The following is a 57456-nucleotide window of genomic DNA, read 5'->3' on the forward strand; positions in this document are numbered from 1 at the left end:
CGGCGCCCAGGATCGGTTGAGGAACCCCCGGCCGGAGGGGCGCCCCTCCGGCCGGCCCCCGTCAGCCGGTTTGCCTCACCACTTGTAGGTGAGGCTGCCCAGGACGTTCAGGCGGTTGCCGTAGAAGCAGCCGTTCTCGCCCGAGCAGCGGCCGACATAGCGCGTATCCGCCAGGTTGCTGGCGGCGACGGCGAATTCGAAGCCCTTCGCCCGTTCGCTCAGCTTCGACAGGTCGTAGCGCAGCGCGGCGTCGAAGAGGGTGGTGGAGGGCACGACCGCGCCACCGGTGTTCACCGCCGAGGTATTGCCGAGATAGCGGATGCCGGCGCCGAGCGTCAGGCCGGAGAGCGGGCCCCGGGCCTGCACGAAGGTGTACTCGGCATAGAGCCCGGCATTGTTCTTGGCGACGCCGGCCGGGCGGTGGCCGAGCTCGGCCGCCGTGTTGCTGCGGGTGATCTCCGGGTCGAGATAGGTGTAGGACGCGACCAGGCTGACGCCCTGGCCCAGCTCCGCCACCCCCTCGACCTCGACGCCGCGCACGCGGATCTCGCCCACCGCCACCTGATCGAAGGGGCTGTTCGGGTCCGGCGTCAGGGTGTTCTTCTGCGTCAGATGGAAGGCGGCGACCTGCATGAAGCTGCGCAGGCCGCGCGGCTGGTACTTCAGGCCGACCTCGTACTGCTCACCCTCCAGCGGCTGCCAGGCATTGCCGGCGCCGTCGGTGCCGATCTGTGGCTGGAAGGAGCGGGCATAGCTGGCATAGGGGGCGAGGCCATTATCGGCCAGGTAGAGCGCGCCGAGGCGCCAGGTGAAGGCATCGTCGTTCTGGTAGCGCGTGATGCCGGCGTCGCGGTCGTCCACATCGGACAGCGCCCAGTCCTGGCGGATGCCGGCGGTGACGACCAGGCGGTCGAAGCGGATCTGGTCCTGCAGGTAGAGGCCGTATTGCGTGTTCACCTGCCGCACATTGTCATAGGGCGCGGTCAGCGCCGGGACGGGGCTGCCATAGACCGGCGCGAAGACATCGAGCCCGCTGGCGAAGGCGAAGTACTGCGCGTTGCGGTAGTTGATCTGGCTGTAGTCGAAGCCGCCCAGCAGGGTGTGGCGCACCGGCCCGGTGGTGAACTCGGCCTTCACCTGATTGTCCACCTGGAAGGTGGCGACATCGATATCGGCGCGGTAGGCGAAGCGGTTCAGCGTCCGCCGGTCGGCCTGCAGGCCGCCGCCATAGACCTGCTCCCAGTCGATCTCGGTCTGGGCGTAGCGCAGGTTCTGCTGCACCGACCAGACATTGTTGAAGCGGTGCGAGATCTCGTAGCCGACGCCGAACTGCGTGCGGTTGAAATGGTCGAAGTCCGGCTCGCCGGTGAAGCGGTCGCGGCTGATGCGGCCGAAGGGCGTGCGCACGACCGTGCCGTCATAGGGCAGGAACTGGTTCCCCGAGGTCTGGTCGCGCTGATAGTAGGTCAGCAGCGTCAGGCTGGTGTTGTCATCGGGACGGAAGGTGAGGGAGGGCGCCAGGAAGATGCGGTCGTCCTTGACGTAATCCACCGTCGTGTCGGCGTCGCGCACCAGCCCGGTGAAGCCATAGAGCCACTTGCCGTCGGCGGTCAGCGGGCCGCTCGATCGGCCCTGCGCCTGCAGGCGGTTGTGCAGCCCGGCGGTGAGCCGCACCTCCCCGGTGGCGAAGTCGCTCGGGCGGCGCTGCACCATGTTCACGAGGCCGCCGGGCGCGATCTGCCCGTAGAGCACCGAGGTCGGGCCGCGCAGCACCTCGTAGCGCTCCAGCCCGTAGGTCTCGAAGACGCTGCCGGCATAGCCGGTGTTGTAGCGCAGCCCGTCGAGGAAGAGGCCGTTGTCCTGGGCGTTGAAGCCGCGCAGCTGGAACCAGTCGGTGCGGCTGTCGGTGCCGTAGTTCTCGCCGCGGATGCCGGCGGTGTAGCGCAGCGCCTCGCCGAGCGTCTGCGCCTGGCGGGCGTCGATCTGGTCGCGCGGGACGACGCTGATGGACTGCGGATTCTCGATCAGCGGCGTGTCGGTCTTGGTGCCGGTGATCTGCTGCTCGGCGACGAAGCCCCGCACCGGATCCAGGGCCCGCTCGGCCTGGCCGGTGACGTCCACCTCCGGCAGCAGCTGGACCGTGCCATCGGCCGCCTGGGCGAGGGCGCCGGCCACCGGCAGGGCCAGCGGCGCGGCGAGTGCAGTGCCCAGCAGGAGAAGCAGTCGGCGCGGGGCCGTGGGCGAGGAGGGCATGGCGTTCTCCGGAGGGCTGCATCCCGCCCATGGCACTCCTGAGAACGCTTCGCAATGGCAATCACGGACGCTCCGCGCGCGGGCCACGGCTTTCCGCCGGCCTGTGTCACGGGCGCCACGAAGCGGGGAAAAGCCCTATCGCACGGCGGTTTGCCGCCGGGGCTGGGCCGCGCGGTCGGGGGGCGCCGCCGGCGACGGCGGGGGCTGCCAGTCCAGGACCGGCACCGGCGCCGGCATTGGCGCGAGGGCCGGCGAGCCGCCGGCCGCCGGGGCCTGCCAGAAGCGGTCGAACTGGCTGCTGGTGCTGGTCATCAGATCCCCGCGCGGGCCGGTGTCATTCGGCCAGCTTTGTGCCTGGGCCAGACCGGGGGCGAGTGCGGCCGCCGCCAGGAGCAGCAATCCGGGCGCGAATCTCATGGGATCGACATCCATTCCAGGTGGTGTCGTATCCTGGCGTCACGGCCGGACGGATTTCAAGCCTCCTTCGTGCCCAGGCCCCGCGGGAAGGGCCTTAGCGCAGGCCGAGCCAGGCGAGGATCAGCAGGCCGAGGGCGATGCGGTACCACGCGAAGGGGGTGAAGCCGATGCGGCTGATCACGTTCATCAGCCAGCGGACCACCAGCAGCGCAACGATGAAGGCGGCGATGAAGCCCACCGCGATCTGCCCGCTGGCCGAGAGGTCCAGCACCGCGCGGTTCCTCCACAGGCTGAAGGTGGTGGCGGCGATCATGGTCGGCACCGCGAGCAGGAAGCTGAACTCGGCGGCGGTGCGGCGATCCACGCCGACCAGCAGGGCGCTGATGATGGTGGCGCCGGAGCGGCTGGTGCCCGGGATCATCGCCAGCGCCTGGCCGAAGCCGATTAGCAGCGCGGCCAGCGGCCCGATCTCCGGCACGGAATGGATGCTGGGCGCCGGGCGCAGCCTCTCGATGGCGATGATGACGATGCCGCCCAGGATCAGCGCCACCGCGACGACGAAGGGCGTGTAGAGCAGGTCCGTCACCGTCCTGTAGAGCGTGGCGCCGAAGACCATGGCGGGCAGGAAGGCCAGCAGCAGGTTGAGGGCGAAGTAGTATTCGGTGCTGCCCCGCTTCCACATGCCGAAGGCGATGCGCAGCAGCGTCGCGCGGAACAGCCAGATCACCGCCAGCACGGCGCCGAGCTGGATGCTGATCTCGAAGGTCTTGCCGGGCGGCCCCTGGAAGCCGATGGCCTCGCCGAGAAGGATCAGGTGGCCGGTGGAGGAGATGGGGAGGAACTCGGTCAGCCCCTCCACGATCCCCATCATCAGCGCGGAGAGAAGCGAGGCGAAATCCATGGCGACATCCTGCTCTGGGATGGCCCGGATAGCTCGCACCGCCGGAACTGTCACGCCGCGCGAGACCCCGGCCGCCGCCGCCCGGGATGAAATCCAGGACAGGGGCGGTCAGGATCGCGTCAGCGGCCCGATCGGGGACCCGACCGGGGGGCGATCAGCGCACGGTCTGGCCGGCGGTGAAGGCGAAGTTGTCGAAGGAGTTCTCGGCGACGCGGAACCAGGCGTAGCTGTCGTCGCGGAAGCGGCGCTGCGACTCCCAGAGCTTCCTGAAGCGCTCGTTCTTCGCCGAGATCTCGTCGTACAGCTCATGCGTCGCCTTCCAGGAGGCGGCGAGGATCTCGCGCGACCAGGGGCGGAGCTGCGCGCCGGCGGCGATGAGGCGGCGCATGGCCTGCGGGTTGGCGGCGTCGTAGCGCGCGGTCATGTCCTGGTCGGCCTCGGAGCAGGCGGCCTCCAGCGCCGCCTTGTAGGCGGGCGGCAGGGCGTCGTGCGCCTGCTTGCCGATCAGCAGCGCGGTGCGGGCGGAGGGCTCCCAGAAGCCGGGGAAGTAGTAGTTTGGCGCCACCCGGGCGAAGCCCAGCTTCTCGTCGTCATAGGGGCCGACGAACTCGACCGCGTCCAGCGTGCCCCGCTCCAGCGCCGGGTAGATGTCGGCCGCCGCCACCTGGGTCGGCACCGCGCCAAGCTTGGCGAAGACCTGCCCGGCGATGCCGGCGATGCGGAACTTCAGCCCCTGCAGGTCGGCCAGCGTCTTCACCTCCTTGCGGAACCAGCCGCCCATCTGGGCGCCGGTGTCGCCGGCCGGGATGAAGACGATGTTGTAGTCGGCGAAGAACTCCTGGGCCAGGGCGGCGCCGCCCCCGTGGCTGTACCAGGCCTTGTTCATCCGGGTGTTCAGGCCGAAGGGGATGGTGGTGAAGAAGGCGAAGGTCGGGTCCTTGCCGATCCAGTAGTAGGCCGGCGCGTGGGCGCATTCGACCGTGCCGGCCTGCACCGCGTCCAGCGCCTGCAGCCCGCCGACGATCTCGCCGGCCGGAAAGACGCGGATCTGGAACTTGTTGTCCGTCATGGCGGCGACGCGGCGGGCGATCAGCTCCGGGGCGCCGAACAGGATGTCCAGGTTGCGCGGGAAGGCGCTGGTCAGGCGCCAGCGCACGTCGGGGGCGGATTGCGCCAGGGCGGGTGCGGCGAGGGCGGCCGGCGCGGTGGCGGCGGCGCCGAGCAGGGCGCGGCGGTTCATGACGGTGTCTTCCTCCCCAGGGGATGCGGCGGCCGGTTGACCCGGCATTCACCTGCTTTATCCCGGAACGATGCGGGGCGAAACCATCCTGCGCGAACCAATGGACGGCGAACCAGGGGGCGCGAAGCCGGTGGGCCGGCCCCGCCCGGGGCCGGCCACGCGGTCGGTCAGTAGCGATAGGCCTCGTGCTTGAACGGGCCGCTCGCCGGCACGCCGATATACTCCGCCTGGGCGGGGGACAGCCTGGTCAGCTTGGCGCCGACCTTGGCCAAGTGCAGGGCCGCCACCTTCTCGTCCAGCTTCTTGGGCAGGGTGTAGACCTTGCACTCGTAGTTCTGGTGGTTGGTCCAGAGCTCGATCTGCGCCAGCGTCTGGTTGGAGAAGCTGGCGGACATCACGAAGCTCGGGTGCCCGGTGGCGTTGCCGAGGTTCACCAGGCGGCCTTCCGACAGCACGATCAGGCGCTTGCCGTCGGGGAAGATCACCTCGTCCACCTGCGGCTTGACATTGTCCCACTGGAAGTTCCGCAGGGCGCCGATCTGGATCTCGCTGTCGAAGTGCCCGATGTTGCAGACGATGGCGCGGTGCTTCATCGCCCGCATGTGGTCGAGCGTGATGACGTCCACATTGCCGGTCGCGGTGACGAAGATGTCGCCCTTCGGCGCCGCATCCTCCATCGTCACCACCTCATAGCCTTCCATGGCGGCCTGCAGGGCGCAGATCGGGTCGGCCTCGGTCACCATCACGCGGCAGCCGGCGTTGCGCAGCGAGGCGGCCGAGCCCTTGCCGACATCGCCATAGCCGGCGACGACGGCGATCTTGCCCGCCATCATCACGTCCGTGCCGCGGCGGATGGCGTCGACCAGGCTCTCGCGGCAGCCATAGAGGTTGTCGAACTTCGACTTGGTGACGCTGTCGTTCACGTTGATGGCCGGAACCTTCAGCGTGCCCTTCTTCGCCATGTCCCACAGGCGGTGGACGCCCGTCGTGGTCTCCTCGGAGAGGCCGCGGACGTTCTTCAGCAGCTCGGGATACTTGTCGTGCATCAGCACGGTGAGATCCCCGCCGTCATCGAGGATCATGTTGATCTCCCAGCCATCCGGGCCCCGGATGGTCTGCTCGATGCACCACCAGAACTCCTCCTCGTTCATGCCCTTCCAGGCGAAGACGGGGATGCCGGCGGCGGCGATGGCGGCGGCGGCGTGGTCCTGGGTCGAGAAGATGTTGCAGGAGGACCAGCGGACCTCGGCGCCGAGCGCGGTCAGCGTCTCGATCAGCACGGCGGTCTGGATGGTCATGTGCAGGCAGCCGGCGATGCGGGCGCCCTTCAGCGGCTGGGACGGGCCGTATTCGGCGCGGATGGCCATCAGGCCGGGCATCTCGTCCTCGGCCATGGAGATCTCCTTGCGGCCCCAGGCCGCCAGGGAGATGTCCTTGACCTTGTAGTCATGCTGGGCGTTCACGTCGGGCATAGTGCTTCTCCGGATCTGCCCCGGCGGGTAGCACAGGCGGCCGGCGGATGGCCAGCCCGTACGACGAAACATAAGAATGTGTTTATATGTCCGGATGGCGCTGGAGCGCCCGCCGCTTCAGGCGGCCGCCTCGCCGAACTCCATCACCAGCTCCTGGATCCGCTTCGGGTCGCTCTGCTCCATGACGCGCCGGGCGAAGCGGGCGCAGTCGTCGATCTTGAGGGAGCGGACCATCTGCTTCACGCGCGGAATGGCGCTGGCATTCATCGAAAGGGTCCGCAGCCCGAGCCCGAGCAGCAGCGGCACCAGGCGGGGATTGCCCGCCATCTCGCCGCAGACCGAGACCGGCATCCGCAGCCGCAGCGCCGCCTCGGTGGCGAACTGCACGAGGCGCAGCACGGCGGGGTGCAGCGGGTCGTAGAGATGCGCCACCTCGGTCTCGGCCCGGTCCACCGCCAGGGTGTACATGGCCAGGTCATTGGTGCCGATGGCGAAGAAATCCGCCTCCAGCGCGATGGCGTCCGCCGCCAGCGCGGCGCCCGGCGTCTCGATCATGACGCCGAGCGGCGGCAGGCGCTCGGGCAGGGGCGTGCCCTTGCGGCGCAGGCGGCGGGCCACCCGCTCGTAGATCTCGCGAGCCTGGGCGACCTCCTCGGGCACCGTCACCATCGGCAGCAGCACCCGCACCGGACCCTGCGTCGCCACCCGCAGGATGGCCGCGAACTGCGCCTCCAGCAGCTCGGGGCGCTTCAGCAGCATGCGCACGCCGCGCAGGCCGAGCGCCGGGTTGGGGCCGCTGTGATAGGTCTCGACCCCGTCGGCCAGGGCCTGGATGTCCTTCTCGCCGCCCCAGTCCAGCACGCGGATGGTCACGCCGTCTCCCGCCAGGGGGCCGACGATCTGGCTGTAGGCCTCGAACTGCGCATCCTCGTCCGGCAGGTCCTCACGGTTCATGAAGAGGAACTCGGTGCGCAGCAGGCCGATGCCCTGCGCCCCGGCCTGGGCGATCAGCGGCAGCTCGGCGGGGATCTCCAGATTGGCCTGCAGCTCCACCTCCTCGCCATCGAGCGTGATGGAGGGCAGGCGGCGCAGCTTGGCCAGCCGCGCCTTCTCCTTGGCATAGGCGGCGAGCGCCGCCCGGCCGGTCTCCAGCGCCTCCGCGCCCGGGCGCAGCACGACGGTGCCGAGGCCGCCGTCCAGCACCGCCTCGTCGCCGCGCCGCGCCGCCTCGCTCAGGCCGTGGCAGCCGAGCACGCTCGGAATGCCGAGGGCCCGCAGCATGATCGCGGTATGCCCGTCGGCGCCGCCCTCGTCGGTCGCCACGCCGGCGATCCGGGTGGGATCGAGCAGCGCGGCATCGGCCGGGGTCAGCTCCTCGGCCACCAGGATGGCGCCCTGGGGCACGTCCTTCAGGCTGCGGAAAGGGGTGGCGGTGAGGTTGCGGGTCAGGCGGCGGGCGATCTCGCGCACCTCGCCGGCGCGGCGGCGGAGGCCGGCCTTGTCGTCGTCCCGCGCGGCCAGGATGGCGGCGGCGATGGCCTCGGCCTCGTCCTGCACCGCCGTCTCGGCGGCCAGCAGCTCCTCGGCGATGCGGCGCCGCGCGCCGCGCAGCAGCCGGCTGTCCCGCAGCATCAGCCCATAGGCGTCGAGCAGCGGTTCCAGCTCCTCCTGCGCCTCCTCGGGCAGAATGGAGAGCCGGTTCTTCAGCTTGGTGACCTGCTTGCGGCTGAGGGCCACGGCGGCGGCCAGGCGGCCACGCTCCTCCTCGGCGGCGCCGGGGGCGATGGTGCGGCGCGGCGCCTCGGCCGGGGGCTCGCTGGTGTCATAGACGGCGCCGATCGCGACCCCGGGGGCGATGGGGATGCCGTGCAGGATGGCTTCCCGGGTCCGTCGGCCGACCCGCTTCGGCGCCTCGCTCTTCTCGGTCCTGTCAGTCTTCATGGAAGCCGGCCTCGATCAGGCCGGCGACCGCATCCAGCGCTTCCCGCGCATCCCACCCCTCGGCCTCCACCACGACCTCGTTGCCCTGCCCGGCGCCGAGCATCATCAGCCCCATGATGGAGCAGGCGGGCACCTTCTGGCCATCATGCGAGACCGTGACGCAGGCCGAGAACCCCTCCGCCAGCGAGACCAACTTGGCGGCGGCGCGGGCGTGCAGGCCGCGGCTGTTCGGCACCCGGACGATGCGGCGCAGCAGCAGCGGGTTGCCCGCCTCGGCCGAGGCCTGCGCCGCGGCGCTGGAGCGGAAGACGTCGGACGGGGCGAGGCAGGCGGCCGGACGGGGAGGGAGCAGGGTCACGAGACTTTCCTCACGCTGCCGGCCATCGGGCCGCCGGTCTGCTGTGCCATCTCGGCGGGCGGGGTGCAACGCGCCGGCGTGGCACAGGCAATATAATGCCGGCCGGCGCGCATGGCATGCTCGACGCAGGGGGAGAGGGTCTCGGCGCTGCGGATGCGCGCCAGCTTGACCAGCAGCGGCAGGTTGACCCCGGCGATCACCTCCACCGTCTCGCCCTCCCCCGCCTTGGCCTTGGCCACGGCGGTGGCGAGGTTGGAGGGGGTGCCGCCGAACATGTCGGTCAGGATGATGACGCCATCCCCCTGATCGACCTCGGCCACCCGTGCGAGGATGTCGCGCTTGGTGTCCTCCATGCCGTCCTCGGGGCCGATGCAGACCGTCTCGACCTGCGGCTGCGGCCCGACGACATGCTCCATCGCCCGGCGCATTTCCTCGGCCAGACGGCCATGGCTGACCAGTACGAGGCCGATCATCGACGAAACGCCATCACAGTGTGCAAGAAAAGGGGGCCTCCCGACCCGTTTGGGACCACGGTCCCGTGCTCGCCGAGCTTGCCGGCCGCGTCCTGTCCATTCCCGCCGGCTCCTGCGCGGCGAGGGTTCCGCCGCCGCTGCTCGCATCCGGGGCGGCCGCCAGTTCGCGGTGACTCAGATCGACACGCCAGCCCCGTCCGGCAAGATGCGCGGACAGCATTTCAGCCAGCAGCACCGAGCGGTGCTTGCCGCCGGTGCAGCCGAGGGCGACCGTCAGGTATTTCTTGCCCTCGGCGGCGTAGCGGGGCAACAGCGGGTCGAGCAGCGCGGTCATGCGCTGCCAGAATGGGGCGAAATGCGGATCCGCCCGGATGAAGGCGGCGACCGCCGGATCGCGCCCGGTCAGCGGCCGCAGCGCCGGATCGTAATGCGGGTTGCGCAGGAAGCGCAGGTCCAGGACCAGGTCGGCCTCGCGCGGCAGGCCCCGCGGGAAGGCGAAGGACAGCACGCTGATCCCCATGCCCTCGGCCTCGACGGCGCCGAAGCGGCGGCCGATCAGCCGGCGCAGGTCGGGCAGCGGCAGTTCGGTGGTGTCGATCACCAGGTCGGCCGCGTCGCGCAGGGGGCCGAGCAGCTCCCGCTCGCGGGCGATGCCATCCGCGACCGAGCCGCCCAGCGAGCCGCCGGGGGCCAGGGGATGGCGCCGCCGCGTCTCGGAGAAGCGGCGCAGCAGCACGGTCTCCTCGGCGGTCACGTAGAGCAGCTGCGGGTCGAGGTCCGGCAGGGCGCGCAGCCGCGCCAGCAGCGCCAGCATCTCCGCCGCCTCGAAGCCGCGCGTCCGCACATCGACCCCGACGGCGAGCGGCGCGCTCCGGCCCTCGCGCACCACCTCCTCCAGGACCGAGAGCGGCGGGTTGTCCACGCTCTCGAAGCCCAGATCCTCCAGAACGCGCAGGGTCGAGGAGCGGCCGGCACCGGAGAGGCCGGTCACCAGCACCACGGGGCGGGGCCGCGCCCCTCCCGGCGCATCCGGTGAGGGCTCGCTCACGCCGCGAAGGCCCCGGCGCGCTGGGACAGGCCGGCCGTGGCGGCGGCGAGGGCCAGCTCGATCTTGGCGGGGGCCGAGGCCTCGAAGGGGTGCAGCGCCAGCAGGGGCAGCGAGAAGCCGGGCGGGGCGCCCTCCGGCGGGGTGTACCGGCGCGGCGAGGGCAGGCGCGGCACGGCGGCCTGCGGCGCCAGCTCCACCGCCAGGCACAGCGGCGCCGGACCATGCGGCAGCCCCTGGAAGATGCCGACACCGCGGACCTCCAGCAGCCCGGCCAGCGCCGCCGGCGCCCGTGCCATGCCGCCGGGCTCCAGCTCCACCTGGTCGTCGGCGACGAGTCGCCAGCCGCGCTGCATCAGGCGCAGCACCAGGTCGGACTTGCCGGAGCCGGGCGGGCCCAGCACCAGGACGCCGCCCAGGCCGGAAGGCCCCTCGGAGGCGGCGCAGCTGCCATGGAGCAACATGGGGGAAGTGGCTCCTCTGTAATGTGGCGAAATATGGCAGCATCGGGGTGGCTGTAAAAGCCTTCCGTGATCCTGCACCTGCGGTTGCGTTGGTCCGACAAACCAGAACCGGCGCGCGCGATTGCCCGCGCCGGGCTTCGGTGCCACGCTCGCCCCCGCCATGACCTCTCCCGCATCCTCCGCGCGATCCGCGCCGCCGGACGCGGCGGCCATCCGGGCCGCCGCCGCCCGCATCGCCCCGCATATCCGCCGCACCCCCCTGCTGCGCCTCTCCGCCCATGACACCGGGGCGCCCTGCGATGTCACGCTGAAGCTGGAGCTGCTGCAGGCGACCGGCTCCTTCAAGCCGCGCGGCGCCTTCAACCGGCTGCTCTCGGCCGAGATCCCCGCCGCCGGCGTGGTGGCGGCCTCCGGCGGCAACCATGGCGCGGCGGTGGCCTATGCCGCGCAGGCGCTCGGCGTGCCGGCCGCCATCTTCGTCCCCGAGATCACCGGCCCGGCCAAGCTGGCGCGCATCCGCGCCTATGGCGCCGAGCTGGTGCAGGGGGGCGCCGCCTATGACGAGGCCCGGCTGGCCAGCGAGGCGCGCGCCGCCGCCACCGGGGCGCTGATCGTGCATGCCTATGACCAGCCCGAGGTGCTGGCCGGCCAGGGCACGCTGGCGCTGGAGCTGGAGGAGCAGGCGCCGGAGCTGACGCATGTGCTGGTGGCGACCGGCGGCGGCGGGCTGATCGGCGGCATGGCGGCCTGGTATGACGAGCGGGTCGAGGTGGTCAGCGTCGAGCCGGAGTCCTGCGCCACCCTCTACGCCGCGCTGCGCGAGGGGCGGCCGGTCCCGGTTCCGGTCGGCGGCCTGGCGGCCGACAGCCTGGGCGCGCGACAGATCGGCGGGCTCGCCTTCCAGGTCGCGCGCCGGCACATCGGCACCGCGCTGCTGGTGCCGGACGCGGCGATCCGTGCCGCCCAGGCGCTGCTCTGGGACCGCTGCCGCCTGGTGGCGGAGCCCGGCGGCGCCACCGCCCTGGCGGCGCTGCTGAGCGGCGCCTTCTCGCCGCCCGCGGGCGCCCGGGTCGGAGTCGTGGTCTGCGGCGCCAATGCCGATCCGGCCTCGGTCGCCGGCTGAGGCGGCGGAGATGGGCATGGCCGCGCTCCGCCCCTACCGCGCCATGGCTTGCAACAACGCCTGGGCCAACCACCGCCTGCTGACCGCCTGCGCGCGGCTGCCTCCGGAGGAGTTCGCGGCGCCGCGCACCGGTTTCTTCCCCAGCCTGCGCGCCACCCTGAACCACATCCTGGTCATCGACCGCTTCTATATCGACGCCCTGGAAGGCGGCCGACTCGGCCCCGCCGCCTGGGCCGATCCCGAGCCCTGCGCCGACCTGCCGGCGCTGCGGGCGGCGCAGGCCGCGATGGACCGCCGGCTGATCGCGCTGGTCGGCGCGCTGACCGAGGCGGATCTGGCGCGGATCGTCACCGTGCACCGCGGCGCGCGGGACCAGCACGACCGGATGGACCGGCTGCTGCTGCACCTGTTCCAGCATCAGATCCATCATCGCGGGCAGGCGCATGCCATGCTGAGCGGGACGGCGGTGGCGCCGCCCCAGCTCGACGAGTTCTTCGCGGCCGAGGAGGCACCCCTGCGCGCCGCAGACCTCGCCGCGCTGGGCCTCACCGAGGCGGAGGTCTGGCCAAAGGAGGGGCCAGAGGAGGAGGAGCCGCCGCCCCGGCCCTGAGCGCGCGATCCCCGCCGGGGCCTCAGCCGATCGGCAGCCGCACCACGAAGCGCGCGCCGGCCACCTTGCCGGATTCGTCGCGCCGGTTCTCGGCGCTGATCCGCCCGCCCAGGCCCTCGACGATCTGCCGGCTGATCGACAGGCCGAGGCCGGAATGCTGGCCGAACTGCTCGCCATGCGGCCGCTCGCTGTAGAAGCGGTCGAAGATGCCCTCGAGCTTGGCCTCGGGGATGCCCGGCCCCTCGTCCTCGACCATGAACTCCATCATCGCGCCGGTCGGCCGCGCCTTCATCCAGACCTTGCCGCGCGGCGGCGAGAAGGAGATGGCGTTGCCCAGCAGGTTGCGGAACACCTGCACCAGCCGCCCCTCGACGCCGCGCACCACCAGCGGCGGCTTCGCCAGCTCCAGCTCGACCACCGGCCCGTCCTCCTTGCGGGTGCTGTTGTGCAGCTCGGCCAGGGCGGAGAGGAAGGGGGCGACGTCCACCGGCTCGGAGGCGGTGCGGGAGAGCTCGGCATCGACGCGGGAACTGTCGGAGATGTCGGCGATCAGCCGGTCCATCCGCACCGCGTCATCGGCGATGATGTCGAGCAGCCGCTTCTGGTGCTCCGGATTCTCGATCCGCCGCAAGGTCTCCAGCGCCGAGCGCACGCTGGTCAGCGGGTTGCGCAGCTCGTGCGCCACATCGGCGGCGAAGCGCTCGTTCTGGTCGATCCGCGCCCAGAGCGAGGTGGCGGAGGATTGCAGGTCGCGCGCCAGCACGCCGATCTCGTCGGTGCGGGCCAGCAGCGGCGTCGGCACCGAGCCGGCGCGGCCCTTGCCCTGCCGCATGGCGGCGGCGGCGCCGGCCAGCGAGAGGATCGGCGCGGCGATGGTGCGCGAGAGGTAGAGCGAGGCCACCACGGTGAGCAGCAGGGCCAGGACGAAGAGGCCGAGGACGGAGGTGCGGATCTCCAGCAGCCGCTCGTCCACCTGCCGCGCCTCGCGCGTCAGCAGCACGATGCCGACGCTCTGGTTGCCGCGCCGGGCGGGCTCGGCCACGGACACCAGCAGCCGTCCCTCGTTGGTGCGGCGGATATAGGGCCGCACCCCGCCTTCCAGCGCCAGCCGGAGCTCCTCGCGCCGGTCGGGGCCGATGGCGGGCTGCCAGTCGAAGGACGGGGCGCCCGGGGTGACATCGACGAAAACCGCGTCATCGGCGCTGCGCGGGCCGAGGATCGAGCGCGGCAGCAGCGCCAGGATGCGGTCGTAGAGCCCGCCGATGGTGCCGGCCAGCCAGCTGCGGTGCTCGGGCGGCGTCAGCGGCTCGGTGACGATGGCACCGCCCTGGCCCTCGCGCACGCGGCTGTCGGCCACCAGCAGGCCGGTGTTGTCGAACAGCTTGGCCTGGGTGTTGGGGCTGGGCTCGACCAGGCGGCGCAGCAGGGGGCGCGCGGTATCGGGCACCAGCACGGCGCGGTCGTCCTGCACCCGCACGGCGGCCTCGGCGATGCCGGCGGCGTAGATGCGGGCCTGGGTGCGCAGCGCCTCGACCTCGGCCGAAAGCAGGCCGGTCTGGTACTGGTCAAGATAGAGCAGGGAGGCGGCCAGCAGCGCCGGCGCCACCGCGTTGACGAAGAGGATGCGCCGGAGCAGCGGCGACATGCGCCGCCGCCGCTCGCGCGGCAGGCTCACGGCCGGCGGCGGGGCCGGCGCCGGGCGGCCGCTGGCGTCGGGCATCAGGCCTCCTTGTAGCGGTAGCCGATGCCATACAACGTCTCGATCATCGAGAAGTCGTCATCCACCGCCCGGAACTTCTTGCGCACGCGCTTGACGTGGCTGTCGATGGTGCGGTCGTCCACATAGATCGCCTCGCCATAGGCGGCATCGATCAGCTGGTCGCGGTTCTTCACCATGCCCGGGCGCTGGGCCAGCGTCTTGACCAGCAGGAACTCGGTCACGGTGAGCTGCACCGGCTGGCCCTTCCAGCTGCAGGTGTGCTTGGTCTCGTCCAGCACCAGGTCGCCGCGGGTGATGACGCCGGTGGGCGGCGCGCCGCTGCCCTCGGCGCGGCTGGCCTCGTTGCGGCGCAGCAGGGCGCGGATGCGCTCCAGCAGCAGGCGCTGGCTGAAGGGCTTGGTGATGTAGTCGTCGGCGCCGAGCCGCAGCCCCATGAGCTGGTCCAGCTCCTCATCCTTCGAGGTCAGGAAAATGACCGGCAGGGAGGAGCGCTGGCGCAGCCGTTGCAGCAGTTCCATCCCGTCCATGCGCGGCATCTTGATGTCCAGCACGGCGAGGTCCACGGGCCGGGAGAGCAGGCCCTGCAGCGCGCTCTCGCCGTCGGTGTAGGTCCGCACCTGGAAGCCCTCCTGCTCCAGCGTCATGGAGACGGAGGTCAGGATGTTGCGGTCGTCATCGACCAGGGCGATCGTCGCGGGCATGCGGGGCGGCTCCTCGGGGCTCTTGGTTGAGGCGCGGAACAGATAGGCGGCCCGGAAAGGCTTGTCTCGCGGGCGCGTCTCTCCGGAAAGCCTTTTCTCTCGCCAATGGCGCCGGATTGTGGCGAAGCCGGGCCAGGATGGCGGCGCGCGTGGCGACAGAGGAGCGGTATCACCGATGGACAAGGCCGAAGCGATACGCCAGGCCCGCGCCCTGTTGCGCGGCGCGCGGCAGGGGAGCCTGGCCACCCAGCACCAGGGGCAGCCCTTCGTCAGCCTGGTGACGCCGGCCATGGCGCCGGACCTCGCGCCCCTGCTCTGGCTGTCACGCCTGGCGATTCACACGCGGCAATTGCAGAGCGACGGCCAATGCGCCCTGATGGTGCAGGAGGAGGGTGAGTTCATCAATCCGCAGCGTCGTCCTCGCGCGACTGTGACCGGATTCGCGGCCCCGGTTCCACCGGATGAGACGGTGGTGCTGAAAGCGCGCTGGCTGGCGCTGCACCCTTATGCGGCTCCCTATGCCGGCTTTGCCGATTTCAGCCTGTGGCGCCTTCGCCCCGAGGCGGTGATGCTGGTCGGCGGCTTCGCGGCCGCCGCCCGGCTGCGCGCCTCCGAGGTCGCGCCGCCGCCCGCCACGGCGGCCGCCCTGGCCGCGGCCGAGGCAGGGATTGTCGCGGAGTTTCAAGCGGATGAGCGCCTGTCCAGCGGGCTGGCGCGGTGCTGTCCGACGCTTCCCGCCGGCTCCTGGCGGCTGGTCACGCTCGATGTGGATGGCGCGGATTTCATCGCCGGCGAGCGGCGGTGGCGATGGGCCTTTCCGCAGCCGGTGGACGGGCCGGAGATGGCGCGGCGGCAGTTGGCCGAGCTGATCTGTTCCGCAGGGTGACACGATGGGCCGCTGATCGACGCGCAAGCGGCGGATGACCGCGTATTCGTCGTATAATAAGACAACAACACGAACATTGACCGCGACGGGGGAGGCCGCCTAGGATTTATGCAACCGCGCCCGCAATGCATGTGATACTTTCGTCGTCCGCCGTCCTGCGGCGCGACATCCGTATGGGATGCCTTCTGAGCGCGGGGAATTTCAATGGCTACTGCCCCGGCGGAGTCTGTCCGCCGGAGGAACAGCGCCTTGATTGGAGACTAGAGCCAGATGACAGCGCCGAACGCCGCTTCCGCCGCGGCCCTCGCCGGAACCGGTGTGACCACCGCTTCCGCCGTCCATGCCAACCTGACCGCATCTGGCCTCTACGCCCATGCGCTGCGCCGTGGTGAGGGCCGCCTCTCCGCCGATGGCGCCTTCATGGCGGTGACCGGCGTGCACACCGGCCGCTCCGTCGCCGACAAGTTCGTGGCCGACGACCCCGAGGTCTCGCAGGAGATCTGGTGGGGCAAGGTCAACCAGAAGCTGGACCCGGCCAAGTTCGAGACCTTCGCCGCCGATGTCCGCCAGTGGCTGGGCGGGCGCGAGGAGCTGTTCACCGAGGACCTCTATGCCGGCGCCGACCCGGCCTACCGCATCAAGGTCCGGCTGGTGACGACCAATGCGTGGCACGCGCTGTTCGCCCGCAACATGTTCATCCGCCCGCCCGTCGAGGAGCTGGAAGGCTTCACGCCGGACTTCACCATCCTGCACGCCCCCGAGATGGAGGCGAAGCCGGAGCATGGCGGCCGCGCGAATTCCACCACGCTGATCGCGCTGTCCTTCGCCCGGAAGATCATCGCCATCGCCGGTACCAGCTACGCGGGCGAGATCAAGAAGTCGATCTTCACCGTGATGAACTGGCTGCTGCCGGCCCAGGGCGTGCTGCCGATGCACTGCTCGGCCAATGTCGGCAAGGACGGCGACACCGCGCTGTTCTTCGGCCTCTCCGGCACCGGCAAGACCACCCTCTCCTCCGACCCCGAGCGGGCGCTGATCGGCGATGACGAGCATGGCTGGTCGCCGAAGGGCGTCTTCAACTTCGAGGGCGGCTGCTACGCCAAGGTCATCAAGCTCAGCCGCGAGGCCGAGCCGCAGATCTGGAACGCCTCGCACCGCTTCGGCGCCGTGCTGGAGAACGTCATCGGCGATGAGCGCGGCAATCTCGACCTCGACGACGGCTCGCTGACCGAGAACACCCGCTCCTGCTATCCGATCGAGTTCATCCCCGGCACCGCGCCGGGCGGCATGGCGGGCCTGCCGAAGAACGTGGTGATGCTGACGGCCGACGCCTTCGGCGTGCTGCCGCCGATCGCCAGGCTGACGCCGGCCCAGGCGATGTACCACTTCATGTCCGGCTACACCGCCAAGGTCGCCGGCACCGAGAAGGGTCTGGGCCGCGAGCCGCAGGCCACCTTCTCCACCTGCTTCGGCGCCCCCTTCCTGCCGCGCCACCCCGAGGTCTACGGCAAGATGCTGGCCGAGCTGATCGCCAGGCACGGCGCCCAGGTCTGGCTGGTGAACACCGGCTGGACCGGCGGCGCCTATGGCACCGGCCACCGCATGTCCATCAAGCACACCCGCGCCCTGCTGCGCGCCGCGCTGGATGGCAGCCTGGCCCAGGCCGAGTTCGCGACCGACCCGTTCTTCGGCCTCGCCGTGCCGCAGAACGTGCCGGGCGTGCCCTCCGAGGTGCTGAACCCGCGCGACTCCTGGGCCGATAAGGCGGCCTATGACCGGCAGGCGGCGCATCTGGTCTCGCTGTTCGAGAAGAACTTCGAGACCTTCGCCGGCACGGTGAGCGACGAGGTGAAGGCCGCGGCGCTGAAGAGCGCGGCCTGAGCCTTCCGGGCTTTTCGGGATGACGGGGGCGGGGCCGCGAGGCTCCGCCCTTTTTTTTCGGGGAGCGGGGCGGGCCGGACCGGCCCCCGCCCTGGCGGCGGGATATTTTCCCGTGGCATCCCGCGCCCATTCGGTTCATAAGGCGCGCCGGGCCGCCCGGAGGCGGGCGCCCGGACCCGCGGGCATGCGGGCATGACTGAGGCTGCGCCGAGCGCGATCCTGCCGGATGAACGGCCAGGCCGCGTGGCGGCGTTTCCGGCCACATGGTGCGTTCCGCGGGAACCCTCGCGGCCATCCATGCCGCCCGAGACGCCGGAAGCCACCGGGACGCTGTCCCGGGGGCGAGATCGGTCCGGCACTGGCCATCCCGCATCGCCCTTTCGGCATTGCCGCGCCGGCCACCGCGCCGCGCGGCGCGACGCAGGGCCCGCCATCGTGAAGGCGGGCCGCGATGCAAGGACGATCCATGTTCGAAAACTACTTCCGCAAGGACATCGCCTGGGGCGGCAAGACCCTGACGCTGGAGACCGGCAAGGTCGCGCGGCAGGCGGATGGCGCCGTGATGGCGCGCCTCGGCGACACCATCGTGCTGTGCACGGTGGTCGGTGCCCGTAGCGTGAAGCCGGGGCAGGACTTCTTCCCGCTCACCGTGAACTATCAGGAGAAGGCCTTCGCCGCCGGCAAGATCCCCGGCGGCTTCTTCAAGCGCGAGGGGCGCCCGTCGGAGAGCGAGACGCTGATCTCGCGCCTGATCGACCGGCCGATCCGCCCGCTCTTCCCCGAGGGCTTCCGCAACGAGGTGCAGGTCATCGCGACGGTGCTGTCGCATGACATGGAGAACAACCCCGACATCGTCGCCATGGTCGGCTGCTCCGCCGCGCTGACGCTGTCGGGCATCCCGTTCTTCGGCCCCGTCGGCGCCGCCCGCGTCGGGCTGATCGAGGGCGCCTATGTCCTCAACCCGACGCTCGAGCAGATGAAGACCTCCAAGCTCGACCTGGTGCTGGCCGGCACCGCCGAGGGCGTGCTGATGGTCGAGTCCGAGGCGCAGGAGCTGTCCGAGGACGACATGCTGGGCGCCGTGAACTTCGGCCACCAGGGCTTCCAGCCGGTGATCGAGGGCATCATCGAGCTGGCCGAGCGCGCCGCCAAGGAGCCGTGGGACCTGCCGGAGGAATCCGCCGAGACCGTCGCGCTCAAGGCGAAGCTGGCCGAGCTGGGCCGCGTCTCGATCGCCGAGGCCTACAAGGAGACCCAGAAGCTCGTCCGCTACGGCAAGGTGGGCGAGGCCAAGAAGGCGATCCTGGCGCAGCTCAGCGAGGACGAGGCCGCGCAGGCCAAGGGCCTGCTGAAGGAGCTGGAGGCGGACGTGGTCCGCAACGCCATCCTCGACACCGGCATCCGCATCGACGGCCGCGACACCAGGACCGTGCGCCCGATCGTGGCCGAGGTCGGCGTGCTGCCGCGCGCGCATGGCTCGGCGCTGTTCACCCGTGGCGAGACCCAGGCGCTCTGCGTCGCGACCCTGGGCACCGGGCAGGATGAGCAGATCATCGACCAGCTCGCGGGCGAGTACCGCGAGAACTTCATGCTGCACTACAACTTCCCGCCCTACTCGGTGAACGAGACGGGCCGGATGGGCAGCCCCGGCCGCCGCGAGATCGGCCATGGCAAGCTCGCTTGGCGCGCCATCCGCCCGCTGCTGCCGGAGAAGTCGACCTTCCCCTACACGATGCGCGTCGTGTCGGAGATCACGGAGTCGAACGGCTCCTCCTCGATGGCCACCGTCTGCGGCACCTCGCTGTCGCTGATGGATGCCGGCGTGCCGCTGAAGCGCCCCTGCGCCGGCATCGCCATGGGCCTGATCAAGGAGGAGAAGGGCTTCGCCGTCCTCTCCGACATCCTGGGCGACGAGGACCACCTCGGCGACATGGACTTCAAGGTGGCCGGCACGGAGGAGGGCATCACCTCCCTCCAGATGGACATCAAGATCACCTCGATCACGCCCGAGATCATGCGGATCGCGCTGGAGCAGGCCAAGGGCGGCCGGCTGCACATCCTGGGCGAGATGGCGAAGGGCCTGACCGGCGCCCGCACCGATGTCGCCTCCAACGCGCCCAAGATCACCATCATCAACGTGCCGAAGGACAAGATCCGTGAGGTCATCGGCACCGGCGGCAAGGTGATCCGCGACATCGTCGAAACCACCGGCACCAAGATCGACATCGAGGATGACGGCACGATCAAGATCGCGTCGACCAGCCCCGAGGCGACCCAGGCGGCGATCGACCGCATCCGCGGCATCACCGCCGAGCCCGAGGTGGGCCAGATCTACAACGGCACCGTGGTGAAGACCGCCGATTTCGGCGCCTTCGTGAACTTCCTCGGCGCCAAGGACGGGCTGGTGCACATCTCCGAGCTGGCCAACGAGCGCGTCAGCAAGACCACCGACATCGTCAAGCAGGGCGACAAGGTGAAGGTGAAGGTGCTGGGCTTCGACGACCGCGGCAAGGTGAAGCTGTCCATGCGGGTTGTCGATCAGGCCAGCGGTGCCGATATCACCGAGCAGGTCGGCGCCCGCCGTCCCCGCGAGGGTGGCGAGGGCGGCGACGCCGGCGAGCGCGGCGAGCGCGAGCCCCGTGGCGAGCGGCGCGAGCGGCGCCCCCGCCGCGATCACGCGGCCGACTGAGGCTTCGGTCCGGCTGGACGTGGCGGTGGCCTTCCCTCGGGAGGGGCCGCCACGCTCACATCACATTTCCAAAAATTACCGGGCCGGCCCTCGGAATACGTGCGGCCGGCCTTAAATGACGCTATCGTGAAATTCGTTTCTGGGACGGTAGAACTGCGGTGAAGGCAATCAACGCGATCCGTATGGGCGGTGTGGACGTGCTTCCGCTGGTGGAGGGGGGCAAGGGCGTGGCCGTGTCCACCGGTGCCTCCTGCGGGGAATGGGCGGGCGCCGGCGGCGTCGGCACCTTCTCGGGCGTCAACGCCGACAGCTATGACGCGGACGGCCATGTCATCCGGCAGGTCTATCACGGCCGCACCCGGCGGGACCGTCACGAGGAGCTGGTCGCCTACGGCATCGCCGGCGGCATCGCCCAGGCGCGCGAGGCCCATGAGCGGGCCGGCGGCCAGGGCCGGGTCCATATCAACGTGCTCTGGGAGATGGGCGGCGCCGAGCGGGTGCTGCGCGGTGTCCTGGAAGGCGCGCGGGGCCTGATCAACGGCATCACCTGCGGCGCCGGCATGCCCTATCGCCTGGCCGAGATCGCCCGCGAGTTCAACACCTTCTACTACCCCATCGTCTCCTCCGGCCGGGCCTTCACGGCGCTGTGGAAGCGCAGCTACAGCAAGGTCTCCGAGCTGCTGGGCGGCGTGGTCTATGAGGACCCCTGGCTGGCGGGCGGGCACAACGGCCTGTCCAATTCCGAGGACCCGAACCGCCCCGAGGCGCCCTATGAGCGCGTCCGCAAGCTGCGCGAGCAGATGCGCCAGTTCGGCCTGGGCGATGTGCCGATCATCATGGCCGGCGGCGTCTGGTGGCTGGAGGAGTGGGAGGACTGGATCGACAATCCCGAGCTCGGGCCGGTCGCCTTCCAGTTCGGCACCCGGCCGCTGCTCACCCGCGAATCCCCGATCAGCGAGGCCTGGAAGCAGCGGCTGCTGACCCTGAAGCCCGGCGACGTGCTGCTGCAGCCCTTCTCGCCGACCGGCTTCTATTCCTCGGCGGTGCGCAACGACTTCCTGCGGGATCTCGAGGCCCGCAACGAGCGGCAGGTGGCGATCAGCCCCGAGCCGGTGGGCGAGCACACCGCCGAATACGGTGTCGGGCCGCGCAAGCGGCTGGTCTGGCTGGCGCCGGGCGATCTGGAGCGCGTGCACCACTGGGAGGCCCAGGGCTATACCGAGGCGCTGCGCACGCCCGACAACACGCTGGTCTTCGTCACGCCCGAGAACTCGCGCGAGATCCTGAAGGACCAGACGGACTGCATGGGCTGCCTGTCCCATTGCCGCTTCTCCAACTGGACGCAGCATGGCCCGGACTACAACAACGGCAAGCGCGCCGACCCGCGCAGCTTCTGCATCCAGAAGACGCTGCAGGACATCGCGCATGATGGCGCGGTGGAGCACAACCTGATGTTCGCCGGCCACAATGCCTACCGCTTCGGCCAGGACCCGTTCTACTCCAACGGCTTCATCCCGACAGTGCGGCAGCTGGTCGAGCGGATCATGTCGGGGCGCTGAGGCGGCCCCGGCCGGAGAGCAGAAAGGGGGGAAGGTCCGCCGGGCCTTCCCCCTTTTTCATGCCGGCTCCTTGATGCCGGCTTAGGGGCGCGCCGCGTAATCCGTCAGCCACATGGTGTGGTTGGCCGAGCTGGCCCAGGAATCGAAGTTCCTCACCAGGCGCAGCCGCGGATGGTCGGCCCAGCTGCCGTCCGCCATCTCCTCCAGGAGCGGCATGGCGAGGCCCAGCGGATCCGCGCGCAGCCCCAGGCGCCGCGTCCAGCCGGTGTGGTGCCGGGCGAAGTCCAGCATGCCCTCCTCCAGCTCCCGCGCCATCGCCTGGATGCCGTCGGTGGGCGCGCGGCCGGGATCCTCCACCGCCACCACGCCCCCGGCATCATCCCTGTAGCCGATCACCGGGTCATGCGGCGCCGAGAAGAAGAACTCCGCCGCGACGCGGTTGGCGTGGATGGCCGCCAGCATCCCGGGCGGCACGCTGTCCGGGCCGACCAGGGACTCCATCGGCATGAGGGCACGGCGCCGGCGGGCATCCTCGCTGTCCGCCAGGCAGAAGTAGTAGCCGGTCACATCCAGCGGCATGAGGCCGCGCAGCGCCGCGACGAAGGCCTCCTGCGTGGTACCGTTCCAGCCGACATCGACCAGCGCGACACGCTGCCCCGGCCGCAGGCCCAGCTCCAGGAGGTGGCGCAGCAGGCCGCGCCGGTTGCGGCGGGCGATCTTCAGGATCTCCCAGCGCCAGGCCTTGAGCAGGCCGCGCATCGGCTCCGGCTGGTCGTGCCGGAACCGCGTCTCCGGCCCCAGGCCGAGATCGCGCAGGACGCTGGCGCCCGGCGCCGGCACGTCGATCCGCGCCAGCAGCTCGGCCGGCGAGAGGCCGTCGGCGCCGGAGAGGAGGAAGGGCAGGTGGCTCTCGAAATTGGCCGGGGTCATGGCCGCCAGGGTGAAGGCGACCCGCGAGCCCAGCAGATAGGAGGACGGCGGCAGCTCCTCTGGCCGCACCTGCTCCGCCATCCGCCGCAGGATGTGACCGTCGCGGGAGACGAAAAGGATGTGCTCGATGCCGTCGCGTCGCGCCGCGCCGGCGATCCAGTCGAGGAAACCGAGCGCGGCGGGCCCGCCCTTCTGGAAGCCCAGCTCCCGGAGGCTGCCGGGAGGCACCTCCTGCTGGTGGTTGCGGATCAGCGCGCGGGCCAGGGAGGCGGCGGGCGAGATGCCCTTGCACCGCGGCGGCAGCCGGGGCTCGCGGTAGTGGAAGGCGACCAGTCCCCGCTCCCGCGCCTTGCCGATATCCGAGGCGGCATTGTCGCCGATGTGCAGGATCCGCTCCTTCGGCACGCCGGTCTCGGCGGAGAGCAGGTCGAACAGGGCGCCGAAGTCGCGCTTTGTGCAGTCGCGGTCGGCGGAGATGAAAAGCGGCACCTCGGGCAGCCCGTGCCGCCGCATCAGGGCGGTGAACCAGGGCGCGCGCAGGTACATGTCGGAGGTGACGACGACCGGCTTGCCCTGCGCCAGCGCCGCGCGGAACACCGCGATCATCTCCGGATTGGGCAGGGTGATCTCCTGCTCCAGCACATATTCCGCGTCGCGGATGGCGGCGGCGTCGGGCAGGCCGTCGAAGCAGCGGTAGATGCCGTCGAGGTCGATCTCGCCGCGCTTCTCCTGCTGCATGACCCGGAAGGCGCCCGCCTGCGCCGCCCGCCGGCGGGCGCGGAACTCGGCGATGCCCTGGCTCTCGCCCAGGATGTCGAAGGCGTCCTCGGCATCGGCCAGGGGCCGGATGAAGAGCGTGTCGAAGAAGTCGAAGGAGACCAGCCCAGCGGCCTCGATCAGCGCCGGCAGATCTCGCAGATGCTCCGGCCAGGCGGCGGGGAGGGGGTCCTGCTGCGCGGGCGGGCGCGCCGCGAGAGGCGCCTCGCTCATGCCGGCACCGCGAAATGCACGTTCTCGGGATGCAGGTTCGGATTGTGGAAGGGGTCGTGCATCAGCATGTCCGGATGGGCGGCATAGAGGCGGTAGCGGTCGGCATCGAGGCGGGCGCGGCGCTCGGGCACCTCGTGGTCCTGCCCGCGGCTCAGCGATTCATGGTGCAGCAGGTGCACCGACGGGCAGACCACGTGATAAAGCCCCTGCTTCAGCAGACGGAAGCAGAGATCGACATCGTTGTAGGAGACGGGAAACGTCTCGTCGAAGCCGCCGGCCGCCTCGAACTTGCCGCGCTCGATCATCATGCAGGCCCCCGTCACGGCGACCCAGTTGTACTCGAGCAGGTTGCGCATGAAGTTGCCGAAGGCATCGGCGGTCTCGCCATGCAGGGCATGGCAGGGGCCGCAGGCGAGGTTGATCAGGCCGGAATGCTGGACCCGCCGGGTCTCCGGGTAGAGGAGCTTGGCGCCGACCGCGGCGATGTGGCTTTGCTGCGCGTATCCCGCCATCCGCTCCAGACCGTCCGGCGTCAGCAGCTCGGTGTCGTCGTTCAGGAACAGCAGGATCTCGCCCCGCGCCGCGCGCGCGCCGATGTTGTTGAGCTCGGAGTAATTGAAGGGCGCGTCGTGCCGGATCACCCGCGTCCCGTCCCGCTGCTCCAGCGCCTTCAGGATGCCCAGGGTCTCCGCCTGGTCGGAGCCGTTGTCGAGAATGATGAACTCGAAGTTCCGCCAGCTGCTGGTGGCGTCGATGGAATCGACGCAGCGGCGCAGCACCGCGCCATTGTTGCGGCTCGGGATGATGATCGAGATCAGCGGATTGCCGCGGACGTCGTAGCGGGCGCGGAAATAGCCGAACATCTGCTCGACGGGCTCCATCCGGCCCGGCGTGCCGCGGCGCTGCATGGCGGCCTCGCGGCAGCGCTGGCCCGCCAGGACGGCATAGGGCTTGGCGGAGATGTCCGCCGCGACCGAGCTCGGGATGATGCGCCAGTGATAGAGGACCTTGGGGATGTGGGCGATGCGCCGCGCGCGCTCCGTGACCCGCAGGATCAGGTCCCAGTCCTGGCTGCCGTCGAACTCGGAGTTGAGCGGCCCCACCTCGCGCAGCAGGCTGCGGCGCACGCAGCTCACATGGCAGGTGAACATGGTGCTCATCATCGTGTCGGGCGACCAGTCCGGCTTGAAGAAGGGCTGGCAGAAGCGGCCCTGCTCGTCGATCTTGTCCTCGTCGCTGTAGAGGAAATCGGGATCGTCCTGCGCGATGCGGAGCGCCAGCTCCCAGAGGCAGTCCTCGGTCAGCTCGTCGTCATGGTCGAGGAAGACGACATAATCGCCCTTGGCCTGCTCGATCGCCGCGTTGGTGGCGCCGGAGATCCCGCTGTTCTTCTCCAGCAGCATGACGTGGTAGCGCGGATCGTCGAGGCCGCGCAGGAAGTCGCGCGTCTCCGCCTTCGGGCTGGCGTCATCGGCCAGGATGAGGGTCCAGTCCGGATACCATTGCGCCTTCACGGAGGCGAGCAGGCGCGAGAGCAGGTCGGTCGTGGTGTTGTAGGTCGGCACCACGATCGAGAAGTGCGGCCGGCGCGGCAGCGCGGCGAGGCGCCGGTCGAGATCCGGCGGCGGGGCCGGCGGCACATAGATATAGCCGCCATCCTGCGCCTCCAGGGCATAGCGCCCGTTGCGGTAGGCCATGCGGTCGGGGCCGCTGTCCGGCGGCGCGGGATGGAAGGCCAGGTGGGCGGGCGCGGCGGCGGCCGGGGCCAGCGCCATGAGCGGCGCGGGCGCGGCCTCCTGCGTGGTTTCCGGGGGGATCTCCAGTGCCGCCGCCGGCGCCACGGGCGTGGACAGCAGGTTCGCCGCCAGGAGCTCGCGGCGCGCCTTCAGGAAGGCCAGGCGCTGCGGCATGCGGTGCGGCGTCGCCGCCCACCAGGTCGCCTTGGCGAAGCGCCGCAGCGTCAGACGCAGGGGTTGCGGCATCCGCGTCAGCCCCTCCCGCAGCGGGCCGGTCAGGCGCCACAGGGTGCTCTGCCGCAGCTCCGCGAGGCTCTGCTCGGATTGCGAGACCTGCGCCATCACGGCGGCGAAGGCCGATTGCAGGTCGGCTTGCATGGCCTCGCGCTCGGCCAGGGCCTGGCGCAGCTCCTGCAGGGTCCGGTGCTGCTCCTCGGCCTGTTCGCGCAGCTCGGCGGCCTGGCGCTCCAGCCGGGACGCCTCGTCCCGCGCCAGGGCCAGGGCGGCTCCGCTGTCCTGGTTCGCCGCGCGCAGGGCCTCGATCTCGGCCTGGCTGGCGGCCTGCTGCGCCGAGAGATCAGCGGCCCAGCGCTCGGCCTGGGCCTGCGCCGTGGCCGTCCAGTGCTCGGCCTGCGCCCGCAGCGCGGCCTGCTCGGCGGCCAGGCTGTCCCGCAGCCGCTCCGTCTCGCCGCGAAGCTGCTCCGCCTCGGCCTGCTGCGCCGCGAGGCTGCGCCGCAGCTGGTCGGCCTCGGCCTGGGCGGCCAGGCGGTGGGCCTGGTGCGCGGCGGCCTGGGTCGCTTCCGCCGCCTGGGCCTGGCCGAGCTGCCGGCGCGTGACTTCCAGCTGGAACTGATGGGTGGCGCCATGACCCAGATGGGCATAGGCAGCGCGGATGGCGCTCACCTCCTCCGGCGAGGCGCCCAGCAGGGCGCGCAGGCCGTCCGGAACCTCGGGGCCGACCGCCAGCACGCCGAGGCCGTGCCCGTGCAGGAACTCGAAGTTCGGATGCTGCTGCGACAGGTCCTCCCAGAAGCGCCAGACACCGAAGTTGCGCTCGCGCACATTGGTGTCGTGGAACAGCACCACCGCCCGGCGCGACAGTTTCGGCCGCCAGGACTCGAAGTCCTCCCTCACATCCTCGAAGGTGTGGCGGCCGTCGATATGCAGCAGATCGATGCTGCCATCGGCGAAATAGGGCAGCGCCTGATCGAAGCGGCAGCGCAGCAGGCGGGTGAAGCCGGCATAGTGGCGCTCCACCGTGGCGGAAAGCTCGGCATGGACCTCGCCACCATAGAAGCCGGCATGCTCGTCACCCTCCCAGGTGTCCACCGCGTAGCAGGCGGTGGGCAGGCCGAGCCGTTGCACCGCCTGGCAGAAGGTCAGGAAGGAGTAGCCGTTGTGCGTGCCGAGCTCCACCAGGCTGCGCGGTTGCAGCGCCTCGACGAGCCAGAAGGCGAAAGGGGCATGCTCGAGCCAGGCGGATTCCACCACATGCAGGGGCGACCAGAAGGAGGCGGGGCTGAAGCAGTGCGGCAGGGATGTCGGGGCCGGACCGGCCGGAAGGGCGCCGGGCGCCGGGACGCGTGGCAGAGCAGTGCTCGACATTCCTATCCTCTCACCGGGACGAAACAGGCTCGACGCCCATCATCCGATTGCGGGCATCGCGATGACGACTGACCTGCGGCCGGCCGGACAGGCCCCTGGCCAGCGCGCCGCGCCAGCTCCGCAACAGGGCAGGACGTCCTCTCCAGCCCGTCTGTCATTGGCAGATCGCATAAGGGAAAGCTACCGTCGCGGAGCCTTCCCGCCGCTCACGGCACCGTCAACAGCCCCACCACCGCCCCCGTCATGCAGCAGGCGAGGTTGGCCGCCACCAGCGAGGGCCAGGCCAGCGCCAGGATGTCGCCCCGCCGCTCGGGGCACATCCCCGTCATGCCGGCCAGCATGATGCCGAGGGAGGCGAAGTTGCTGAAGCCGCAGAGCGCGTAGGTCAGGATCAGCCGGCTGCGATCGTCCAGCCCCAGCCCGCCCGAGGTGGCGAGCTGCAGATAGGCGACGAACTCGTTCAGCACGACCTTGAGCCCGAGCGATCCGGCGACGGTCGCCAGATGCTCGCCGGGAATGCCCATCAGCCAGGCCAGTGGCCGGAACAGCAGGCCGAACAGCGCCTGCAGCGACCAGCCGGTCAGCGGTTGCAGGATCATGTCGGCCAGCGTTACCAGCGCGACGAAGACGATCAGGCTGGCCATCACGCCGAGCAGCAGGGAGAGCCCGTCCGCCGTGCCGCGCACCAGGGCCTCCATGGAACTGTCATAGAGGCGGGGCGCATGGGCCTCCTCCGCGGCGGGCGGCGCGCCGGAGCCGGAATCGGTGCCTGCCCGGGGCGGGCGCATCAACGCGCCGGCCAGAACGCTGGCGGGGGCGCTGATCAGGCTCGCCACCAGGAGCTGGCCCGCCGCGTCCGGCACCACCGGCGCGAGCAGCGTCGCGTAGACCACCATCATGTTGCCGGCGATGGTGGCGAGCCCCGCGGTCATGACGATCATCATCTCGGCGGTGGAGAGCCGCGCCAGCCAGGGGCGGATCAGCAGCGGTGCCTCGACCATGCCGACGAAGACATTGGCGGCGACCGAGAAGCCGCAGGCGCCGGACAGGCCGAAGGCGCGGCGCAGCACCGCCGAGATGCCCCGCACCAGCAGGGGCAGGATGCGCCAGTGGTAGAGCAGGGCGGAGAGCGCGCCCACCACCAGGATCAGCGGCAGGGCCTGGAAGAACAGGATGAAGCTGGCCCCCGGCCGGATCTCGGCATAGGGCAGGGGGGCGCCGCCGAGATAGCCGAAGACCAGCGCGGTGCCGGCCTGGGTCGCCCGGTTCAGCGCCGTCACCGCCTCGCCCAGCGCGGCGAAGGCGGCGCGCAGCGGCGGCAGGTGCAGAAGCATCGCCGCCAGCGCCACCTGCAGCGCCAGCCCGGCCAGCAGGATGCGCCAGGGGACCGGGCGGCGGAAGCCGCCCAGGGCCCAGGCCAGGGCCGCGAGGCCGAGCAGCCCGAGGCCCGACTGCAGTTGCAGCCCGCTCACGCGCCGAGCGCCGCTTGCGGCAGCGTCTCCCCCCGGGGGGTCTCCTCCTCCACCTCGACGGCCTCGATCCGCGCCCCGGCGCGCAGGATCTTGTCGGTGGTGATGTCGATCTGGCGGATGTCGTCCTGCGCCTGGTTGAAATGCGCCTTCAGACGGCCGACGCGCTCGTTCAGCCGGGTGAGGTCAACCATCAGCTTCGCCACCTCCTCCTGAATGCGCCCCGCCTGGGCCCGCATCCGGACATCCTGCATCAGCGCCCGCATGGCGGAGAGCATGGCCCAGAGCGTGGTGGGCGAGGCGACATAGACCCGGCGCCGCTGCGCCTCGTCCACCAGCGCCGCGAAGCCGGTGTGCAGCTCGGCGAAGACCGCCTCGGAGGGGACGAAGAGGATCGCCGCCTCCGCCGTCTCGCCGGGGATCAGGTACTTGCGGGCGATGTCGTCCACATGGCGGCGCATGTCGGCGCTGAACTGCCGGGCGGCGACGGCGCGGCCCGGGGCGTCCTCCGCCTCGCGCAGCGCGGTCCAGGCCTCCAGCGGAAACTTGCTGTCCACCGCGACCGGGCCGGGCGGGTAGGGCAGGCGGATCAGGCAGTCGCATCGCGCGCCGGTCGAGAGGGTGTGCTGCCAGGAGAAGCCATCCGGCGGCAGGCGGTCCTCGATCAGCTGCCGCAGCTGCATCTCGCCGAAGGCCCCGCGCGACTGCTTGTTGCCCAGGATGGCGGTCAGGCTGTTCACCTGCCCGCCCAGCGCCTCCACGTTCTGCCGCGCCGCGTCGATGACGGCGAGCCGCTCCTGGATCTGCCCGGCCGTCTCCTGCGCCTGACGGGCCTGCTCCGAGAGGTTGCGCGCCAGCTTCTCGTTCTGCGCCGCCAGCGCCGCGTCCATCCGCTCGTTCTGCGCCGCCAGGGCGCGGTGGACGGCCAGGTTGGCGGCGGCGAGCTTCTCGTTCTGCGCCGTCAGCGCCTGGGCCAGGCGGTGCGTGGTCTCCTCCAGCCGCTCGCCCAGCATCCGGTCCTGCTGCGCCAGGCGCTCGGCGGTCATGCCGGCCAGCCGTTCCTGCGTGCCGGCCAGGGCCTCCAGCTTGCCGGCCAGCAGCATGAAGCCCTCCGCGGCCGGGGCCGCCGTGGGGCGCCGCAGCGCCACCGCCAGGAGACCCAGGGTGATCAGCACGGCGAGACAGGCCAGGGGCAGCAACCAATCGGGCATGAGCGACTCCGTGACGCGCCCATCCTAGAGCGCTTTGCCGCGCCGGGGACGGGGGAAACGGGCTATAGCCTTGTTTCGCCCAAGGATTCCCACCCGCGGCCGGACGGGTGGTCCGGCTTGACGATATCTCTCTGATGAGAGATTTTCTCATCCATGAGAGATGTCGAGGCGCCCGATCCCTTTGAGGCCCGCATCGCCTCCCGGCTGGGGCAGTTGCGCGCGGCACGCGGCCTGTCGCTGGACCAGCTGGCGGAGCGGAGCGGCATCAGCCGCGCCACCCTGTCACGACTGGAGCGGGGCGAGGCCAGCCCGACCGCCGCCATGCTGGGCCGGCTCTGCGCCGTCCATGGCCTGACCCTGTCGCGGCTGATGGCCGAGGTGGAGGAGGCCGCGCCCGACCTCCTCCCCGCCGCCGCGCAGCCGCGCTGGACCGATCCCGAGACCGGCTTCCGCCGCCGCGCCGTCTCGCCGCCCGGGCCGGGCCTGCGCGGCGAGTTGCTGGAAGGCCTGCTGCCGCCGGGTGCCGCCATCGCCTATGCCGCCCCGCCCCTGGCGGGGCTGGAGCATCACCTCTGGCTGCTGGAGGGTGCGCTGGAGCTGACGATCGGGCCGGTGACGCACCGCCTCTCCCCCGGCGATTGCCTGCGCTACCGCCTGCACGGCCCGAACCGCTTCCACTGCCCGGCCGGAGGCGCCGCCGCGCGCTACGTCCTGGCCATCTGCCAGCCCTGAAGGAGCCGCCGCCATGATCGAGGAACTGACCGCCGGGACCCTGCCCGCGGCCCTGCCCGGCCTCGCCGGGCTGCTGGTCGCCTGCGTTGAGGCCGGGGCCAGCATCGGCTTCCTCCCGCCGATGCGGCCGGCCGAGGCGGCGGCCTACTGGGATGGGCTCGCCGGCGCCCTCGCCACGGGCGAGCGGCGGATGCTCCTGGCACGGGATGGGCGGGGCGCCGTGACCGGCACCGCCTCGCTGGTCCTGGCCGGCCTGCCGAACGGCCGGCACCGCGCCGAGGTGGCGAAGGTGATGGTGCATCCCGCGGCCCGGCGGCAGGGCGTCGGCCGGGCGCTGATGCTGCGGCTGGAGGCGCTGGCCCGCGAGGAGGGGCGCGACCTGCTGGTGCTGGACACCAAGAGCGGCGAGGCGGCGGAACGGCTCTATCGCGCGCTGGGCTGGATCGCCGTCGGCCAGGTGCCCGGCTATGCGCTGGAGCCCGGGGGGCGGTGCGCCACCACCTTCATGTACCGCGCCCTCGGCGGAGCGCCGCCGGACGTGGGGCTGGTTGGCAAGGGTTAAAAATATGCAACCCGGCCACCGGGGCGACGTTGACCGCCCATAAGAACCTGAAAGGAAACATGGGCTTATGCGCCAGATCATTCTCGCCGCCAGCTTCGCCATGGCCCTGCCCGGGCTGGCCTTCGCGCAGAGCGGCGGCATGCGGATCGAAGAAGGCCAGATCCGCGCCAAGCAGCTGATGGACCGCGATGTCTACAGCACCGACAACAAGGAGATCGGCGAGGTCGAGGACCTGGTGATCGACACCGCGAGCGGGCGCATCGTCACCACCGTGGTGGAGGTCGAGGGCCGGCTCGGCATGACGGACAAGTATGTCTCGGTGCCGTTGAACAGGCTCAGCCTCAAGCCCGGCGAGCGGCGCGTGACGATCGACATGACCGAGGAGCAGGTGAAGAGCCTGCCGGGCATCGACTACCGCGACTGAGGGCGCGGCCGGGAGGGGGGGGGACTCCTCTCCCGGCCGACTTGTCCGGTTCCGCCGCTCAGTGGCGGAAGTGGCGCATGCCGGTCAGCACCATGGCGAGGCCGGCCTCGTCCGCCGCCGCGATCACCTCGTTGTCGCGGATCGAGCCGCCCGGCTGGATCACCGCCGTGGCGCCGGCCGCCGCCGCCGCCTGCAGCCCGTCCGCGAAGGGGAAGAAGGCGTCGGAGGCGACCACCGAGCCATGCGCCAGCGGCGCCTCCAGCCCGGCCGCCTTGGCCGCCTCGGCTGATTTCCAGGCGGCGATGCGCGCCGAATCCACCCGGCTCATCTGCCCGGCGCCGACGCCCACCGTGGCGCCGCCGCGGGCATAGACGATGGCGTTCGACTTCACGTGCTTGCAGACGCGGAAGGCGAAGATCAGATCGGCCATCTCCTGCTCCGTCGGCGCCCGCTTCGTCACCACCTTCAGCCCTTCGGGCGCCACGCGGCCGGCATCGCGCGACTGCGCCAGGAAGCCGCCCGAGACGGAGCGCAGCAGGCGGCCCGGCGCCGCCGGGTCGGGCAGGCCGCCGGTCAGCAGCAGGCGCAGGTTCTTCTTGCGGGCGAAGATGGCCCGCGCCGCCTCATCCGCGTCCGGCGCCACCACCACCTCGGTGAAGATGGCCGAGATGCGCTCCGCCGCCGCGGCGTCGAGCCTGCGATTGGCGGCGACGATGCCGCCGAAGGCCGAGACCGGGTCGCAGCGCAGCGCCAGCTCCCAGGCGCCGGCGAGATCGGCGCCCTCGGCCACGCCGCAGGGATTGGCGTGCTTGACGATGACGATGGCCGGCCGCTCGAACTCGGCGACGCATTCGAAGGCGGCGTCCGTGTCGTTCAGGTTGTTGTAGGACAGCTCCTTGCCCTGCACCTGCTCGGCGGTGGCGATGCCGGGGCGGTTCGAGCCGTCGGTGTAGAAGGCGGCGCGCTGGTGCGGGTTCTCGCCGTAGCGCAGCGTCTGCCGCAGCACCCCGGCGGCGGCCAGGCGCGGCGGGAACTCCTGGCCGAGCCCCTCGGCGAACCAGGCGGAGATGGCGGCGTCATAGGCCGCCGTGCGGGCGAAGGCGGCGGCGGCGAGGCGGCGGCGGGTGGCCAGGCCGGGGCCGCCCTGCCGCTCGATCTCGGCCTGCACCTCGGCCATCTGCTCCGGCGCCGTGATGACGGTGACATCGGCATGGTTCTTGGCCGCCGCGCGGGTCAGGGCCGGGCCGCCGATGTCGATCTCCTCGACCGTCTCGCCATGGGAGGCGCCCTTCGCGACGGTGGCCTCGAAGGGGTAGAGGTTGGAGACCAGCAGGTCGATCGGCGCGATGCCGTGCTGCGCCATCTGCGCCACATGACCCGCATCGTCGCGGCGGCCGAGCAGGCCGCCATGGATCTGCGGCACCAGGGTCTTGACCCGGCCGTCCAGGATCTCGGGGAAGCCGGTGTGGTCGGAGACGTCCTTCACCGGCAGTCCGGCCTCGCGCAGCAGGCGCGCGGTGCCGCCGGTCGAGAGGATCTCCACGCCCTTGCCGGCGAGGAAGCGGGCGAAATCCAGCAGCCCGGTCTTGTCATGCACCGAGATCAGGGCGCGGCGGATGGTCACGATATCGGCCATGGGGGGCGAACCTTTCCGGCAGTCACAGCATCGGGCGCGGGATAGACCCTTGGCGCGCAAGGCTCAACCGGGAGCGGCGCGGGGCTGGGGTGCGTCAGCGGGGCCAGTGAGGGCGTCGCCCTGCGCCTTTCCTCAATGCGCCACGCCCCAGTTCGGCCCGAACCCGATCTCGGCCTTCAACGGCACGCGCAGCTGGGCGACGCCTTCCATCACCTGCCGCACCACCGCGGAGGTCGCCTCCACCTCCGCCTCCGGCACCTCGAAGAGCAACTCGTCATGCACCTGCAGCAGCATCCGCGCGGCGAGGCCCGCCTCGCGCAGCGCCAGCGGCATGCGCACCATGGCGCGCTTGATGATCTCGGCCGCGCCCCCCTGGAAGGGAGCGTTGATGGCGGCGCGCTCGGCATTGCCGCGCCGCGCCTGTTCGCGCGCCTGGATGCCGTCGATCCAGAGCCGGCGGCCGAAGGGCGTCTCGACATAGCCGCGCTCGCGCGCCTCGGATTTCAGCCGCTCCATCTCCTCCAGGATGCCGGGGTAGCGGGTGAAATAGGCCTCGATGATGCCGCGCGCCTCGCCCGGCCCGATGCCGAGCCGCGCCGCCAGGCCGAAGGCCGACATGCCGTAGATGATGCCGAAGTTGATCGTCTTGGCCCGGCGCCGCGCCTCCCGGTCCACCTTCGCGGGGTCGAGGTTGAAGATGTCGGCGGCGGTGCGGCTGTGGATGTCCTCGCCGCGCTCGAAGGCCTCGCGCAGCGAGGGCACGTCGGCCAGATGGGCCAGCAGCCGCAGCTCGATCTGCGAATAGTCGGCGGCCAGCAGCACATGCCCCGGCTCGGCGACGAAGGCGCGGCGGATGCGCGCCCCCTCCTCGGTGCGGATCGGGATGTTCTGCAGGTTGGGCTCGGTCGAGGAGAGCCGGCCGGTGGAGGTGACGGCCATGGAGAAATCGGTGTGGACGCGGCCGTCGCGCTTGTCGATCTGCGCCGCCAGCCCCTCGACATAGGTGGATTTCAGCTTGGCGAGCTGGCGCCAGTGGAGCACCCGGCGCGGCAGTTCATGGCCGCGCGCGGCGAGATCCTCCAGCACGGCGGCATCCGTCCCCCAGGCGCCGGCCTTGCCGCGCTTGCCGCCGGGCAGGCCCATCTCGTCGAACAGGATCTCGCCCAGCTGCTTCGGGGAGCCGACATTGAAGGGCTTGCCGGCGAGGCCATGGATCTCCTGCTCCAGCGTCACCATGCGCTGGCCGAAATCCTCGCCGATGCGGGCCAGCTCGGCGCCGTCCACCCGGATGCCGGCGACCTCCATCTCGCGCAGCACGCCGACCATGCGGCGCTCCACCTGCTCATAGAGCGCCAGGGCCCGGTTCGGCAGCAGGCGCGGCCGCAGCGCGTGCCAGAGCCTGAGCGTGACATCGGCATCCTCGGCGGCATAGGCCGTCGCCTTGTCGAGCGCCACCTGGCTGAAGGGAATCCGGGCGCGGCCCGTGCCGGTCACCTCGTCGAAGGACACCGGGCGGTGGCCGAGATGGCGCAGCGACAGCTCGTCCATGCCGTGCCCGTGCCGGCCGGCATCCATGCTGTAGGAGATCAGCATGGTGTCATCGACCGGATCGAGGGTGAGGGCGCCGTGCTCGGGCCGGCCCAGCACCTCCAGATCGTACTTGGCGTTGTGCAGGATCTTGAGGATGGCGGGATCGGCCAGCAGCGGCCGCAGCGCCTCGACCACCGCCTCCTGCGTCATCTGCGCCGGCGCCTCGGGCGCGGCCTGCAGCATGTCCCCGGTGCCCGGCGGCGGGCCGTGGCGCAACGGGATGTAGCAGGCGCGGCCCGGCGCCACGGCCAGCGAGAGGCCCACCAGATTGGCCCGCAGCGCGTCCAGCGCATCGGTCTCGGTGTCGATCGCCAGCAGGCCGCCGGCCCGCGCCGCTTCCAGGTAGGGGGCGAGGCCCGCCGCGTCGGTCACCGTCTCGTAGGGGCCGAAGGGCGCGGCATCGGCGGCGGGGGTGATCTCGGTGGTGGCGCCCGGCGCCGGCTCCGGCAGTTGCGGCACGAAGCGCGGCCGGCTGACCGGCGCGCTCTCCGGCGCCGCGTCGCCGTCCAGCCCCATGCGGTGCAGCAGCGAGCGGAAACCCTGCTCGCGCAGGAAGCCGGCCAGCCGGCCCGGCTCCGGCGGGCGGGCCAGCAGGTCGTCGATCGGGCGCGGCAGCGGCGCCGCGGCATCGAGCTGCACCAGCCGGCGGCTGATCCGCGCCAGCTCGGCATGCGCGATCAGCGCCTCGCGCCGCTTCGGCTGCCTGATCTGCGGCGCCGCGGCCAGCAGCCCCTCCAGGTCGCCATACTCGGTGATCAGCGCCGCGGCGGTCTTGATGCCGATGCCGGGCACGCCGGGCACGTTGTCGGTGCTGTCGCCGGCCAGCGCCTGCACGTCCACCACCTTCTCCGGCGGGACACCGAACTTCTCCAGCACGTCCGGCTCGCGGATCGGCTTCTGCTTGATCGGGTCCAGCAGCTGCACGCCGGGACGGACGAGCTGCATCAGGTCCTTGTCGGAGGAGACGATCGTCACCTGCCCGCCCAGCGCCTCGAAGCCGCGGGCATAGGCGGCGATGAGGTCATCCGCCTCGTAGTTCTCCAACTCGATGCAGGCGACGCCATAGGCCGCCGTGGCCTCGCGGATCAGGGCGAACTGCGGCACCAGCTCCGGCGGCGCCTCGGGCCGGTGCGCCTTGTACTGGTCGTAGATCTGGTTGCGGAAGGTGACGCGGGAGGCGTCGAAGACCACCGCGATATGCGTGCTGGCATGGCGGGTCAGGAACTGGCCCAGCATGTTGGTGAAGCCGAAGACGGCGTTCACCGGCACCCCGTCCGGCCGCGTCATCGGCGGCAGGGCGTGGAAGGCGCGGAAGATGTAGCCCGAGCCGTCGACCAGGATCAGGTGCGGCTCGGCCTCCTTCGGGGCCTCGGCCAGGATCCCGGACGGGACGGTTCCTTCCGCGCCGGCCATCAGTGGTGCCCGTCGTCGCCCGCGCCCTCGGCCAGGACATAGGTCCGGGAGCAGTAGGGGCAGGTGACCTGCCGGTCCTCGATGCGGAGATAGACGGTCGGGTGGCCAAGCGCCCCGCCGCCATTGTTGCAGGCGACGACGCGGGACTGCACCTCGGTCAGGTCCTCGGGGGTCACGCCGGGCAGCAGCATCGGGGCATAGCCGGTCAGGTTCGCGTCACGCATGGCAAGGGGGTTCCATCCGGAAGGCTGGCAAGGTGGGCGGACCATAGGGCCTCGGGCGGCGGCATGCCAGCGGGGGCGGGACCGTCCCCTGAAGACCGCTTCCGAGGCCGGCCGGCGGCGGGGGGGCCGCATCGCACCCTCGCGGTTGGCGGCGGGACTCGATACGAATAGTCCGGGCCGGACGCGGCGGCATCCCGGCAAGGCGGAGAGGGGCGGAGGGGAAAGATGCAGCAGGATCGCGACGCGGCCTTCATGGGCCTCGCCCTGGCGCAGTCGGAACGGGCCGCCGCGCGCGGCCAGACGCCCTTCGGCGCGGTGGTGGTGGACCCGGAGGGCGCGCCGGGCGGCCTGGTGGTGGGCGAGGGCCACAACCAGGTGCGCGCCGACCGCGATCCCTCGGCGCATAGCGAGGTGATGGCCCTCCGCGCCGCCTGGAGGCGGCTCGGCAGCGCGGCGGCCCTGCGGCGCTGCACGCTCTACACCAATTGCGAGCCCTGCCTGATGTGCAGCACCGTGATCGCCCAGTTCGGCATTCCGCGCGTGGTGGTGGCGGCGCGCGCCAGCGACGTGCCGGGCTCCCGCCCGGTGCTGGGCCTCGGCCTGCCGGGGGTGGCGGCGTGGCAGAACCGGCAGCCGGACTGGCCGGCGGTCGAGGTGGTGCAGGACCTGCGGCGCGAGGAGGCGGTCCGCATCATCCGGGCCTTTCCCTGGGAGGCGCCCTGGGACGCGGCCTGACGCCGGCGGCGCCGGCGCGGCGTGCCGGCCGGTATCGCCCTGCGGGCGGGCGAAGGGCATGGGGGGTTTCCTGGACCGGTGCTTCCGCCCGGTTTCAGGCCGTGCCCGCATCCCGCGGCCCGGGAAAGCGGTGAAACGCGGCGCCCCCGATTGACCCTGCCCCGTGGCTGGGAAAGGCTTCCCTTTCCGCCCAGATGGAGAATGCCCGATGGCCCGCACGCTGATCCGCGCCTCGCACATCATCGCCTGCCAGGATGGCGGGCACCGCCATCTGAAGGACGGGGTGGTGGTGGTCGAGGACGACAAGATCCTGCATGTCGGCCGCGACTTCGACGGGACCGTGGACCAGACCATCGACGCCGCCGGCAAGGTGGTGACGCCCGGCTTCATCAACACCCACGCGCATCTGTCGGAGAGCCCGCTCGACAAGAGCTTCGTCGAGGATCGCGGCCCGCGGCAGTTCTACCTCTCCGGCCTGTTCGAGTTCCTCTCGGCGCGCGATGGCGCCATCACCGAGGAGGCGCGCCGCGCCTGCATCGCCTATTCCATGCCCGAGCTGCTGCGCACCGGCACGACGACCATCATGGAGATCGGCCGGCATGGCGACGTGGTGGCCGAGCACGCGGCGCGCTGCGGCATCCGCGCCTATATCGGCCAGGGCTACCGCTCCGGCCGGTGGTACACCAACAACGGCCGCACCGTGGACTACGAGTGGACCGAGGATGACGGCGTCGGCGCCATGGATGCCGCGATCGACTTCATCGAGCGCGTGGACGGGCGCGAGGGCGGCCGCATCAAGGGCTTCCTGACGCCGATGCAGATCGACACCTGCTCCGAGGCGCTGCTGCGCCGCTCGGCCGAGGCGTCGAAGGCCATGGGCGTGCCGCTGGCGCTGCATGTCAGCCAGTCCGTGCCCGAATTCCACGAGATGACGCGCCGCCATGGCTGCACGCCGATCGAGTGGCTGCAGAGGATCGACTTCCTGTCCGAGCGCTGCATCCTCGGCCATTGCATCATTCCGGGCGAGAGCAGCTGGGCCAACTACCAGGCCGACGATATCGGCATCCTGGCCGACACGGGCGCCAATGTCGCGCATGCGGTGTGGGTGTTCGCGCGGCGCGGCATCGCCATGGAGAGCTTCGCCCGCTACCAGGCGCGCGGCGTCAACATGACCATCGCGACCGACACCTGCCCGCAGAGCATGATCGAGGCGATGCGCTGGACCTCGGTGGTCAGCAAGATCGTCGACCGGCGCACCCAGGTCGCCACGGCGGCGGACGTGTTCAACGCCGCGACCCTGAACGGCGCCAGGGCGCTCGGCCGCGACGACCTCGGCCGCATCGCGCCCGGCGCCAAGGCCGACCTGCTGATCTGGGGCGGCGAGTCGCTGTTCATGACGCCGCTGCGCGACCCGATCCGCAACATCGTCTTCTCGGCCACCGCCGAGGATCTGGAGACCTCCATCATCGACGGCCGCGTGGTGATGCAGGACCAGGTGGTGCCGGGCTACGATCCGGTGGAACTCGGGCGCGCGGTGCAGAAGGGCGCCGAGGCGATGTGGGCGGGCATGAAGTCGCGCGACTGGGCCGGGCGCGACATCGAGCAGCTCTCGCCCTCCTCCTTCCCCGCCTTCAAGGGCTGAGGCGGGGCCGGGCGGGGGACGGCGCGCGCGCTGGCCCCGCCCGGGAAGCCTGGCTGTCAGAAGCCCTGGCCGTCAAAGGGTGACCTCGCCCTCCTCCGTGCCGTCCCAGTAGGTGATGCGGGTGGCATGGACCTTGACGATCAGGAGGCCCGGCGTCTCGATACCCTGCTCGAACCAGCGGTCCAGCTCCTTGGTCCAATGAGCCTCGAAGGCGCCCTTGTCCCGGATCAGCTCGGCCTTCCCCTCGACCGCGATGAAGAGCGGCCGCTGCCCGAGCATGCCCTTGCTGCCGGTGAAGGAGAGGGCGACCTTCGGGTCACGCTCGATATCCTCGACCGTGTGCGTCGTCTCCAGGGTGAAGAAGTACGAATCGCCCTCGTATTCGACATCGCCGTTGTTGCTCATCGGTCGGCCGGCGATGTCGCCGCTCGCGGCGTGGGTCGAAAGCATGCAGAAGTCGATGCTGCGCATCGACTTCGACAGCTCGGACAGGGTCATCTGGCGCATCGGCATTCTCCCAGGGGGTATCCGGATGCCGAACGCATGGCCGCCGCTTCCGGTTGACCCGGGATGGCCATCGATGCCGGATCGCAGGGCGCGGGCCGGTTCCCGCCGCCCGGCGAGGCCGGCCCGCGCCAGCCCTCACTCCGGTGCCACGCGCACCAGCAGCTTGCCGAAGTTCTTCCCCTCCAGCAGGCCGATGAAGGCCTCCGGCGCCGCCTCCAGCCCCTCCACCACATCCTCGCGGTAGCGCACCTTCCCCTCGCGGATCCAGCCGGCCATCTGCTGGCGGAATTCCGGCATCTGCTTCGCGAATTCCCTCTGGATGAAGCCGCGGATGGTGAGGCTGCGGGACAGCACCTGGCGCATCAGCACCGGCAGCCGGTCCGGGCCGGGGAACTCGCCCGTGCTGTTGTACTGCGCGATCAGGCCGCAGACCGGAATGCGGGCGAACTCGTTGAACAGCGGGAAGACCGCGTCCCACACGGCGCCGCCGACATTCTCGAAATAGACATCCACGCCCTCCGGGCAGGCGGCGGCGAGCTGCGCCGGGAAATCGGGCGCGCGATGGTCGATCGCCGCGTCGAAGCCCAGCTCCTCCCGGATGAAGGCGCATTTCGCCGCGCCCCCGGCGATGCCGACGGCGCGCGCGCCCTGGAGGCGGGCGATCTGCCCCACCGCCGAGCCCACCGGCCCGCTGGCCGCCGCCACCACCACCGTCTCCCCGGCCCTGGGCCGGCCGATGTTCAGCAGCCCGGCCCAGGCGGTGAAGCCCGGCATGCCCAGCACGCCGAGCGCGGTGGAGACGGGGGCCTCGGCCGGGTCCAGCCTGCGCAGCCCGCGCCCGTCCGAGAGCGCGTGGCTCTGCCAGCCGGAATGCGACAGCACGACCTCCCCCTCGGTGAAGTCCGGGTTGCGCGAGCGCAGCACGCGGGAGACGGTGCCGCCTTCCATCACGGCGCCGATCTCGACCGGGGCGGCATAGGATTTCGCGGCGCTCATCCGGCCGCGCATATAGGGATCGAGCGAGAGGTAGAGGGTTTCCAGCAGGACCTCGCCCTCGGCGGGCTCCGGGATGGGCTGGGTGTCGAGGCGGAGGTCGGAGGCCTTCGGCCGCCCCTCGGGCCGGCTGGCGAGCAGGTAGCGGCGGTTCATCGGCGCGGTCATGGCGTGTCATCCCTGGCGGTTGCCGGAGAAAGGTAGGGACGCCGCGCCGGTGGCGCACCCCCCCCTCGGATGGCGGGCGGGAAGGCCGGAGCCCGGCGGCGGCGCCGGGCTCCGCCCGGCTCAACGCGGGGTCGCGTTGAACTTGTCGAAGAGCGTGTTGGCCGCGTTGACACAGGCCTGCAGCGGCTCCTTGTCCGAGCAGTGGACGCGCACCGCCGTGTCGCCGCGGCGGAAGGAGAAGCTGGAGCCCGGCGGGGGCGGCGGCGGGCGATGCATGCCGTGCATCATGTGCGGGCCGCGCGGCGGGCGCGGGCCTTCCGCCCGGTCGCCCGATCCGCCCATGGGGCCACCCATGGGTCCGCCCATCGGGCCGCGATCCGGGCGCTGCGGCGCCTCGGCGGCGGGGCCACCGGCCGGCGGGGCCGGCGGCGCGGGCTGGGCGGCGGCCAGGCCCGAAAGCCCCAGCCCGAGGACGCCCACACCCAGCATCAACAGTCGACGCATCGCCTCTTCCTTTCCTGGCTTCCCGGCAGGCCAAGGGCCTGCCTGCGGTCCGGAGGATAGGGGAGGCGCCATGACCCGTCTCATACGATGGGAAACCAAATGTCTCTCAAAGGCGGCGAAACCAGGGCGGCGGGGGGAGCAGGGCGCTTGCGGCGTCCCCGGCGCCGGCCTTAGGTGGTCCGGTCCACCCACTCCACGGAGGCAATACGGATTGGCCCTGAACCTCAGCGCGCGGGCCGGCCTCGACGGGAACGGATGCCTGCCCGCCGGGGCGAAAGCCATGGCGGCGGAACCGGGGAAGGCCCTGTGAGCGGCCCGGGAAAACCCCTGTCCGGCGCCCTCGCGATCCTCGTCGCGGCGGTCCTGTGGGGAACGACGGGCACGGCGGCGACCTTCGCGCCGGGCGTCTCCGCCGCCGCGATCGGGGCGGCGGCCATGGGCATTGGCGGTCTTCTGCAGGCCGCGGTCGCGGGCGCGGGCATCGCCAGGGCGCGGACCCTCCTCGCGCGGCACTGGCGCGACCTCGCCCTGGGCGCCGCCTCCGTGGCGGTCTATCCGCTGGCCTTCTATGCCTCCATGCGCATGGCGGGTGTCACGATCGGTACCGTCATCTCCATCGGCTCGGCGCCGCTTCTCGCCGCCCTGATCGAATACCGGATGGAGGGCCTCAGGCTCACGAGGCGCTGGCTGACCGGCGCGGCCCTCGGGCTCGCCGGCATGCTGCTGATGAGCCTGGCGGAGGCGACCGGGCGCCCGATGCCGGGCGGCGCCTCCCCGGTCGCGGGCATCCTGCTGGGTCTTATCGCGGGGCTGACCTACGCGATGTACTCCTGGACGGCGCGCCGGCTGATGCGGAACGGCGTGCCCTCGATGGCGGCCATGGGCGCGACCTTCGGCGCCGGCGGCCTGCTTCTGCTGCCGGTGCTGCTCGCGACCGGCGCGCCCTTCCTCGCCTCCTGGAGCAACGCCGCGGTCGGCGCCTACATGGCGACGGTGCCGATGTTCCTCGGCTATCTCTGCTTCGGCTACGGGCTCGCGCGCATCGCCGCCAGCACGGCGACGACGATCACGCTGTTCGAGCCGGTGGTGGCCGCCGGGCTCGCCGTGCTCGTCGTTGGCGAACGGATGCCGCCCCTCGGCTGGCTGGGGGTGGGCCTCGTGGTCCTCTGCCTCGTCATCGTGAGCGCGCCGGCCGGGCGGCGGCCGGGCCCGGTGGCCAACCCGGTGGCCGCCGAGCCCCGGTTGCGGCGGGCGGGGCCCTGACGGCGCCGCCTGACCGCCCTTACTTCTCCACGAAGGCCTTCTCGATCACGTAATGGCCGGGACGGCTGTTGGCGCCTTCCTCGAAGCCCATGCCCTCCAGCAGATCCTTGGTCTCGGCCAGCATCTCCGGGCTGCCGCAGAGCATGATGCGGTCGCTCTCCGGCGTGAAGCGCGGCAGGCCGAGGTCGCTGAACAGCTTGCCGGAGCGGATCAGGTCGGTGACGCGGCCCTGGTTGCGGAAGGGCTCCCGCGTCACGGTCGGGTAGTAGAGCAGCTTGTCCCCGACCAGCTCGCCCAGCACCTCGTCCCGCGGCAGGGCCTCGATCATCGCCGCATAGGCCAGCTCCTTCACCTGCCGCACCCCGTGCAGCAGCACCACCCGCTCGAACCGGTCATAGACCTCCGGCTCCCGGATCAGCGACAGGAAGGGCGCGAGGCCGGTGCCGGTGCCATAGAGCCACAGCGTCCGGCCCGGCAGCAGCGCGTCGGTGACCAGCGTGCCGACCGACTTCCGGCCGACCAGGATCTCGTCGCCCGGGCGGATGTGCTGCAGCCGGCTGGTCAGCGGGCCGTCCTGCACCTTGATCGACAGGAATTCGAGCCCCTCGTCATAGGGCGGCGAGGCCACGGAATAGGCGCGCACCAGCGGCTTGCCGTCCACCACCAGCCCGATCATGACGAACTGCCCGGCGGTGAAGCGCAGGGCCGGGTTGCGCGTGCAGCGGAAGCTGAACAGGCGCTCGGTCCAGTGATGCACGCTTTCCACCGTCTCGGTGAAATAGGCGGCATGGGCGGATTTGAGGACGGGTCGGGTTTCGGCGTTCATCGGCGGAGACATGGCCTTTTCGTTGCGCCGGGCAAGTCTCAGGGGAGCCTTGGGCCGGAAGGCGAGGGCAGGGCCAAAGCACGGCTTGCAAGCGGAAGCGGTTGCGGTGAGCCTTCGCCTATCATGAGCACGCCCCCGGACGCCACACCTCGCGACGCAACCCCCCCATCGGCTGCGGTCGGGCCGCCGCCGCTCGGGCCGGCGGTGGACCCCACGCCCCGGCCCCTGCCCGCCCGCGTGCCGCATCGCGGCGCCAGCGTCACGCTGGAGCCGCTCGGCCTGCGCCACGCGGAGGAGCTGTGGGAGGCGGTGCGGGGCGCCGACGACAGCTGGGCCTATCTGGGCTACGGCCCCTTCGCGGATTTCGGCCCCTTCCGGACGTTCCTGGGCGGCTTCTGCACCACGCACGACCCGATCGCCTGGGCGGTGCGGCCGCACCTCTCGGGCCGCGCCCAGGGCTGGCTGACGCTGATGGAGATCCAGCCCGCCCATGCCGCCATCGAGCTGGGCAACATCTGGTTCTCGCCGCGCATGCAGCGGACGCGGGCCGCCACCGAGGCGATGTTCCTGCTGATGCGCCACGCCATGGACGACCTCGGCTACCGCCGCCTGGTCTGGAAATGCAACGCGCTGAACGCTCCCTCGCGCCGCGCCGCCGCGCGCCTCGGCTTCGTGCCCGAGGGCGAGCACCGGGCGCATCTGGTGGTCAAGGGGCGGCGGCGCGACACCGCCTGGTTCTCCATCCTGGAGGAGGAGTGGCCGGCCCGGCGCGACGCCATCGCCGCCTGGCTGGAGGAGTCGAATTTCGACCAGCACGGGCGGGCCCGGCGCGGCCTGGGCGGGGTCGACCTGAGCGGGGCCAATCTGGGCGGGGCCAATCTGGGTGGGGCGGCCGGCTGAGGCCCCGGGGTCGGGGCGCGCCGCCTTCGCTGCAACGCAACCTTGAACGGAACCCTGGCCCGCCTGCATCGTTGCTGAGGTGAACCCTCCGAGCGTTCCAACCGCCCCCAGGACCAACGCCGATGCTGAACTCGACCGATCCGGACCAGATGCGCGCCGCGCTGGAAGCGATCAAGGAAGGCCGCAGCGCCCGCGAGGCGCCGCGGCGTCTGGCCCCCGGCGGCGGCGTGCGGGCCAACCGCCCGACCGAGATTCCGGCGCGCGGCTGGTGGAGCATCCTCAAGCGCACGATCCTGCAGGCGAACGAGGACCGACTGATGACCGAGGCGGCGGGCATCACCTTCTACGCCCTGCTCTCGATCTTCCCGGCGCTGACCGCCCTGGTCTCGATCTACGGCCTCTTCGCCGATCCGCTGACCGTCTCGCAGCACCTCAGCATGCTGAGCGGGCTGATCCCCGAGGGCGGCATGCGGATCCTGGACGAGCAGCTGAGCCGCCTGACCTCCGGGGGCGCCACCTCGCTGGGCTTCAGCGCCATCCTCGGCCTGCTGATCGCGCTCTGGAGCTCGAACCAGGGCACCAAGGCGATGTTCGACGCGCTGAACGTGGTCTATGAGGAGAAGGAGAAGCGCAGCTTCGTCCGGCTGACGGTGATGACCCTCTGCTTCACCCTGGGCGCGCTGTTCTTCATCATGCTGGCCATGACCGCCGTGGTGGTGCTGCCCATCGTGCTGGCCTTCGTCGGGCTGGAGAGCACCACCGAGTGGATCCTGCGCCTGTCGCGCTGGCCGATCCTGCTGCTGGTCATCACCGGTCTGCTGGCCGTGCTCTACCGCTTCGGGCCGAGCCGGGAGCGCGCGCGGTGGCGCTGGGTGAGCTGGGGCGGCGCCTTCGCGGCCCTCGGCTGGGTAGCGATCTCCGCCGGCTTCTCGCTCTATGTCAGCCGCTTCGGCAACTACGATGCGACCTACGGCTCCCTCGGCGCCGTGATCGGCTTCATGACCTGGATCTGGCTCTCCGCCATCGTCGTGCTGGTGGGCGCCGAGCTGAACGCCGAGATGGAGCACCAGACGGCGCGCGACACCACGACCGGGCCAGACGAGCGCCTCGGCCGGCGCGGCGCGCGGATGGCCGATACCGTGGCGCGCGGCTGAGCCGCGGCGGGCAGGGCATCGCGCCGGGCCCGCGCCGTCACTGGCTGGTCACGAAAGCGTCAAACGCCTGCAATCGCGCGCGCCTAACAGCGGCCTCCATCGACCCCGCTGGAGATTCGCCCCATGCGCGCGCTGCTGCTCGCCGCGACGGCCCTGATCGGCCTCGCCACCTCCGCCCAGGCCCAGGCCCAGGCCCAGGCCCAGACACAGGCCCAGACTCAGGCCCAGCCTCAGGCCCCGGACCGCAAGGTCGAGGCCCGGCTCGCCGGCCATGCCATCCTGCCGGCCCTCACCCTGGAACTGCCGCCGGCCGACGCGCCGCGGGACGCGCTGATCTCCGGCAAGTTCACCGCCGCCGCGCGGCAGGACCGGCCGGGCAGCCTGCCCGGCACCACCGGCCCCGCGCCCACCGGCCGCCCCACCGGGATCAGCCTGCCCTTCATCGGCCAGCCGGTGCAGGGCTTCTCCGGCATCAAGCCGGTGGCCGGCGAGCCCGGCGCCTACTGGGTGCTGACCGACAACGGCTTCGGCAACAAGCGCAACAGCGGCGACGCGCTGCTGGCCTTCCGCAAGATCCGCCCGGACTTCGCCACCGGCCAGGTGGCGGTGGAGCGGACCGTCTTCCTCTCCGACCCCGACCGCCGCGTGCCCTTCCGCATCGCCCATGAGGGCACCGAGGCGCGCTACCTGACCGGCGCCGATTTCGACCCGGAGAGCATCCAGCCCATCCCGGACGGGAGCGGCTTCTGGATCGGCGAGGAGTTCGGTCCCTTCCTGCTGCAGGTCGATGCCGCCGGCCGCGTCCGCCGCGTGGTCGAGACGAGGCTGGACGGCGAGGTGCTGCGCAGCCCCGACCACCCGGCGCTGGCCACCGGCGCCACCCCGGTGGCCGGCACCGCCTTCCGCGTCCGCCGCTCCGGCGGCTATGAGGGCATGGCGATGACGCCGGATGGCGGCCGCCTCTGGGCGCTGCTGGAGCAGCCGCTCTTCGTCGCCGGCACCGACCGGGCCGAGGGCGCCTTCCTGCGCATGATGGAATTCGACACGGCGAAGGGCGACTGGACCGGCCGCAGCCTGAAGCTGCGCCTGACCGAGGGCGCCACGGCGATCGGCGATTTCAACTTCATCGACGAGCGCCGCGCCCTGGTCATCGAGCGCGACAATGGCGAGGGCGATGCCTCGCTGGCCTGTCCCCCGGCGGGAGGGCAGGCGGGAGGGCAGGCGGGCCATCCCGGCACCCCGCCGCGCTGCTTCCCCGATCCGGCGCGGGTCAAGCGCGTCACGCTGGTCGATCTCGGCGCGCCGGATGCCGAAGGTTTCGTGAAGAAGCTGGCCCATATCGACCTGCTCGACATCCGCGACCCCGAGGGGCTGGCCCGGCAGCGCGGCGACCGCGCCGCCGACGCGGCGGCGGAGCGCTTCGCCTTCCCCTTCTTCACCATCGAGAACGTGGCGATGGTGGATGCCGAGCACATCATCCTGGCCAATGACAACAATCTGCCGTTCAGCGCCGGCCGCCACCTGGCGCGGGCCGACGACAATGAGGTGGTGCTGCTGCATGTCCCGGCCCTGCTGAACGCGCGTTGAAGGGCGGCCCGCCTCCCCCGCCCTTGCGGGCGGGGCGGGGCCCGACTAACCCCTGAGGGGGAGAGGGCCGGCCCGCGGCCCCGCGATAGGAGAGCCGGGATGCCCTTGCGCGACGCCACCCCCGCCGATCTGCCGGCCATCACCGCCATCTACGCGCATCATGTGCTGACCGGCACCGGCACCTTCGAGGAGGTGCCGCCCACCCCGGAGGAGATGGCGGCGCGGCTGGCGCGGGTGCAGGAGAGCGGCTGCGCCTGGCTGGTGGCCGAGGAGCAGGGGGAGGTGCTGGGCTATTGCCACTTCACCCCGCTCGGCGAGGCGCCCACCTACCGCTACACGGCGCAGGATTCGATCCATGTGCGGCACGACGTGCACGGCCAGGGCCTCGGCAAGACGCTGGTCGCCGCCCTGCTGGAGCGGGCCGAGCGGGCCGGCTTCCGGCAGATGGTGGCGGTGATCGCCGATTCGGAGAATGTCGGCTCCATCGGCCTGCATCTCTCGCTCGGCTTCCGCCAGGTCGGCATGCTGCGGGGGGCGGGCTGGAAGTTCGGCCGCTGGCTCGACGTGCTGCATATGCAGCGCAGCCTGGGCCCCGGCGACAAGACGCTTCCCTGACAAAGACTGACCTTCCGGCCTTCACAGACCTGTCAGCCGGGGTGGAAACGCCTCGTGCTGCAGCGCATTCAAAGGGGAGATCGAGAAGGAGCGGCCGTTGATCGAGGATATCGACACCACCGCGCGCGAGGTCGTGGCCTCGCTGGGCTGGGCGCCCGACTGGCTGGTGAGCCTGGGCGTCCTGGCCGTCACGGTGCTGCTGGCGCTGCTGGCGCACCGCGTGCTCTACCGCCTCATCACCCGGCTGGTGCGGGAGCGGGACCTGTTCTGGCGTTCCCTGGTGGCGCGCACCGAGGGGCCGACGCGCCTGGCGCTCATCATCCCCGCCCTGTCCATCGGCGCCAGCATCGCGCCGCTCGACGGGGCCCAGGCCAGCATCATGCGCCACGTCCTGGCGATCTGCTTCATCTGCCTGGTGGGCTGGGTGGCGCGGACGGCGCTGCACATCTGGACCACCGTCTATCTGCGCCGCTTCAAGCTCGATTCCGAGGACAACCTGCTGGCGCGCAAGCACACCACGCAGTCGCGCATCCTGCAGCGCATCGCCGCCATCCTGATCGTCACCGTCACCGCCGCGGCGGCGCTGATGACCTTCGACGGGGTGCGGCAGTATGGCGTCTCGCTGCTCGCCTCCGCCGGCGCCGCCGGCCTGGTGGTCGGCCTGGCGCTGCAGCCGCTGCTGAAGAACCTGATCGCCGGCATCCAGCTCGCCGTCACCCAGCCGATCCGGCTGGAGGACGCGGTGATCGTCGAGGGCGAGTGGGGCAATGTCGAGGAGATCACCAGCACCTATGTCGTGGTGCGGCTGTGGGACTGGCGGCGGATGGTGCTGCCGCTCAGCTACTTCATCGAGAAGCCGTTCCAGAACTGGACGCGCGAGAATTCCTCGCTGATCGGCACGGTCTTCCTCTACACCGACTACACGGCACCGCTGGAGGCCATGCGGCGGCGGCTGGAGGAGATCGTCCGCGCCTCGCGCAACTGGGACGGCCGGGTGGTCGTGCTGCAGGTGACGGACTTCAAGCCGGCCACCATGGAGGTGCGCATGCTGGCCAGCGCCAGCTCCGCCGGCCGCGCCTTCGATCTGCGCTGCGAGGTGCGGGAGCAGATGATCGGCTGGCTGCAGGCGCAGCATCCCGGCGCCCTGCCGCGCCAGCGGGCCGAGATCGACCGGCTGCCGGCGGATGCCTCCTGGATCGCGCCGCGGCAGGAGGCGGTGCCGGCGCAATAGGCCGGCGCGCCATCACTTTCCCGACGGGCGCCGCGCCGCCCGCCCGGGAGGGCAGGCAGGGCGCGGCGCCCGTGCCATTCTCCCGCCGCGCCGGGCCGGAAGAGCCCGGCCGCAGGGAGAACCGAAAGAATGTCGCATCTGTCCCGCGATCTGTCCCGCCGCCTGCTGCTCGGCACCGCCGCCGCCCCCGCCGCTGCCCTGATCCATCCGGCCGCCGCGCAGCAGGCTCCGCCGCGCGACTACGGGCGGGGCGCGCCCCCCATGCGCTACCCCGACGCCGACATCGTGGCGCTGGACCCGAAGCGCTTCACCGCGCGGCTCGGCAACAGCGCCATCCGCCGTGTCTGGACCGGCATGGGCTGGGCCGAGGGTCCGGCCTGGCACGCCACCGGCCGCTTCCTGGTCTGGTCCGATATCCCGAACGACGAATGCCTGCGGCTGACCGAGGAGGATCTGCACGTCTCCCGCCGCTTCCGCAGCCCCTCCGGCTACTCCAACGGCAACACCTTCGACCGCGAGGGGCGGCAGATCGCCTGCCGGCATTTCCACCGCGACGTGGTGCGCTACGAGCCCGAGGGCGGGCTCACCGTGCTCGCCGCGCGCGGGCCGGACGGGCCGTTCAACGCGCCGAACGACGTGGTGGTGCATCCGGCCGATGGCGGCATCTGGTTCACCGATCCCGGCTATGGCGCGCTGATGGACTACGAGGGCAATCGCCTGCCCGAGGCGGCGACCTCGCCGCGCCCGCTGATCAAGGAGGCGGTCTACCGCATCGACCCCGCCAGCGGCGCGGTCGCCAAGGTCACGGACGCGCCCTACAAGCCGAACGGCCTCTGCTTCAGCCCGGACTACCGGACCCTCTACGTGGCCGATACCGGCCTGTCGCACTACCCGGAGGCGAAGAGCATCGTCTGGGCCTTCGGGGTGGACGGCACCGGCCTGCGCGACCCCCGCACCTTCTGCTCCATGGAGATGGACGGCCGCACCGGCATGGCGGACGGCATCCGCTGCGACGAGAGCGGCAACCTTTGGGTCGGCGCCGGCTGGGTGGGGGACGGCTATGACGGGGTGCATGTCTTCGCCCCCGACGGGCAGCGCATCGGGCTGATCAGGCTGCCCGAGATCTGCGCCAACCTCTGCTTCGGCGGCACCCGGCGCAACCGGCTGTTCATGACCGCCGGCCAGTCGCTCTACATGGTGCCGGTGGAGACGCGCGGCGCGCATTTCTGCTGAGGCGCCGGAGCCCGGCCGGGGAAGGCGCCAGGGGAGGCGGGGCGCGCCCTGGAGCGTTTGTTTTTGCGAGCATCTTCACCCGATCCGGTGGTTCCACCGGATCGGGATCTGCTCTAGCGCGGCGTCAGGCAGGGGTTGCGCCGCGCGAAGGGGCGCAGCTCCGGCAGCAGGCGGTTCACCACGTCGGGCGCCGCCAGCAGGGCGCGCCCCTCGGCGGACCAGCGGGCGGGGCGGATCTGCGGATCGTCGATGCTGCCGCTGACCCGCACCGGGATGTCGAGCGCCAGGCTGCCGGTGGTGTCGCGCTGGCTGCCGATGATCATGTCCATCTGCCGCCGCCGCAGGTCGATGCTGCCATTGCCGGCGATGGTGCCCTCGCGGGCGCGGAGCCGCAGCGGCGCCACCGTGGCCTCGCCGCCACGGAGGTCCACCACGGCGATCAGGCAGGCGATCGGGCTGCCGCCCTCGGCGGCGCGGAACAGGCTGCGCAGGTCGAGCGAGGCGATCTCCAGCAGCCGCCGCTGCACCTGCCCGCCCCGCATGGCGATCACCGCCGAGGCATGGGCCGTGCTCGCCGCCGCCTTCAGCGTGCGGCCGCGTGCCTGCACGGCGAAGCGCCCGTCCACACGGCCCGAGAGCGGCAGGGCGCCGAGGCCGAGGGCGCGGCGCACCGCCTTGATCTGCAGGCCGCTGGCCTCGGTGCCGGCCTGGATATGGCCGGTCTCGACCGCGCCCTCGGCGGTGATGCGGCCGCCGAGATAGGTGAGGGCGAGCTGCTCCACCGTGATCCGCCCCGGCGCCAGCGCGGCGGCGAGCCGCGCCTCGGTGGCGCGGAGGGCGCCGAAATCGAGCCGCTCGGCCGTCAGCTCGGCCTGCACCACGGTATCGGGTGCCTGGTCCACCGCCAGGGTCAGGTCCGCCGCCGTGCCGCCGCTGTGCCGGCGGTCGAGCAGGGCGTCGAGGTCGAGATGGCCGAAATCCAGCGCCGCCTCGATGGCGTCCGCCTGGCCGTCGGCCCCTTCCCGCAGGACCAGGCGGCGCCCCGCGATCGCCGCCTCGCCCAGCGCGCCGGTGATGCCGTCGAGCCGCCAGAGCGCGCCCTGGTGCAGGAGGTTGCCGGCCAGCCGCAGCGCCGGGGCGCCCTTCTCGGCCGCCTCCAGCCCGGCGATGCGGAGCAGCGTGTCCAGCGCCGGCGCCTCCAGGCTGAGCGCCCCCTCGGCGCCGTCCAGGTTCAGCGGGTCGGTCATGCCGCCCTGGAAGCGCAGCCAGGTCTCCTCCCCCGCCCGCAGCCGCAGCGCCGCGGGGAAGGGGGCCGCCGTGTCGCGCAGGGCGTCGAAGGAGGCGAGGTCGCCCTCCAGCGCCACCGGCACGTCGTTGTAGCGCCCCTCGGCGGTGAGGCGGACCGGCGCGGCGGCATCGGCGGCGGCGAGCGCCACGGCGTCCAGCTCGGTGCGCAGCAGGGCGCCGCCGCTGGTGCGGAAGGTGATGGCGATATCGCGCAGCCGGGCATCGAGCAGCGTCGGGAAGCCGGCGCGGCCCGTATCGGTGGCGTCGGCGGCGGTGGCGTTCTCCGCCTCGCCGAACTTCCAGTTCTTGCGGCCGCCGGCCTCGCGCTCGAGGATCAGCCGCAGCCCCTCGGCCTCCAGCCGCCGCAGCCGCGGCGCGCCGCCAAGGAGGGAGAGCGCTTCGACCTCGGCCGTCAGCCCGTCGAGCGCCAGCATCTCGGGGCGGCTGCCGCCGGGAAGATTGGCCAGCCGCAGCCCCTCCAGCCGCAGCGTCACCCAGCGGCCGGGGCTGACATGCAGCGCCGCCACGCTGACCGGGCGGCCGAGCCGGGCCGTGGCCCAGCGCGCGGCCAGCGGGGCAAGATCGACCCGCCCGAGCAGCAGGATGGCGGCGGCCAGCAGCAGGGCGAGGCCGCACAGACTCCAGGCCAGCCAGCGGAGGGCGCGTGTCATGCCACGCAGCCTGACCCGATCAGGGCCCGGCCGCCAGCCGGAAGCGGGCGGTGGTCACGCTGTCCTGTTCCAGCGCGGCCAGGATGGCGGCACGCCCGGCGGCGCTGCGGGTCACGGCGACGACACCGTCGAACCAGGGAAGCTGGCCGCGCAGCCGCGCCTGGAAGAGACGGTCGAGCGCCAGGGCCACGGAGCTGCGCGGCTGGCAGCACAGGCAACCCGCAGGGTGGGCGGCGGCGGCCAGCACCGGCGCGGCGAAAGGCTCGACCCGCGCGGGGGCCGGCGGCAGGCCGGCGCCATCCTCGGCCAGCACCACGGCGCCCGGCGGCGCGTCGGGCACGTCCAGCAGGCGGACGGGGATGCGGGCATCGAGGGACCAGGCCATGGCGCGCAAGATGGGGATGCGGGGAACCGCACGGCAAGCCCGGGCGTCATCGGCCCCCCACGCCCGGCCGGCGCATGGCGTCCCGGGGAGACAGGCCCGGGGCCCGGTGCCATGATGCCCTCCGCAACCGGCACCGCTCCCTTCCAGCCATGTCCTATTCCGGCCCGATCATCGACGCCCACCACCATCTCTGGGATCTGTCGCTCGGCCGGCATCCCTGGATCACCGGCGCGGGCGTCGCGGCGCTCGGCGACGTCGCCTACCTGCGGCGCGACTACGGCCTCGCCGAGCTGCGCTCCGACATGGAGGGGCAGGGCGTGGTCGGCTCCGTGCATGTCGAGGCGCTGTGGGACCGCGCGCGCGACCCGGTGGAGGAGACCCGCTGGCTCGAGGGGCTGGCGCGGCCCGTCGGCCTGCCGCCCGGCATCGCCGCGCGCTACGTCGCCTCTGTTCCGCTCGGCCGGCCCGGCGCCGCCGAGATCCTGTCGCGGCAGCTCGCCGCCTCCCCGCGCGTGGTGGGCCTGCGGGAGACGGTGCGCTGGCGGACCTCGCCAGCCAGCAGCGCATCGCCGGCGAATTGCAGCTCCACGCCTTCCAGGATGTGCCCTACATCCCGCTCGGCCAGTATTTCTACGCCACCGCGCACCGCAAGGAGCTGACGGGCATGCTGGACGGCTTCCCGGTCTTCTGGAACCTCGCGCGCGGGTGATGCGGCGCCTGGCGGGGGCGTGTCCAATCCCCGCTTTCCAGGCCTCGGGCCAGCAGGGCGGTCCGCCATGAGGCTGGACATAAGGATATCTTTATGTCATCCGCAGCCCATGGAGCCCCTGCTGGCGCAACTGCGCGCCGCCGCCGAACCGACCCGCCTGCGCCTGCTGGCCCTCTGCGCCCGCGGCGCCTTCTGTGTGTCCGAGCTGTGCGCCATCCTCGGCCAGTCCCAGCCCCGCCTGTCCCGCCACCTGAAGCTGCTGGTCGAGGCCGGGTTGCTGGAGCGGCTGCCCGAGGGCGCCAATGTCTATGTCCAGCTGGCGCCCGAGGCCGACCTCGCCCGGCAGATCCTGGCTCGGCTGCCGGAGGATGACCCGACCATCGCCGCCGACCGCCGCGCCAGCGCCCGCATCGCCGCCGAGCGCGCCCGCGAGGCCTCGGAGGCCTTCCGCCGCGATGGCGCCGACTGGGACGAGATGCGCGCCCTCGGCCTTCCCGCCGCGGCGATCGAGGCGGCGCTGCTGCGGCTGCTGCCGGAGCGGCTCGACCGGCTGGCCGATATCGGCACCGGCACGGGCCGCCTGCTGGAGGTGACGGCGCCGCGCGCCCGGGCGGTGCTCGGCCTCGATGCCAGCCGCGACATGCTGGCCCTGGCCCGCGCCCGCCTGGCCGAGCGCGGCATCGGCAATGCCTCCGTCCGGCTGGCCGACATGTACCGCCTGCCGCTGCCCGATGCCGGCTTCGACGCCGCCACGCTGCAGATGGTGCTGCATTATGCCGAGGACCCGGCGGCGGCGCTGGCCGAGGCGGCGCGGCTGCTGCGCCCCGGCGGCCTGCTGCTGGTCATCGACCTGGCGCCGCATGGCCGGGGCGAGTTGCTCGCCGGCATGGCGCATCTCTGGCCCGGCTTCGACGATGCCGGCATGGCGGGCTGGCTCGGCGCCGCCGGCTGCGCGCCCCTGCCGGCCACCACCCTGCCGGGGCCGGACGACCTCCAGGTCCGCATCTGGCCGGCGCGCCGCCTCGCCGTTCCGCTCGCCGCCCTCTCCGAATCCACCCTGACACTCTGAAGGAAGGCCCTGCCCATGGCCCGTCCGCCCCTGCTCCAAGCCCTGCGCGACCGCGTCCTGCTGTGTGACGGCGGCATGGGCTCGCGCGTGCAGGCGCTGACCCTCGATGTCGAGAAGGACTATTGGGGCAAGGAGAACTGCACCGAGGTGCTGAACCTCTCGCGCCCCGACCTCGTGCGCGACATCCATCGCGGCTACTACGAGGCCGGCTCCGACATGGTGCTGACCAACTCCTTCGGCGGCTCGCCCATCACGCTGGAGGAGTTCGAGCTCGGCGCCCGCGCCTTCGAGATCAACCGGCTCTCGGTCGAACTGGCGCGCGAGGCGGCGGAGAGCTTCGCCGATGGCCGCGACCGCTGGGTGATCGGCGATATCGGCCCGGGCACCAAGCTGCCCTCCCTCGGCCATATCGACTACGACACGCTGGAGGCGGCGCTCACCGAGCAGTGCCGCGGCCTGATCGCCGGCGGCGCCGACGCGCTGCTGACCGAGACCAACCAGGACACGCTGTTCATCAAGGCCGCCGTCAACGCCGCCAGGATCGCGCGGCGCGAGGCGGGCAGCGAGATCCCCGTCTTCGTGCAGGTGACGGTCGAGACCACCGGCACGCTGCTGGTGGGCAGCGACATCGCCGCCGCGACCACGGTGGTGCAGGCGCTCGACGTGCCGCTGATCGGCCTGAACTGCGCGACCGGGCCGCAGGAGATGGCCGAGCACGTCCGCTACCTGTCGCAGAACTGGCCCGGCCTGATCTCGGTGCAGCCCAATGCCGGCCTGCCCGAACTGGTCGATGGCCGGACGCACTACCCGCTCGCCGCCGAGGAGATGGCGGTGTGGATGGAGCGTTTCGTCAGCGAGGACGGCGTCAACCTGGTGGGCGGCTGCTGCGGCACCTCCATCCCGCATATCCAGGCGCTGGACGCCATGCTGCGGCGGGTCGATGGCGGCCGCTTCCGCCCCGCGCCGGTGCGGCGCAGCGTCCACTGGGTGCCCGCCGTCGCCAGCCTCTACGGCGCGACGACGCTGCGGCAGGAGAACGCCTATTTCTCCATCGGCGAGCGCTGCAACGCCAATGGCTCCAAGGCGTGGCGCGAGCGGCAGGCGGCGCATGACTGGGATGCCTGCGTCTCCATCGGGCGCGAGCAGGTGGGGGAGGGCTCCAACTCCCTCGATATCTGCACCGCCTTCGTCGGCCGCGACGAGCGCGCCGAGATGGACGAGGTGGTCCGCCGCTTCACCGGCAGCGTCAACGCGCCGCTGGTGATCGATTCCACCGAGACGCCGGTGATCGAGAGCGCGCTGAAGCTGCATGGCGGCAAGCCGATCATCAACTCGATCAACTTCGAGGATGGCGAGGGCCACGCGACCGACCGGCTGGTGCTGGCCAGGAAGTTCGGCGCCGCCGTCATCGCGCTCACCATCGACGAGGTGGGCATGGCGAAGACGCCGGAGGACAAGCTGCGCATCGCCGAGCGCCTGGTGGATTTCGCCTGCAACAAGCATGGCCTGCCGCAGAGCGACCTGCTGATCGATCCGCTGACCTTCACCATCGCGACCGGCAACGAGGACGACCGCAAGCTCGGGCAATGGACGTTGGAGGGCATCCGCCTGATCCGCGAGAAGTTCCCCGACATCCAGATCATCCTCGGCCTGTCCAACATCTCCTTCGGCCTGAACCCGGCGGCGCGGCATGTGCTGAACAGCGTGTTCCTCGACCACGCGGTGAAGGCGGGCATGACCGGCGCCATCGTGCATGTCAGCAAGATCAAGCCGCTGCACAGCATCCCGCCCGAGGAGGTGAAGGTCGCCGAGGACCTGATCTTCGACCGCCGCGCCGAGGGCTACGACCCGCTGCAGAAGCTGCTCGAGATCTTCGCCGGCCGCAAGGCGGCGGATGCCGCCAAGAAGGTGAAGGCCGAGACGGTCGAAGGCCGGCTGAAGGACCGCATCATCGACGGCGACCGCAAGGGGCTGGACGAGGAGCTGCAGGACGCGCTCGACAAGGGCATCAAGCCGCTCGACATCATCAACACCATCCTGCTCGACGGCATGAAGGTGGTGGGCGAGCTGTTCGGCTCCGGCAAGATGCAGCTGCCCTTCGTGCTGCAGAGCGCGGAAACCATGAAGGCGGCTGTCGCCTACCTCGAGCCGCACATGGAGAAGATCGAGGGGCAGGAGAAGGGCACCATCGTCCTCGCCACGGTGAAGGGCGACGTGCACGACATCGGCAAGAACCTGGTCGACATCATCCTGACCAACAACGGCTACAAGGTGGTCAACCTCGGCATCAAGGTGCCGCTGAACGACATGGTCGCCGCGGTGCGCGCGCACCGGGCGCATGCCATCGGCATGTCCGGCCTGCTGGTGAAGTCCACCGTGGTGATGAAGGAGAACCTCGAGGAGATGGCGCGGCAGGGGCTCGACCTGCCCGTTCTGCTGGGCGGCGCCGCGCTGACCCGCAACTTCGTCGAGGATGACTGCGTGCGCGCCTATGCGGTGGGCGAGAGCCCCGGCGGCCGCGTCGCCTATGCGCGCGACGCCTTCGACGGGCTGCACCTGATGGACCGCGTGATGGGCAGCGACTTCGACGCCTATCTCGCCTCGCTGCAGCAGAAGCGGGCCGGCAAGTCGAGGAACACGGCGCGGGTGCTGGGGCAGGCCGACCCGCGCGGCTTCGCCCCCGTCGATCTCGCCTATGCCGAGGAGCGCCGCCGCCGCATGACCGCCGACGAGGCGGTGCCCCGGCCGCCCTTCTGGGGCAGCCGCGTCCTGCAGGCCGACCCCCGCGCCATCGTGCCCTTCATCAACGAGCGCAGCCTGTACCAGTTCCAGTGGGGCTTCCGGAAGCAGGGCCGCTCGCTCGACGACTTCATCGGCTGGGCGAAGCAGGAATTGCGGCCGGTGCTGAAGCGCATGCTGGCGCTGGCGGAGCAGGAGAGGATCCTCGCCCCCCAGGCCATCTACGGCTACTGGAAATGCGCCGGGCAGGGCAATGACGTCATCCTGTTCGAGGAGGACGGCGTCACCGAGGCCTGCCGCTTCACCCTGCCGCGCCAGCCGAAGCAGGATGGCGAGTGCATCGCCGACTTCATCCGCGACATCGGCGACGGGCCGGAGGCGCGCGACGTGATCGGCCTGCAGGTCGTCACCGTCGGCCAGAAGGCCAGCGACATCGCCCGTGACTGGTTCGAGGGCAATCGCTACCAGGACTATCTCTACCTGCACGGCCTGTCGGTGGAGATGGCGGAGGCCATGGCCGAATACGTCCACAAGCGCATCCGCGCCGAGCTCGGCTATGCCGGGGAGGACGACCGCGACATGGAGAAGATGCTGGCGCAGTCCTATCGCGGCGGGCGCTATTCCTTCGGCTACCCGGCCTGTCCGCGGCTCGAGGACCAGGCGCCGCTGCTGCGGCTGCTGGAGGCGGAGCGCATCGGCGTCTCGATCAGCGACGAGTGGCAGTTGCACCCGGAGCAGTCGACCAGCGCCATCGTGCTGCACCATCCGCGCGCGAAATACTTCTCGGTCTGATGCCCGGAGACCCGGCTTCCCCAGAATGAAGCCGGGGCTTGATCCTGTCGGCGCGGCTGCGGCCATCCCTCTGACGCGGCGCAGGAATCTCCGAATTTCCGGTTGCCTCTCCGGCGGCCCCGTGGCCTAGAGCGGGACGCCGGCCGGGGGGATCGCCCGGGCCGGGGACATTCGCGTCGGAAGGCGCCGGA

Annotated in this window: 45 protein-coding genes and 1 pseudogene; 21 read left to right on the forward strand and 25 right to left on the reverse strand. The window is 71.6% G+C overall.

Annotated features, from left to right (window positions below; all coding sequences use genetic code 11):
* Nucleotides 1-75: 75 nt before the first annotated feature.
* The 10 genes from D9598_RS03455 to D9598_RS03500 form a co-directional block, all read right to left on the reverse strand.
* Nucleotides 76-2253, reverse strand: coding sequence for a TonB-dependent siderophore receptor (locus D9598_RS03455; RefSeq protein ID WP_198365025.1), 2178 nt, complete (start codon nucleotides 2251-2253; stop codon nucleotides 76-78).
* 135 nt (nucleotides 2254-2388) lie between these two features.
* Nucleotides 2389-2670, reverse strand: a complete 282-nt coding sequence (locus D9598_RS03460) for a hypothetical protein (protein ID WP_198365026.1) — start codon at nucleotides 2668-2670, stop codon at nucleotides 2389-2391.
* Nucleotides 2671-2764: 94 nt separating this feature from the next.
* Entirely contained in the window at nucleotides 2765-3571 is an 807-nt protein-coding gene (locus D9598_RS03465; protein ID WP_198365027.1) for an undecaprenyl-diphosphate phosphatase, read from the reverse strand.
* Between the two features lie 154 nt (nucleotides 3572-3725).
* The gene (locus tag D9598_RS03470; protein ID WP_198365028.1) at nucleotides 3726-4811 is read right to left on the reverse strand and encodes a TRAP transporter substrate-binding protein; all 1086 of its coding nucleotides are present in this window, start codon (nucleotides 4809-4811) and stop codon (nucleotides 3726-3728) included.
* 167 nt (nucleotides 4812-4978) lie between these two features.
* Nucleotides 4979-6283, reverse strand: coding sequence for an adenosylhomocysteinase (gene ahcY, locus D9598_RS03475; RefSeq protein WP_198365029.1), 1305 nt, complete (start codon nucleotides 6281-6283; stop codon nucleotides 4979-4981).
* Nucleotides 6284-6400: 117 nt separating this feature from the next.
* The gene (gene ptsP / locus D9598_RS03480; RefSeq protein ID WP_198365030.1) at nucleotides 6401-8224 is read right to left on the reverse strand and encodes a phosphoenolpyruvate--protein phosphotransferase; all 1824 of its coding nucleotides are present in this window, start codon (nucleotides 8222-8224) and stop codon (nucleotides 6401-6403) included.
* Entirely contained in the window at nucleotides 8214-8582 is a 369-nt protein-coding gene (locus D9598_RS03485; protein ID WP_370591925.1) for an HPr family phosphocarrier protein, read from the reverse strand. The genes ptsP and D9598_RS03485 overlap by 11 nt, the downstream gene beginning before the upstream one ends.
* A complete protein-coding gene (locus D9598_RS03490) occupies nucleotides 8579-9055 on the reverse strand; it encodes a PTS sugar transporter subunit IIA (protein WP_198365031.1) in 477 nt (158 codons plus the stop codon). Before D9598_RS03490 ends, D9598_RS03485 begins: the two co-directional genes overlap by 4 nt.
* Before the next feature lie 13 nt (nucleotides 9056-9068).
* Nucleotides 9069-10103 carry an RNase adapter RapZ gene (rapZ, locus tag D9598_RS03495; protein WP_370591926.1) on the reverse strand — a complete coding sequence of 345 codons (1035 nt, stop codon included), beginning with the start codon at nucleotides 10101-10103 and terminating at the stop codon, nucleotides 9069-9071.
* The gene (locus tag D9598_RS03500) at nucleotides 10100-10564 is read right to left on the reverse strand and encodes an HPr kinase/phosphorylase (RefSeq protein ID WP_198365032.1); all 465 of its coding nucleotides are present in this window, start codon (nucleotides 10562-10564) and stop codon (nucleotides 10100-10102) included. The genes rapZ and D9598_RS03500 overlap by 4 nt, the downstream gene beginning before the upstream one ends.
* A 121-nt stretch (nucleotides 10565-10685) precedes the next feature.
* On the opposite strand from D9598_RS03500, the gene D9598_RS03505 reads away from it, so the two are divergent.
* Both D9598_RS03505 and D9598_RS03510 read left to right on the forward strand, forming a co-directional pair.
* Nucleotides 10686-11687, forward strand: a complete 1002-nt coding sequence (locus D9598_RS03505; RefSeq protein ID WP_232476888.1) for a threonine/serine dehydratase — start codon at nucleotides 10686-10688, stop codon at nucleotides 11685-11687.
* Between the two features lie 16 nt (nucleotides 11688-11703).
* Nucleotides 11704-12297, forward strand: coding sequence for a DinB family protein (locus D9598_RS03510; protein ID WP_232476889.1), 594 nt, complete (start codon nucleotides 11704-11706; stop codon nucleotides 12295-12297).
* A 22-nt stretch (nucleotides 12298-12319) separates the two neighbouring features.
* Here D9598_RS03510 and D9598_RS03515 read toward each other — a convergent pair whose 3' ends face one another.
* Both D9598_RS03515 and D9598_RS03520 read right to left on the reverse strand, forming a co-directional pair.
* On the reverse strand, nucleotides 12320-14017 hold the full coding sequence (locus tag D9598_RS03515; protein WP_198365034.1) for a stimulus-sensing domain-containing protein: 1698 nt from the start codon (nucleotides 14015-14017) through the stop codon (nucleotides 12320-12322).
* Nucleotides 14017-14718: a response regulator transcription factor gene (locus D9598_RS03520; protein ID WP_198365035.1), complete on the reverse strand. Its 702-nt coding sequence runs from the start codon at nucleotides 14716-14718 to the stop codon at nucleotides 14017-14019. Before D9598_RS03520 ends, D9598_RS03515 begins: the two co-directional genes overlap by 1 nt.
* A gap of 175 nt (nucleotides 14719-14893) precedes the next feature.
* Here D9598_RS03520 and D9598_RS03525 point away from each other — a divergent pair, with 175 nt between their 5' ends.
* The 4 genes from D9598_RS03525 to D9598_RS03540 all read left to right on the forward strand — a co-directional run bounded on the left by D9598_RS03525 (nucleotide 14894) and on the right by D9598_RS03540 (nucleotide 21733).
* Complete coding sequence (locus D9598_RS03525; RefSeq protein WP_198365036.1) at nucleotides 14894-15604, forward strand: HugZ family protein; 711 nt, start codon at nucleotides 14894-14896, stop codon at nucleotides 15602-15604.
* 270 nt (nucleotides 15605-15874) lie between these two features.
* Nucleotides 15875-17485: a phosphoenolpyruvate carboxykinase gene (locus D9598_RS03530; RefSeq protein ID WP_198365037.1), complete on the forward strand. Its 1611-nt coding sequence runs from the start codon at nucleotides 15875-15877 to the stop codon at nucleotides 17483-17485.
* 466 nt (nucleotides 17486-17951) lie between these two features.
* Complete coding sequence (gene pnp, locus D9598_RS03535) at nucleotides 17952-20174, forward strand: polyribonucleotide nucleotidyltransferase (RefSeq protein WP_198365038.1); 2223 nt, start codon at nucleotides 17952-17954, stop codon at nucleotides 20172-20174.
* Nucleotides 20175-20332: 158 nt separating this feature from the next.
* Complete coding sequence (locus D9598_RS03540) at nucleotides 20333-21733, forward strand: nitronate monooxygenase (protein ID WP_198365039.1); 1401 nt, start codon at nucleotides 20333-20335, stop codon at nucleotides 21731-21733.
* 81 nt (nucleotides 21734-21814) lie between these two features.
* On the opposite strand, the gene D9598_RS03545 is transcribed toward D9598_RS03540, so the two are convergent.
* The 4 genes from D9598_RS03545 to D9598_RS03560 form a co-directional block, all read right to left on the reverse strand.
* On the reverse strand, nucleotides 21815-23653 hold the full coding sequence (locus D9598_RS03545) for a hydrolase (protein WP_198365040.1): 1839 nt from the start codon (nucleotides 23651-23653) through the stop codon (nucleotides 21815-21817).
* On the reverse strand, nucleotides 23650-26994 hold the full coding sequence (locus tag D9598_RS03550) for a glycosyltransferase (protein ID WP_198365041.1): 3345 nt from the start codon (nucleotides 26992-26994) through the stop codon (nucleotides 23650-23652). The genes D9598_RS03545 and D9598_RS03550 overlap by 4 nt, the downstream gene beginning before the upstream one ends.
* A gap of 206 nt (nucleotides 26995-27200) precedes the next feature.
* Entirely contained in the window at nucleotides 27201-28466 is a 1266-nt protein-coding gene (locus D9598_RS03555) for a nucleoside transporter C-terminal domain-containing protein (protein ID WP_198365042.1), read from the reverse strand.
* Nucleotides 28463-29674 (reverse strand): DNA recombination protein RmuC, encoded by a 1212-nt coding sequence (locus tag D9598_RS03560; RefSeq protein ID WP_198365043.1) that lies wholly within the window; start codon nucleotides 29672-29674, stop codon nucleotides 28463-28465. Before D9598_RS03560 ends, D9598_RS03555 begins: the two co-directional genes overlap by 4 nt.
* Before the next feature lie 153 nt (nucleotides 29675-29827).
* Between D9598_RS03560 and D9598_RS03565 the strand changes: the two genes are divergently transcribed.
* The 3 genes from D9598_RS03565 (at nucleotide 29828) to D9598_RS03575 (ending at nucleotide 31392) form a co-directional block, all read left to right on the forward strand.
* Complete coding sequence (locus D9598_RS03565) at nucleotides 29828-30406, forward strand: helix-turn-helix domain-containing protein (protein ID WP_198365044.1); 579 nt, start codon at nucleotides 29828-29830, stop codon at nucleotides 30404-30406.
* A gap of 13 nt (nucleotides 30407-30419) precedes the next feature.
* Nucleotides 30420-30968: a GNAT family N-acetyltransferase gene (locus tag D9598_RS03570; RefSeq protein ID WP_198365045.1), complete on the forward strand. Its 549-nt coding sequence runs from the start codon at nucleotides 30420-30422 to the stop codon at nucleotides 30966-30968.
* A 67-nt stretch (nucleotides 30969-31035) separates the two neighbouring features.
* On the forward strand, nucleotides 31036-31392 hold the full coding sequence (locus D9598_RS03575) for a PRC-barrel domain-containing protein (RefSeq protein WP_198365046.1): 357 nt from the start codon (nucleotides 31036-31038) through the stop codon (nucleotides 31390-31392).
* A 58-nt stretch (nucleotides 31393-31450) separates the two neighbouring features.
* On the opposite strand, the gene purH is transcribed toward D9598_RS03575, so the two are convergent.
* The 3 genes from purH to D9598_RS03590 all read right to left on the reverse strand — a co-directional run bounded on the left by purH (nucleotide 31451) and on the right by D9598_RS03590 (nucleotide 36255).
* Nucleotides 31451-33028, reverse strand: coding sequence for a bifunctional phosphoribosylaminoimidazolecarboxamide formyltransferase/IMP cyclohydrolase (gene purH, locus D9598_RS03580; RefSeq protein WP_198365047.1), 1578 nt, complete (start codon nucleotides 33026-33028; stop codon nucleotides 31451-31453).
* A gap of 132 nt (nucleotides 33029-33160) precedes the next feature.
* Nucleotides 33161-36031, reverse strand: coding sequence for a DNA polymerase I (gene polA / locus D9598_RS03585; RefSeq protein ID WP_198365048.1), 2871 nt, complete (start codon nucleotides 36029-36031; stop codon nucleotides 33161-33163).
* The gene (locus D9598_RS03590; protein WP_198365049.1) at nucleotides 36031-36255 is read right to left on the reverse strand and encodes a zinc-finger domain-containing protein; all 225 of its coding nucleotides are present in this window, start codon (nucleotides 36253-36255) and stop codon (nucleotides 36031-36033) included. The genes polA and D9598_RS03590 overlap by 1 nt, the downstream gene beginning before the upstream one ends.
* Before the next feature lie 225 nt (nucleotides 36256-36480).
* Here D9598_RS03590 and D9598_RS03595 point away from each other — a divergent pair, with 225 nt between their 5' ends.
* On the forward strand, nucleotides 36481-36990 hold the full coding sequence (locus D9598_RS03595) for a nucleoside deaminase (RefSeq protein ID WP_304621595.1): 510 nt from the start codon (nucleotides 36481-36483) through the stop codon (nucleotides 36988-36990).
* Between the two features lie 208 nt (nucleotides 36991-37198).
* Nucleotides 37199-38632 (forward strand): chlorohydrolase family protein, encoded by a 1434-nt coding sequence (locus tag D9598_RS03600; protein WP_198365050.1) that lies wholly within the window; start codon nucleotides 37199-37201, stop codon nucleotides 38630-38632.
* Nucleotides 38633-38704: 72 nt separating this feature from the next.
* On the opposite strand, the gene D9598_RS03605 is transcribed toward D9598_RS03600, so the two are convergent.
* The 3 genes from D9598_RS03605 to D9598_RS03615 form a co-directional block, all read right to left on the reverse strand.
* Entirely contained in the window at nucleotides 38705-39139 is a 435-nt protein-coding gene (locus D9598_RS03605; RefSeq protein WP_198365051.1) for a pyridoxamine 5'-phosphate oxidase family protein, read from the reverse strand.
* A 135-nt stretch (nucleotides 39140-39274) separates the two neighbouring features.
* The gene (locus tag D9598_RS03610) at nucleotides 39275-40300 is read right to left on the reverse strand and encodes an NADP-dependent oxidoreductase (protein WP_198365052.1); all 1026 of its coding nucleotides are present in this window, start codon (nucleotides 40298-40300) and stop codon (nucleotides 39275-39277) included.
* Between the two features lie 120 nt (nucleotides 40301-40420).
* Nucleotides 40421-40804, reverse strand: a complete 384-nt coding sequence (locus D9598_RS03615) for a hypothetical protein (protein ID WP_198365053.1) — start codon at nucleotides 40802-40804, stop codon at nucleotides 40421-40423.
* A gap of 306 nt (nucleotides 40805-41110) precedes the next feature.
* Here D9598_RS03615 and D9598_RS03620 point away from each other — a divergent pair, with 306 nt between their 5' ends.
* Nucleotides 41111-42067 carry a DMT family transporter gene (locus tag D9598_RS03620; RefSeq protein ID WP_370591927.1) on the forward strand — a complete coding sequence of 319 codons (957 nt, stop codon included), beginning with the start codon at nucleotides 41111-41113 and terminating at the stop codon, nucleotides 42065-42067.
* Between the two features lie 19 nt (nucleotides 42068-42086).
* On the opposite strand, the gene D9598_RS03625 is transcribed toward D9598_RS03620, so the two are convergent.
* Nucleotides 42087-42893, reverse strand: coding sequence for a ferredoxin--NADP reductase (locus D9598_RS03625; RefSeq protein WP_198365055.1), 807 nt, complete (start codon nucleotides 42891-42893; stop codon nucleotides 42087-42089).
* 123 nt (nucleotides 42894-43016) lie between these two features.
* Here D9598_RS03625 and D9598_RS03630 point away from each other — a divergent pair, with 123 nt between their 5' ends.
* From D9598_RS03630 to D9598_RS03655, 6 genes are all read left to right on the forward strand, one after another.
* A complete protein-coding gene (locus D9598_RS03630) occupies nucleotides 43017-43793 on the forward strand; it encodes a GNAT family N-acetyltransferase (RefSeq protein WP_198365056.1) in 777 nt (258 codons plus the stop codon).
* 122 nt (nucleotides 43794-43915) lie between these two features.
* Nucleotides 43916-44947, forward strand: coding sequence for a YihY/virulence factor BrkB family protein (locus D9598_RS03635; protein WP_198365057.1), 1032 nt, complete (start codon nucleotides 43916-43918; stop codon nucleotides 44945-44947).
* 123 nt (nucleotides 44948-45070) lie between these two features.
* Complete coding sequence (locus D9598_RS03640; protein WP_198365058.1) at nucleotides 45071-46534, forward strand: esterase-like activity of phytase family protein; 1464 nt, start codon at nucleotides 45071-45073, stop codon at nucleotides 46532-46534.
* Between the two features lie 99 nt (nucleotides 46535-46633).
* Nucleotides 46634-47149 (forward strand): GNAT family N-acetyltransferase, encoded by a 516-nt coding sequence (locus D9598_RS03645; RefSeq protein ID WP_198365059.1) that lies wholly within the window; start codon nucleotides 46634-46636, stop codon nucleotides 47147-47149.
* A gap of 97 nt (nucleotides 47150-47246) precedes the next feature.
* Nucleotides 47247-48380, forward strand: a complete 1134-nt coding sequence (locus tag D9598_RS03650) for a mechanosensitive ion channel family protein (RefSeq protein WP_198365060.1) — start codon at nucleotides 47247-47249, stop codon at nucleotides 48378-48380.
* 129 nt (nucleotides 48381-48509) lie between these two features.
* Entirely contained in the window at nucleotides 48510-49613 is a 1104-nt protein-coding gene (locus D9598_RS03655; protein WP_198365061.1) for an SMP-30/gluconolactonase/LRE family protein, read from the forward strand.
* 113 nt (nucleotides 49614-49726) lie between these two features.
* Here D9598_RS03655 and D9598_RS03660 read toward each other — a convergent pair whose 3' ends face one another.
* Both D9598_RS03660 and D9598_RS03665 read right to left on the reverse strand, forming a co-directional pair.
* Nucleotides 49727-51571, reverse strand: a complete 1845-nt coding sequence (locus D9598_RS03660) for an AsmA family protein (RefSeq protein ID WP_198365062.1) — start codon at nucleotides 51569-51571, stop codon at nucleotides 49727-49729.
* A 19-nt stretch (nucleotides 51572-51590) separates the two neighbouring features.
* The gene (locus tag D9598_RS03665) at nucleotides 51591-51956 is read right to left on the reverse strand and encodes a hypothetical protein (protein WP_198365063.1); all 366 of its coding nucleotides are present in this window, start codon (nucleotides 51954-51956) and stop codon (nucleotides 51591-51593) included.
* Nucleotides 51957-52500: 544 nt separating this feature from the next.
* Here D9598_RS03665 and D9598_RS21565 point away from each other — a divergent pair.
* From D9598_RS21565 to metH, 3 genes and pseudogenes are all read left to right on the forward strand, one after another.
* A pseudogene (locus D9598_RS21565) lies at nucleotides 52501-52665 on the forward strand (ABC transporter substrate-binding protein); the annotation flags it as partial.
* A gap of 109 nt (nucleotides 52666-52774) precedes the next feature.
* Complete coding sequence (locus D9598_RS03675) at nucleotides 52775-53734, forward strand: metalloregulator ArsR/SmtB family transcription factor (protein ID WP_198365553.1); 960 nt, start codon at nucleotides 52775-52777, stop codon at nucleotides 53732-53734.
* 15 nt (nucleotides 53735-53749) lie between these two features.
* Nucleotides 53750-57265 (forward strand): methionine synthase, encoded by a 3516-nt coding sequence (gene metH, locus D9598_RS03680; RefSeq protein ID WP_198365065.1) that lies wholly within the window; start codon nucleotides 53750-53752, stop codon nucleotides 57263-57265.
* The last annotated feature ends 191 nt before the right edge of the window (nucleotides 57266-57456 follow it).

The sequence above is a fragment of the Roseomonas sp. KE0001 genome (genome assembly GCF_016107285.1).
Classification (GTDB): Bacteria; Pseudomonadota; Alphaproteobacteria; order Acetobacterales; family Acetobacteraceae; genus Pseudoroseomonas.

Bases quoted from the DNA above. Each gene is read 5' to 3' on its own strand.
- D9598_RS03455 (WP_198365025.1), bottom strand. From the start codon at position 2,253: ATGCCCTCCTCGCCCACGGCCCCGCGCCGACTGCTTCTCCTGCTGGGC.
- D9598_RS03460 (WP_198365026.1), bottom strand. From the start codon at position 2,670: ATGAGATTCGCGCCCGGATTGCTGCTCCTGGCGGCGGCCGCACTCGCC.
- D9598_RS03465 (WP_198365027.1), bottom strand. From the start codon at position 3,571: ATGGATTTCGCCTCGCTTCTCTCCGCGCTGATGATGGGGATCGTGGAG.
- D9598_RS03470 (WP_198365028.1), bottom strand. From the start codon at position 4,811: ATGAACCGCCGCGCCCTGCTCGGCGCCGCCGCCACCGCGCCGGCCGCC.
- ahcY (WP_198365029.1), bottom strand. From the start codon at position 6,283: ATGCCCGACGTGAACGCCCAGCATGACTACAAGGTCAAGGACATCTCC.
- ptsP (WP_198365030.1), bottom strand. From the start codon at position 8,224: ATGAAGACTGACAGGACCGAGAAGAGCGAGGCGCCGAAGCGGGTCGGC.
- D9598_RS03490 (WP_198365031.1), bottom strand. From the start codon at position 9,055: ATGATCGGCCTCGTACTGGTCAGCCATGGCCGTCTGGCCGAGGAAATG.
- D9598_RS03500 (WP_198365032.1), bottom strand. From the start codon at position 10,564: ATGTTGCTCCATGGCAGCTGCGCCGCCTCCGAGGGGCCTTCCGGCCTG.
- D9598_RS03510 (WP_232476889.1), top strand. From the start codon at position 11,704: ATGGCCGCGCTCCGCCCCTACCGCGCCATGGCTTGCAACAACGCCTGG.
- D9598_RS03515 (WP_198365034.1), bottom strand. From the start codon at position 14,017: ATGCCCGACGCCAGCGGCCGCCCGGCGCCGGCCCCGCCGCCGGCCGTG.
- D9598_RS03520 (WP_198365035.1), bottom strand. From the start codon at position 14,718: ATGCCCGCGACGATCGCCCTGGTCGATGACGACCGCAACATCCTGACC.
- D9598_RS03525 (WP_198365036.1), top strand. From the start codon at position 14,894: ATGGACAAGGCCGAAGCGATACGCCAGGCCCGCGCCCTGTTGCGCGGC.
- D9598_RS03530 (WP_198365037.1), top strand. From the start codon at position 15,875: ATGACAGCGCCGAACGCCGCTTCCGCCGCGGCCCTCGCCGGAACCGGT.
- pnp (WP_198365038.1), top strand. From the start codon at position 17,952: ATGTTCGAAAACTACTTCCGCAAGGACATCGCCTGGGGCGGCAAGACC.
- D9598_RS03545 (WP_198365040.1), bottom strand. From the start codon at position 23,653: ATGAGCGAGGCGCCTCTCGCGGCGCGCCCGCCCGCGCAGCAGGACCCC.
- D9598_RS03550 (WP_198365041.1), bottom strand. From the start codon at position 26,994: ATGTCGAGCACTGCTCTGCCACGCGTCCCGGCGCCCGGCGCCCTTCCG.
- D9598_RS03560 (WP_198365043.1), bottom strand. From the start codon at position 29,674: ATGCCCGATTGGTTGCTGCCCCTGGCCTGTCTCGCCGTGCTGATCACC.
- D9598_RS03565 (WP_198365044.1), top strand. From the start codon at position 29,828: ATGAGAGATGTCGAGGCGCCCGATCCCTTTGAGGCCCGCATCGCCTCC.
- D9598_RS03570 (WP_198365045.1), top strand. From the start codon at position 30,420: ATGATCGAGGAACTGACCGCCGGGACCCTGCCCGCGGCCCTGCCCGGC.
- D9598_RS03575 (WP_198365046.1), top strand. From the start codon at position 31,036: ATGCGCCAGATCATTCTCGCCGCCAGCTTCGCCATGGCCCTGCCCGGG.
- purH (WP_198365047.1), bottom strand. From the start codon at position 33,028: ATGGCCGATATCGTGACCATCCGCCGCGCCCTGATCTCGGTGCATGAC.
- polA (WP_198365048.1), bottom strand. From the start codon at position 36,031: ATGGCCGGCGCGGAAGGAACCGTCCCGTCCGGGATCCTGGCCGAGGCC.
- D9598_RS03590 (WP_198365049.1), bottom strand. From the start codon at position 36,255: ATGCGTGACGCGAACCTGACCGGCTATGCCCCGATGCTGCTGCCCGGC.
- D9598_RS03595 (WP_304621595.1), top strand. From the start codon at position 36,481: ATGCAGCAGGATCGCGACGCGGCCTTCATGGGCCTCGCCCTGGCGCAG.
- D9598_RS03600 (WP_198365050.1), top strand. From the start codon at position 37,199: ATGGCCCGCACGCTGATCCGCGCCTCGCACATCATCGCCTGCCAGGAT.
- D9598_RS03605 (WP_198365051.1), bottom strand. From the start codon at position 39,139: ATGCGCCAGATGACCCTGTCCGAGCTGTCGAAGTCGATGCGCAGCATC.
- D9598_RS03610 (WP_198365052.1), bottom strand. From the start codon at position 40,300: ATGACCGCGCCGATGAACCGCCGCTACCTGCTCGCCAGCCGGCCCGAG.
- D9598_RS03615 (WP_198365053.1), bottom strand. From the start codon at position 40,804: ATGCGTCGACTGTTGATGCTGGGTGTGGGCGTCCTCGGGCTGGGGCTT.
- D9598_RS03625 (WP_198365055.1), bottom strand. From the start codon at position 42,893: ATGAACGCCGAAACCCGACCCGTCCTCAAATCCGCCCATGCCGCCTAT.
- D9598_RS03630 (WP_198365056.1), top strand. From the start codon at position 43,017: ATGAGCACGCCCCCGGACGCCACACCTCGCGACGCAACCCCCCCATCG.
- D9598_RS03635 (WP_198365057.1), top strand. From the start codon at position 43,916: ATGCTGAACTCGACCGATCCGGACCAGATGCGCGCCGCGCTGGAAGCG.
- D9598_RS03640 (WP_198365058.1), top strand. From the start codon at position 45,071: ATGCGCGCGCTGCTGCTCGCCGCGACGGCCCTGATCGGCCTCGCCACC.
- D9598_RS03645 (WP_198365059.1), top strand. From the start codon at position 46,634: ATGCCCTTGCGCGACGCCACCCCCGCCGATCTGCCGGCCATCACCGCC.
- D9598_RS03655 (WP_198365061.1), top strand. From the start codon at position 48,510: ATGTCGCATCTGTCCCGCGATCTGTCCCGCCGCCTGCTGCTCGGCACC.
- D9598_RS03660 (WP_198365062.1), bottom strand. From the start codon at position 51,571: ATGACACGCGCCCTCCGCTGGCTGGCCTGGAGTCTGTGCGGCCTCGCC.
- D9598_RS03665 (WP_198365063.1), bottom strand. From the start codon at position 51,956: ATGGCCTGGTCCCTCGATGCCCGCATCCCCGTCCGCCTGCTGGACGTG.
- D9598_RS03675 (WP_198365553.1), top strand. From the start codon at position 52,775: ATGGAGCCCCTGCTGGCGCAACTGCGCGCCGCCGCCGAACCGACCCGC.
- metH (WP_198365065.1), top strand. From the start codon at position 53,750: ATGGCCCGTCCGCCCCTGCTCCAAGCCCTGCGCGACCGCGTCCTGCTG.